This window comes from Alicyclobacillus herbarius DSM 13609, assembly GCF_000430585.1.
In the GTDB taxonomy this organism is placed as follows: domain Bacteria; phylum Bacillota; class Bacilli; order Alicyclobacillales; family Alicyclobacillaceae; genus Alicyclobacillus_G; species Alicyclobacillus_G herbarius.
In genome coordinates, this window is sequence record NZ_AUMH01000010.1 from 1 (window position 1) to 57671 (window position 57671).

The window sequence follows — 57671 nt, forward strand, 5'->3', positions numbered from 1 at the left end:
GGTACACTCGCTTATGGTTCACCCGTAGGTTGTGTCGACGACGCAGCATGACTTGGATTCGCCGGTATCCGTACGTGGGGAATTCTTCGCACAGTTTCCGAATCCACGGTTTGACCAGAGCGTCCTTATCCACAGGAGGCCTTTTCGGCTTTGGCACAGGCGGCTTCAGCAAGCTGTAACAGTACGTCCGGTTCAGCCCTAACGCTTTTGCAATCACGGGGACCGGAAAGCCTTCTTTGGCGAGCTGACAGACCAAAGAACGGCTATTTACTTCCGGCCCCAATTCGATTTTTTCGTAACACATCCACCTGCATCGTAAGTTCACCGATCTTAGCCCGAGCCTCCTGCAACTCCTTCTCCAGCTCCTGCTCCCTCGTAGAGGGTCCAGACTGAAGTCCAGCCCGTCCACCAGCCAGGAACGCTTCACGCCACCTGTAATACAGACTCTGGGCTACGCCATGCCGCCGACAAACCTCGCTGATGTTCGCACCGGGCATCATGCCCTCGAGCACGATGTTCATCTTTTCGTCCACTGTCCACTTACGTCCCGGCATCACAAACACCTCTACTTCATCTTAACCCATCCCTTCTGTCTGGGTTGACTCTGGGGCAAGTATACATAAACCAGTTCGGATGGCATGTAATGATGGTGCAGCTGCTTATGGTCTCTCCATCTGATCCTCGCCACGTGTCCTACAAATCAGCAAATGCAAATACCTCGCGCTTCTCCTGGGATAAAAGGGTATGTCTATCTGAACGAAGGCTTGAGAAATTGGTGGTGCGTCATCAGGTTATAACACGTGTTCAAATTAGTGACATAATTTTTTGGAGTCAGCACTGAGAAATGAAGCAAACTATGCCAGGTATGAGTTATAATCCAAATAGAACTAATTTAGGATTTATTGGTGGAGGCATTCGCATGGCCTCGTTTGCAAGTATCCTGCGTTCTCTTCGAGAAGAGAAGAGGCTGAAACAGTCAGATCTCGCAGGCTCAAAATTATCGCGAACTTCCATCAGCTTGTATGAAAGTGGTCGCAAAACACCTTCTTATGACGCTTTGCAGTATATTGCCTCGCGATTAGGTGTCTCGGTAGATGTGTTCTTTGATGGCGGCAATTCGGTGGTACAAAACACCGTGATAACCTTACTCCAGCAGGCAGAGAAGGCGGAGAAGAGAGGCGATTGGCACGATGCAGTGAACATGTGGGAAGCCGCCTCTGCGTTGTGTGGAACATACCATTTGAAGAGTTGGCAATTCTACGCCCATTGGCACCACGGTCTTGCGCTTACGCGCATTGGCTTCTGGGAAGAAGCTATTGAAATATTATTGCCCCTTCTGATAGATCCGTCATTTCATGAGAATCCGGATGTCTCATACGAGATCCTTCGCGGATTAGGTATGAGCACAAGAAACATGGGGCAAGTGAATCAGTCCATCTTATTTTTCCGACTTGCGTTACATCTGTTAGGGCCAACAGATCACAGATGGATTAGCACGCAGATAAATTTAGCCACCAATCATGGACTCCTCGGTGATTACGAATCAGCATCCCGCACCTATAAACTTGCCATAGATACTGCAAAAGAACTGGGGGAAGGTCTTCTTGAAGCATGGGCACTGATTGGCTGGACCACCGCACAACTTCATACAGGAAAAACCGAGAATTGCGCAGAAGCTTTGGAACGCGCCGAGCGCCTTGGAGCCATTACGTTTTCTGATGATGTTCTTTATTCTGTGAGGCACAACCGTCTCGTGCTGCGGCGACTCAGTGGGGAATGGGAGCAGTTCGAGCGGGATTACTCCAAGCTCATAAAAGATGTCCCCAATGATGAGTGGAAGGCGCAGCTTCTTGAAGAAAAGATCATCTATGAAACGCAACGTGAAAACTGGCAACAAGCGGATGCAGGAATCAGAGAAGCCCTCAACTTGTCTGTCACTGCGCCAGTGCGCGCCCGAGTGCTGATTGCTGCCGGGAAAAGTTACGCTGAACGGAAGATGCTAGACAAAGCAAAGACGCTCTTGTTGCAGGCGCTGGAAATTATGAGAACCACAGCCAACCGAGAGGTTAATGATTTATATGCATATATTGAATCACTGAGGTAAGCAGGAAAATATCAAACAAAAGGGAGGAAAGCCCAGTGATCAGGCGGATTCTCGTTGTTGGTTGCATTTTAGGCGCGTTTCTCACAACATTCGCATCTGACCCAGCAAGTGGTGTAACTCCGCCGGTTTTATCACCGTCACAGGGTTCTTCATCTTGATTGCACTGGGGCCGGCGAGGGGCGAGATGGTCCTTCGCAGGCCCCGGAGCAGGCCAATCTCCCACGTCGGTAACACTGACATTCACTTCTTCGCAAATAGCCCCGAACACTTCGTAAAGACCACGCAAACATCTCCCTCACATGTTAGCCAAAAATCCATTTGTGCAGAAATATGGTCTGTGAGGAATAGCAGCGGGCATCGGCATATTCCATCTTCTGTAACAAATACAAACATGCGTTCAAATGAGTAACGTGAGTAAGATTTGTCTACCTTGATATATTTGTATTTTTATAAAGACAAGCAATCAAAAAGTTTGTTTAGTCGTTTCAATCTCGTTTGCAACAAAGCATCCCATAAGTGAAGGGTTTTGATCCTGTGAACAAGCTTCTGACGAAAACAGACGCCGTCAAACTTCCGACGCGACTTGGGCAGTTCTCTATGTTGGCTTACTACGATGCTTTCCATCCAGATGCAGAGCCGACAGTGGTTCTTTTGAAAGGAAATGTTCATAACCGTTCTGACGTCCTGGTACGCTTTCACTCCGAATGCCTTACAGGAGAGGTGTTCGGATCCCTAAGATGCGACTGTGGTGAACAGTTGGAAAAGGCAATGAGGATGATCGGGGAAAGTCGAATGGGCATCATTATCTATCTCAGGCAGGAAGGCCGAGGGATCGGATTGGTCAACAAATTGCGAGCTTACCATCTGCAAGACATGGGCTACGATACGGTAACCGCGAACGAAAAATTGGAACTGCCCATTGACAATCGTGATTACACACTCTGCAGGTTCATTCTTGATGATTTAAGGGTACATTCGATCCGGATTATGACCAACAACCCCGATAAAGTCAGGCAGGCAACGGAACTCGGGATCAACGTCAGCGGTGTAGTTCCATTAGAGGTGGAACCTCATCCCGAAAATCTGAAGTACCTCAGCACAAAGAAACGGAAGATGGGTCACTTGCTCACTTGCGTATGACGTGTGGCCAAAGAAAGGGGGTGAACTGGCATATGGACATGCTGCCACGAGAGTTTGACCCGGAAGTATTCCCCGTCATGTACGACATTTACGAAGAGATAAAGCACCTATCGCTGGCACAGGCCCGTGAAAAACTGCGTGAGGAGTTTTCAGAAGGCTGGGTAGAAGAAGTAACAGAGGCGCTGGGACGAGATTATCTCAAGGAGCATCGCCCATCCTGGTACCTTATCTTCAAAGTGGCCGGAAACGGGGATATTGGACGCGATGAAATGTCGGAAATAGTAGAGAAACACATGTCGGAAGAACATGCCAAGATGGACTTAGGGCAGACTGTCACTGTCGGAGATCAACAACTCAGGGTTACTGCACCGCAAACAGTCAGTGTCAATGACTTCTTTGAGCAGTTAGGAAAGTGCTACGAGAGTATGCTCCGCATTGGACGAGCAATGAAAGCGAACGACCGTGCTGCTCTTTGAAAGGAGGTGAGCAACATGCAGGAGCGCATTCGTCACCAGATGCGGGATGCCGTCATTCTGGCTGGATGTGACATCACCATTCTCATGGCATATGGTGCGCGTCCGGCGTACATGCTTGCTACGGCATGCCTGGAAACCCTGAACGCGGTGGAGGCGAACCTGGTGAAAGAGGCTGTCTTGACCGCTTAATGTTCAGCCAGGAGTAGCCGGACACTTACGCGGTGGGGAAGAGAGGAGCTGTGGCGTGTGGCTCATACAATGGAGACCACAGAAGCCGCGGCTCCTTTCTACAAATAGGACAAGGAGTGAGACCATGCATAAGGGACCAATTACCGCCGTTGTAGTATCTCACGATGACAAGTATGTCTATACGGCCGGCTATGACAAGTGCATCTACGAGTGGGACCGTAAAACGCTAAAATCGAGACTACTCGGTACACACGACCATCTGGTAAACGGTCTTTGCCTTTCACATAATGGTCGGTATTTGGCGAGTTGTTCTTCGGACTACACCATCAACGTTTACGACCTGCTAGAAAACCGACTCGTAAGGACGTTTCGCGGGCATGCGGATGATGTGGAGGCCGTAACATTCGGCTTGGATGATACGGTGCTGATTTCCGCCTCGCGAGATACCCGGTGCCTGGTCTGGGACTTCAAAACGGGTGCGATTTTGGTGGACTTCCGGTGTCACAAGCGAGACGTGCTTTCAGTGTGGGCCTTCCGGGATCGGGTGTTCTCAGCGGGAGATGACGGTCATATATTCTCGTGGAATATACTTACCGGAGAGGTAAATAAAGAGAAAGGTCCGTTTGAATTTGAACTGGACACGATATCGGGGTGTGAAGCCAACAACTTGTTTGCTGTGGGAGCCGACGATGGAAGCGTCATCGTGTACGAAGCAGATACCCTAGAACTGCTGCACATTCTTCACCCGCATAACCAAGGGGTGAAGCGAATCAAATTCTCCCCAACAGGCGAATATCTTCTGACTGCGGGTTACGACCACTTCATCCGAATATGGGACACGCAAACCTGGAGCCTGCAGCAAACTCTTGCTCCATGTGTACACCAATGGGAAAGGTCACTCGTCTGGTCTCATGATGAGCAGACCATCTTCGGAGCCAGTTTTGGGGTGCGGTATTGTGAGTGGTCGGTATCGACTGGAGAGTACCTTGGCAACGAGGAACGCTTGTCAACACCTTCAATCAATGATTTAGCAGTCTCTATGAACGGAGATATTGCGACGGCATCGGACGATGGAAAATTTCGAGTCAACGGGGAGGAAATAAGCCCCAGCACGGGGACGCTGACCAATGCGGTAGGGATTTCGCGAGATGGAAGGTACATCGCCTGGGGAGATCATGCTGGACGCTTGCACATTGTCGACAGGTCACTTGGAAAACCGGTCACAATGGAGTTGAATTCCGGTCCCGTCAATTCGGTATTCTTCTGCAGAGACGACGCCATGTTCTATGTCGGAACATATGGTGGCTACATCCACGTGGTCAATCCATCGGAAGGTAAGACAGGTCCGGAGCATTCCATGAAAGTCCACTCCGGAGCGGTCAAGGCGGTACATGCGGCAGGGAATGTGGTCGTTTCGGTGGCAGCGGACATGACGATATACGTATCCGAGAAGCCAACCCTTAAGCGCATCAAGGAATTTATTGGGCCAACTGCAATCGTCAATGATGTCGCGTTGGATTTGGAGAATAACCAGCTTGTGACCGTGAGCAGAGACCGGGTCGTGCGCTTATACGAGATTTCATCCGGAGCGATCATAGCGCAGCACAATAGGCACCGTTATTCCGTAAAATCAGTGGCCTTATTGGAAGATGGAACTATCGCCAGTGGTGATTATTGGGGTTACGTAGTCATCTGGGATCCCCGGAAGGACACAATGGTGGAATGCGGCCGGGTGGCACAAAACGGGATCAGTGCGCTGCGGCCGTATAAGCATGGCTTTTTCGCAAGCTCGTACGATGGAGGTGTGTACGAAATTTCTCCATCCGGGAATCACCGGGAGCGCTACCGATTGTTCACACAAGAACCCACTGTAGTGGTCTGAAAGAGTTAATTGGAAGTACGCGTGGACGATGAGCTGCCGCACCGTAAAATAGAAAGGAATGGTGAAGATGTATAATGATGATGGACTTGCGTTTGGAACTTTTTGTAGATGACGTGCAATCGTCGACACAATTCTATCAGGACGTGCTCGGGTTTGAATTGGGAAACAACCGATCCAGACAGTACACAGTAGTGCACCAAGGAAACGTTCACCTTGGGTTAACGCCGATATCATCTCTACCGGAGGCGCATCCACTAAGGCGAAAATATCCGAAAGAACGACTTGGCATCGGGGTGGAAATTGTCTTTGAAACTGACGATTTTGAGAAGATGTATAACATGGTGTTGCAGAGCGGATACGCGCTCATTGAGCCACTTACACAGCGCCCATGGGGAGCAGTGGACTTTCGCGTGACAGATCCCGATGGATATTATGTTCGCATTACATCAAGGGATGCGGTGTCGGAGGGTATCGCGAACCAGACTAGGGACAACAACCTATAGCGGCATCCAGAATGCCCAGGAGGGATTCTCATGGAGAAGGCAGCCTTGTGGAGCAACCCAGACTTCAGATGGTTGTTGATAGGACAAACCGTGTCGCAGTTCGGTTCGTCCGTAACGGGATTTGCCATGCCATGGTTAATTTTGCAGCTCACTGGGTCTGCTCTCCAGATGGGGGTGGGATTTGCCGTTGGGTTTCTGCCGTACCTGCTGCTCTCACTGCCTGCTGGTGTATGGGCTGATCAGTACAATCGTAAACACATCATGGTAATGGCAGACCTGGCTCGCGGCATTCTAACGTTGGTAGTGCCGATCACGCACTGGTTGGGGCGAGTATCCGTTGTAGAGATTTACGTTGTGATGGCCCTCATTAGTGTGTTTAATGCCCTTTTTGACGCCAGTTCTGTATCATGTGTTCCGAACATTGTTGAGAAGTATCAGGTGCGGCAGGCGAATTCAGCCATGCAAGCCGGGACTTCGGCAAGCCAGGTGGTGGGGCCCGTGCTTGCAGGCATCGCAGTTACGGTCATGGGTGCGCCGAATACGATGATTGCGGATGCGGTATCGTACTTCGTTTCGGCGGCCACTCTGATTGTCATGAAACGAGCATTTTCGACCGGCGCGAGAAAGGCTCAGGCTGGTTTAATGCAGCAAATCGCCGAAGGTTTGCAATATGTATGGACAACGGATTTGATACGGATGATGGCCTTGTTTGCATTTGGAGTGAATCTTGGGGGTTCTGCTGCCCGCTCGCTGCTGCTGTATCGTCTCCAACATGATTTGCACGTCAGCGCGTATTGGTCTGGGCTTGTAATGACAGGGGGGAGTGTTGGGACAATCCTCGGTTCGGTGGTTTCAGCGGTTGTAGCCACTCGGTTTCGCATGGGACTTATTCTGATGGTGTCGCTATTTTTCCTATCTGTTCCCGATTTCATTATCGCATGGACGACAGTCCCCTCATTGATAGGTGTCGCGAACGTCATTTACGGAATCGCTGCGGTGATGTGGAATATCCAATCGATGTCATTCCGGCAATCAATCATACCAGACGAAATGTTGGGCCGGGTAAGTAGCAGCACGAGAATCATAGTGTGGGGGGCCAACCCCATAGGAAATACTCTTGGAGGAATCGCAGGTCAGTGGTTCGGGGCACCAGCGGTGTTTGTTGCTGCTAGTACATTGCGGCTCATAATTTGGTTGGCCGGCTGGAGAACCAAGTTATATAAGTCAGCAACTGCAGTGGAGTCCATGAAGTCATCCCAAACTCCTGTTGGAAACTGAGTTCGAATTCCTCACTGATGTCGAGCGCAGGCAGCGCCTCCGATGTTTTGATGTCTGCCCACCGTCGAAAGACCCTACTTGATAATCGCCGCCGCGTTGGCCGGAGCCGGGTCGACGATTTCAGGAATAGCGTGGGATACCTCACTACAGCAAGCTGTCCCAAGGGACAGACTTTCACGCGTATGTGCCATCAATGACTTTGGTTCTTATTGCACAATACCCATAGGCGAGATACTGGCAGTGCCATTGGCTAATATTTTCGGCTACCAAACAGTTGCCACGGTCGGAGGATTTATCTTCATCGCCGCCGCACTTCTACAGATTGTACGTTCCGCAATCATCTTGTTGAGCTGACCGGTATGCCTATCCCAGTTGACCAAACCTACGCGCAATTTGTGACTGAGACAACCGCTTTTTTGCGCGACGTTCCAAGTGTTGTCCTGCGAAACGGCGCGGCCTTGTGGAGGCAAGCCTATCTGCGCTATCAAAGAGGACTTGCAGAGCGACCTAAATTCAAACGAAAGAGCGGCGAACAATCGGTTTGGCTTACGTCCGAGGTGTTTTCGTTCCAGCCGGTCGTTGATTTGCAAACGGGCGAGGATCTGCGATACCAACTCATCGTCGGTACCAAGAAGTTTCCCGTCGGCGAGTTGGTTTATTGCGCGCATCGACCGCACGGTATCCCGGCTTCCATTCATATCAAAGTGAGCCATGGACGCTGGTACGTGTCGTTCTCTTGTGACGACGGAACGTGCTCACCGGACGAAGCTGATATCGCCGCCTCAATGCGAACCCTCGAACAAGATGCACTCCTCGAACGGACGCTCGGTCTGGATCGCGGAGTCGCAAAGCCACTAGCCACATCCGATGGCCGCGTATTCGACCTGTTGCCTGTCCAAAAGGCGCGAATCCAAAAGTGTCGCAAGCAAAAGGTCAGGTGGCAGCGCCGTGCCGCAAGGCGGCAGGACGGTTCGCGCAACCAACAGAAAGCCTATGCGAGAGCTTCGCGGTATGACGCCTACGAAACGAACGTTCGCTGGGACTATGCGCACCAGACAAGCCATCGGCTGGTCGCGGATGACCGCTATGAACTCTACGTGTTCGAGGACTTGCTGATCCAGAACATGACGAAACGCCCGAAGCCAAAGCAGGACGCCAAAGGACGCTTTCTTCATAAGCGTAAGACTCCTCACACCTTGTGCTTGTCCGGACTTAGGCGAGAGTAGTCTACACAGCAACAATCAACCCCGCCAGGGAACCCAGCGGGGCGATTTCTCATGCTATCCTTTTTTCCACGTCTCCGGATTCGTTCCGGCAGACGCTCCGACCACGGCAGCAAGTCGTCCATCGCTGCCGGGTCATCTGTTCGGATGTTGGGCAGCCGCTCGAACAGGTACTCCAGGTACAAGTACGGGTCCAGGCCGTTCTCCCTGGCCGTCTCCACCAGGCTGTACGCGATGGAGCTCGCCTTTGCCCCGCGCGGCGTATTCGCAAACAGGAAGTTCTTACGTCCTATCACAAATCGTTTGATGGATCGCTCGCTCCGGTTGTTGTCCAACTCCAGATGGCCGTCCTGCAGGTACACCACCAGCTTCGGCCACGGATTCAGGCAATACGAAATCGCCTTGCCCAAGGCACTCTTGGGCAGTACCTGTCCGCTCTGCTCCTGAAGCCATGCCAAAAACTCGTCAAGCACCGGCCAACTCAGCCTCTGCCGTTCGGTACGACGTTCCTCCGGGGTTGTGTCTTTCAATGCACGTTCGATTTTGAACAGCCGGTTGCAGTACTCAAGCCCAATCCGGGCGGCTGTTGGTTTTTTCCGTTCCGCTGTTGGCAACACCTTGAGTGCCTCGTCAAACTTGCGCCTCGCGTGTGCCCAGCACCCCACCAAGGTGACGCCCTTGATACCGTGGTATCCGCTGTACCCATCCACATGCAGGTACCCCTTAAATCCCTCCAGGAACCTCCTTGGGTGCTCCCTCGAACGGGTCTCCTGATAGTCGAATAGACCCCCATGCCGCCGGGGCGGCACCAGCAGAAGGATGAAAATGGCCTTGTGTTGAATGCATTTCCTTGGTGGCTGGTGAAGGCAGGTCGTCATTGCTTGGTGCCTCGAGCCCGCCGAATAGACTGACTACGACGACCAGGTGCACCACAGAATGTCGCTCTCCCACTCGAGAAGCACGCAGGATAGAATGATCCGTTATGGTCGTTGCACCAGCCCTTCAATTTTACCAGTCATCAGGAAGGATTCGCATGGATGTCGTACATGAACGTTGTTGCGGCCTCGATGTCCACAAGAAGATGGTCGTTGCCTGTGTACTGACACCGGAAACCAAAGAAATTCGTACTTTTTCCACCATGACCGAGGACCTCTTGGAGATGGTTGATTGGCTTCAACAGTATCAATGCACCCATGTTGCGATGGAAAGCACGGCCTCATTCTGGAAGCCGATTTACAATCTTCTGGAATCGGCAGACTTCCAGGTGCTTGTAGTGAACGCCAAGCACATGAAGAACGTTCCTGGCCGTAAGACCGACGTAAAGGATGCTGAGTGGATTGCCAACCTGCTCCGCCATGGGTTGTTGCAAGCCAGTTACATTCCCAACCGTGAGCAGCGGGAATTGCGCGAACTCATTCGTTACCGTCGGAGTCTGATCGACGAACGAGCCAGGGAAGTGAATCGGGTTCAAAAGGTGCTGGAGGGAGCGAACATTAAGCTGTCTTCGGTGGCCAGTCATACGCTTGGCAAGTCCGGACGGGCGATGCTGGAAGCGATGATCAAGGGAGAGAAGAATCCAGAGGTACTTTCCGAGTTGGCAAGGGGTCGCATGAAGACGAAGAAGCCAGAACTACAAAAGGCACTGAACGGGCTGATGGGCGCTCACCAACGGACAATGTTAGCCGCTCAACTGCGCCACATCGATTACCTGGATGAAGAAATTGCCCGACTCGACGAAGAGGTCAGGAAGCGCATGCTCCCTTTTGAAGAAGACCTGGAGTTGGTAGACACAATCCCCGGTGTCGGTCGGCGGACAGCAGAACAGCTCCTTGCTGAAATAGGGACGGACATGAACCAGTTCCCGTCTGCTGCCCATTTGTGCTCATGGGCAGGGCTGGCTCCAGGCAACCATGAGAGTGCGGGGAAACGAAAGTCGGGGAGAACTCGCAAGGGAAACCAAAAACTTAGAGCGGCTTTGGTGGAGGCTGCACGTGCGGCTGCAAGGACAAAAAACACGTATCTCTCAGCTCAGTACCGCCGGATAGCAGCCCGAAGAGGGAAAAACCGTGCAGCAGTTGCAGTGGCCCACAGTATCCTGACCATCGTGTATTCCATGTTGCAGCGCCGGCAGCCCTACATTGAACTCGGACCTACGTACTATGAGCAACGCAAGCGAGATGCGGTTATAAAACAGGCGATCCGAAAGCTGCAGTCACTCGGCATGGAAGTCACCGTGAAACCTGTTGCATAGCAAGGCATCGTTGCATACCGTTTTCTTTCCAAAACCTCCGAATTTGGGGGGTTAGTTCAACATGCCTTCTTTCGGGTGTCCCTGCTCATTGATTTTCAGGATAGCAACGTCTAAGTCAAACGTCCTGCCAGATGTGTGTTTGGATGATTTCGAAATGAACGGCGAGATCACCATGTTTTATGTCCCTCCTGTAGCGAACAATTACGCCAAGAAAGTGCGATGAGCTTCCCGAAATTCACTCCTGACCATTTCCTGCCATAGTATAGTTCTAGAGCCTGTGTCACTTTCCCCACGACCCCCCTTCTATCTCTTAAGCCACTTTCCCCCATGGCAAAAAACTGAGGCGGTTGAATTCCAATAAACACCCGTTCCAATACCCGTTCTGGTCGCCACCCGAGGTAAGGTCGAAGAACACCGCAAATCCTTTGCCACAGCGGCATTTAGCACCCCTTTTGAGCCTATGGAATTGGACTTGACGCCCCCAATTTGTACCCACCAATAGCGAATTTATTGCCATGATTGCGGACAAGCTGCGGATTGAATATAAAGTGGGATAGGATGGTGATCCGACAAAGGATGTGTGGCCCGCTTGGCATCGGCATACACGGAAGTCCGCAAACATTCCGTATGTCGTCCTATGGCTCACCTAAGATTTGGGTGGTGCCGTGGGACTTTTCCATTCTTTTATGTTATAATTCTGTTCTCGGGAACGTTTGATGAATCCTGAGGGTGTCTCTCGTGTTTTCATCAGGTGGCTGACTGTGGGAGAGTAGCGGGTCCGCTATGAATCTACAGAGAAACGAGATGATGACCTACGTTTCTGACCTTCCAAGCTCATCGAAGTTGTAAACCTTTCAACCACACAAAGATTCCGGACATAATCACTTTCTATCAAAAATATCATTTACATACCCGTCGCGGTCGCTCTCCGACCTAGACACCGCTGAAGTGACTTATGGGAGAGGAGTGGAAAAGCGTGGGGGGGGTTCATTCAGAACAGACAGACCGGCAGCGACGAAAAGCGGAACATATCGCGGTGGTCAGGGAGTTGGGCGATAACGCATACGCGAGCACATGGCTTGAGGACGTGAGTCTAATCCCAAACTGTATGCCGGAATTGGCGTGGGACGAAGTCACCCTGGATACAGAGTTATGCGGTATCCCGTTGACTTCTCCAATTATCATCAACGCCATGACCGGGGGAGCTCCCGAATCCTACGAAGTAAACCGACGCTTGGCGTTGGCTGCGCGAAAACACGGGTTGGCGATGGCGGTCGGTTCGGAAACGAGCGCATTGCATAATCCGGAGTTGGCGTACACGTATGAAGTGGTTCGCGAGGTCAATCCAGACGGCGTGGTCATCGCCAACGTTGGCATGGGCACTTCGCTCGCTGCGGCTAAGCAGGCGGTTCAGCTGGTTCAGGCGGACTTGTTGCAGGTTCACTGGAATGTTGCGCAAGAGTTGTTCATGGCCGAGGGTGACAGGGATTTTCGCGGTGCAGAAGACGCTTTGGGCGACGTGGTGGCTGCCCTTGACATTCCAGTGATTGCCAAGGAAGTCGGGCAGGGAATCAGCGCCGAGGAAGCGTTGCGTTTCGCCCAATTAGGTGTGCAAGGAATCGATGTCGGCGGCCTTGGGGGTACCAATTTCATGGCAGTCGAGGCCCATCGACGCGGATGGCAGTTGGCCGCCTCCTGGCAGCAGTGGGGATTGCCGACTGCTGCCAGCCTTTGTGAGGTGGTCGCGACGGTTGGAGAACGCGTGGATGTGGTCGCATCCGGTGGCGTACGCACCGCTCACGATGTTGCTAAATCCTTGGCGCTTGGAGCGGTCGCGGTCGGGATTGCCGGGGAGTTTTTACGTAGAGTTGCAGATCCGGACGAAGACGCAGCACTGAACGCTGTCGAGCAGTATATCGCCGAGCTGCATTGGAGCCTGAAAACCCTGTTGGTCTTGACGGGCTGTCGGAACTGGCGTGAGCTGCGTTCTCGGCCTGCGGTCCTGACAGGCCGCCTGCGAGACTGGTTGTCGGCCCGAGGTTTTGCCGATTTTACCTTACACCTTGCGCGTAGAGGAAGACCGTAGGCGGACGTAGAGGGTAAGAGTCACAGACCCTTGTTCTTCAGAGAGCTTCTTGTCTCATGCCAAACCTGTCAAAAGCGAGGCGAATCGTAGATGGCAAGGCAACCGATAGGCCTGACCATCGACATGGCCAGGTACGTGCTGGGGCAAAGGATGAAAGGTAAACGTCGTTTTCCGATGGTGCTTATGCTTGAACCGACCGAAATGTGTAACCTGACCTGCACGGGATGCGGGAAAATCCGGCAAAGTGAAGAGATTTTGAAGATGCGCCTGACAAAGGACGAGTGTTTGGCGGCGGTGGACGAGTGTGGGGCGCCTGCGGTTTCCATCGCCGGCGGTGAGCCGCTGGTTCATCCGGAAATCGTGGACATTGTCAAAGGGATCCTCGAACGCGGAAAACTGACACTGCTCTGCACCAATGGTATCTTGTTGGGCAGAGTCCTTGACAAGCTCGAACCGAATCCGCGCTTCACGTTTGTGTTTCACCTCGATGGACCGCGCGAGCACCATGACCGTATGGTGGAACGCAAAGGCGTCTTTGATATTGTCATTAAGGGCATTCAGGCGGCGAAACAGCGCGGATTTCGCGTGGCCACGAATACAACGTTATATAAAGGCGCCGATACCAAGGCCATTGGTCAGCTGTTACGCGAATTGACCGATCTTGGTGTGGACAACTGCATCCTCTCGCCGGCCTTTACCTATGAGGAGGTGAACCCGGCCAACAGCGGGATCTTTTTCCGCCGTAAGGAGGCTCAGCAGGCGGTGCGCGAAATCCTCGAGGTCGCAGGGCCCAAGGTCCGCTTCTATAACACACCCATTTTCTTCGATTTTCTGACCGGCAAAAAGACTCTGAAGTGCACGCCGTGGGGCAATCCCACGCGCGATCCGAAAGGCTGGAAGGGGCCTTGTTATCTCCTGACCGATGCTCATTACGAGACGTTTGACGACCTGATGAACCAGACCAACTGGGAGGAGTTCGGGTATGGAGAAAACCCTCGCTGTGCCAGTTGCATGATGCACAGCGGCTATGAGGCGTCGGCCGTCAAAGCCATGTCCCCTATGGACACCTGGCGGGTCATCCGCTGGATGTTCGCCTCATGAGCCACGGGCCCGACGTATCCACGGGTGGAGTTGCCATCCGCCCGGGGACGGACGCGTCACGGGGGGCTCTGTGTATCCTGGTGCTCGCGGCGACACGTTTCGAGGGTCGAGCTTGGGCTCGTCTGCGGATGCATGCATCGGGCCGCGTACACGTGGCCGTGACCGGAATCGGACCGGATCGGGCTTTGCGTGGGGCGCGTAGTGCGATACGAACGTACCAGCCCGATTGGGTGGTGGGCACGGGCCTGTGCGGCGCCTTGACGACGGATGCCATGCGGGGCGAGTTGGCTCTACCGAGTAGGGTCATTGACGCGCAATCCATGGATGGACTCACGGTACAGCCGCTGCCAGGAACCGCGACCGAGGGAGCGATGGTCTCGGTCCCGAAGGTCGCGGCGACACTGGAAGGAAAATCAGCCTTGTACGCCGCCACGGCTGCACGCTGGGTGGATATGGAAAGTTACAGCTGGGGTGTGGCAGCGGCGGAGCAGAACGTGCCGTTCACCGTGGTGAGGGTGGTCTTGGATACCGCCGGCGACGTATTGCCGCACCTTGCTCATCCAAAGACTTGGTGGGCGGTGGCCTCGTTACCCGGACAGGCGCTAGCTGCGAGGAGACGGCTGGCAGAGGTAGGCAGGTGGGTTTTATGCGGGCGTACGTGACGGGAGCGAGTGGATTCATTGGCTACCATGTGGCCCGTCTCTTATCCCAACAAGGATGGCAGGTGCGAGCGTTGGTTCGTTCGCCTGAGGCAGCGGCGCGCCTGACCCCGCTCGGAGTGGAGTTGATTTATGGGGATTTACAGACCGGTCGTGGCCTGGAGTTCATTGACGGGTGCCAAGTGGTCTTTCATGTGGCGGCTCACTATTCGCTCAACCGCCGCGACGGTCCGGTCATGTATCGCGTCAACGTAGACGGCACCGATAAACTGCTTGATGCCTGCCGTAAGGCCAAGGTCGAGCGTATCGTCTACACCAGTTCCACGGCCACCGTCGCACTTCGCCGGGATGGCCAGCCTGCCGATGAAACGGGCTATGCCGACGCAGCATCGGTGGACAGTGACTATAAGAAAAGCAAAATCATCGCCGAACAACGCGTGCGGCAGGCGTGCTCAAAGGGGCTGGATATCGTCATTGTCAACCCTTCGACTCCGGTGGGGCCCGGGGACGTGAAGCCGACGCCGACAGGGAAGATTATCCAAGATATTGTTTGGGGACGCATGCCTGGTTACACGGACACCGGATTGAATCTGGTCGATGTGGAGGACGTGGCCCATGGACACCTACTTGCTCTCTCACGAGGGCAAAGTGGTGAACGGTACATACTGGGCGGGGAGAACTTACACTTTCGCGACCTGGTGGAGCGTACCGCCCGATGCGCGGGAAGGCCTGCGCCACGCCTGCGAATCCCATTGTGGGTGGCGTACACGGCCGCAATTGTCGACGAGTATGTGGTGACGCCCATCGTGGGACGCGGGCCGCGCATACCTCTGGATGGCGTGAAGCTGGCCAGGACACCGATGTACTTTACGGCCGAAAAGGCGAAAAGCCGACTCGGGTTTTCCGCCCGGCCTGTCGATGAGGCGCTGGCGCGCGCGGTGGATTGGTTTCAGCGGGAACTTCCAGCAATCAAGGAAAGGGGGAGTCGTTGATGAGCCTGCCGAAGGCCACGGTAACACACCTAGAGGCAGGGATTGATGCAGCATGCCAGTCTCTGTTGAATCGTCAACACGCCGAAGGATTCTGGTGGGGTCAGCTGGCTTCCAATGTCTGCATGGAATCGGAATACGTGCTGTTGTGCCATTGCCTGAACCGGCGTGACGCAAGACGGGAGCAAAAGATTGAGACCTACCTCTTTAGGCAGCAGAACGGAGACGGAACCTGGTCCATCTATCCGGGTGGTCCGCCGGACCTGAACGCGACGGTGGAGGCTTATGTGGCGCTTAAACTGATAGGCGTGTCGCCGCAGGATGAACGCATGGTCAAGGCGCGCACCTTTGTGATCAGTCAGGGCGGGATTGAACAAACGCGCGTGTTTACCCGTTTGTGGCTGGCTTTGGTGGGAGAGTACCCGTGGGCCGGGCTGCCAGAAATCCCACCTGAAATCATGTATCTTCCGAAATGGATGCCGCTCAACATTTACGATTTCGCCAGTTGGGCCCGCGCTACCATTGTTGCCTTGACCATCGTGATGAATCGACGGCCGGTCTATCCACTTCCGGATGCAGCCCGAATCCCCGAGCTGAGAACGGGATCGACGGAGAGAAGTCGGGGTGAGGGGGTGTTTGCTGCACTTGACCGAGCTATCAAGGCGTATCGCCGGTTTCCCGTTCACCCGCTGCGCCGACAAGCGGAAGAACGTGCCTTAGATTGGATTCTGAAACACCAAGAAGCGGACGGAAACTGGGGCGGGATTCAACCCCCTTGGTTCTACTCCCTAATAGCTTTGCATGTACTCGGACAAGACCGACACCCCGCCTTTGAAAAGGGCTGGCAGGCGCTGGGGAGCTTCGCCGTCGAGGATGGGGAGACGTGGTGGTTTCAAGCGTGCGTTTCACCCGTCTGGGACACCGGTCTCAGCGTGTTGGCGCTACGGGCCGCAGGGGTGGCTCCGGATCACCCAGCCTTGGTGCAGGCCGGCGAATGGCTCTGTAACAAGCAGATTTTCTCGGGAGGCGACTGGCAAGTCCGGCGTCCGCACGCCAAACCGGGGGGCTGGGCGTTTGAGTTCTACAATGACAACTACCCTGACGTGGATGATACGGCGATTGTCGTGCAGGCGCTCAACAGTCTCCGGCTGCCCAATGAGGCTGCCCGCCGCAAGGCCATGACGGCCGGGTTCCGGTGGTTGGTCGCCATGCAGAGTAAAAATGGCGGCTGGGGAGCGTTTGACGCTGACAACACGCGCACGCTGGTAGGTAGGATTCCGTTTTGTGACTTCGGCGAGGTCATCGATCCGCCGAGCGAAGACGTTACGGCGCACGTTCTGGAGTGCTTTGGCAGTTTCGGCTACGACGAAGCCTGGGACGTGATTCAACGCGCGCTGGCCTATTTACGTGGGCAGCAGACGTCGTTCGGCCCTTGGTTTGGCCGCTGGGGCGTCAACTACATCTATGGTACGGGCGCGGTGATTCCTGCCTTAGCTGCTGTCGGGGTCGATGTACGTCAGCCATGGGTGCAGCAGGCGTTGCATTGGTTGGCGGAGCATCAAAATGAAGATGGAGGCTGGGGCGAGGACTGTCGGTCATACGACGACGAGCGGCTGGCCGGCATCGGCGTCAGCACGCCATCTCAGACCGGTTGGGCTCTACTCGCCTTGATTGCCGGCGGTTGGGTAAAGGAGGAGTGCGTCCGGCGCGGGGTCGACTACTTGCTGCGAACACAGCGTCCAGACGGGCGGTGGGATGAGCAGGTGTATACCGGCACGGGCTTTCCTCGCGATTTTTACATCGGTTATGAGATGTACCGAGACGTGTTTCCCCTGATGGCTCTCGGTCGTTATCGGCAGGCTCTATCTCGGCTGGAGGCCTGAAAGATGACTCAGCTTGTGGTCGATCCGGACGCGGGTCGGGCCCCGGACGTGGATACCGCTTTTTCGCTGTGCCGGCGCGTCGTGGAGCATCACTACGAGAACTTTTCGGTAGTCTCGTTATTCGTTCCGGCACGTCTGCGTCCCCATTTTTGCGCGGTCTACGCTTTCTGCCGCGGGGTGGACGATTTGGGGGACGAGTATCCAGGGGACCGCTTGGCAGCGCTCTACGAGTGGGAACGCCAGCTGCGTTTGTGTTACGAAGGCCGGCCGACCCACTACGTATTCCAAGCCTTGCAGGCGAGCATTGAACAGTTCGCGTTGCCGATAGAACCGTTTCTCGACTTGATTGAGGCCAATCGGCTGGATCAGAAACGATTGCAATACCAGACTTGGGAGGAATTGATGGAGTACTGCCGGTATTCGGCAAACCCGGTCGGACGGTTGGTACTGGCCTTATTCGGGTTTACCGATTCGGTCCGACAGGAGCTTTCCGACCAGACCTGCACGGCCCTTCAGGTCGCCAACCACCTGCAGGACCTGGGACGGGATGTGAAGAAAGGACGCATCTATCTGCCCCTCGCGGACATGGCCGAATTTGGGACAGAGGTGAGGGACCTCGAGGCGAATCGAGCCAGTGAGCCGCTCCGGCGCTGTATTCAGAGACAGGTGGAACGAACGTGGGTCATGTTTCAGACCGGGGCCCGGTTGGAGGCCATGGTTCCGTATCGACTGCGCCTACAGCTGCGGATGTACCGGTTGGGCGGACAGGCGGTTTTACACGCGCTGGCGCGGCAGGGTTATGATCCGTTGTCTCGGCGGCCTACGGTATCCGGTAGCCAGAAGCTATCGATCGCGATGCGGGTTTTCTGGGGTCATTGACGCAGCGTCGTCCCGGAGGTGACGGAAAAGTGGATCTCTCGACCGCGTACAAGGAGTGTCACCAAATCGTAAAACAGGTGGGCAGCAGCTTTTATTATGGGATGATGCTTTTGCCGCAGCCGAAACGGGTGGCGCTGTACGCGATTTACGCCTGGAGCCGAATTTGTGATGATGCTGTCGACGAGTTTACGGGGCAGGCTGCACACCAGCGTCTTCAAGAAGCCGAGGCGCTCCTCTATCGGGCGGTACAGCCGTCGTACCTTGAGGATGAACATCCAGTTGTGTCCGCGCTTGGAGAGACCATTCGACGTTATCAGATTCCGCTCGATCCGTTCGAAGACTTGCTGCGCGGCATGCGCATCGACCTAAACCCTGTGGAATTCCGTACTTTCTCTGAACTCGAGCGGTATTGCGAATACGTTGCCGGATCGGTAGGAAGATTATGCGCTTATGTATTCGGGTTTACCGATTCGGACGCTCTTCGGCTTGCCAACCAGATGGGGATTGCGCTCCAGTTGACGAATGTCATGCGCGACTTAAAAGAAGACATTGCGCGCAATCGTGTGTACATACCTACAGAGGACCTGGAGACAGCGGGTTACTCTTTGACGGACTTGCGTAGGTGTCGTAGGACGCCCCAGTTTCGTCGAATGATGGTCCAACAAGTTGAGCGAACACGGGCGTATTACCGACGCGCGGCCGAATTGTTTCCGCTCATTGCATCGGATGCGCGGCGCTGTCTGCAGATGATTTACGCGGTGTACTTCGAACTGTTCAAGGCCATTGAGGCGAATCCGGAGATTGTGTTGCAACAGCGGGTGAGCCTATCAAGGACGAAAAAAATCCACCTCATATGGGATGCGCTATGGCAGAAACAAATCGGTTAGCTCCTCGCAGAATTCTTGTGATTGGTGCGGGGTGGGCCGGACTGGCTGCGGCGCTAGAGCTCACCCGCACCTGCGCGAGTGCGGAGGTTCATCTCTACGAGCGCCGTGCTCATCCCGGGGGGCGGGCGTTTTCCTTCGTGCACGCAAAGACCGGAATGATGGTCGATAACGGGCAGCACGTCCTGTTGGGGTGTTGTACAGACTTTATGCACTGTCTGCAGGAAATTGGCCAGGAGGCGGCGGTTCGGTTTCAACCGCTGTTGTCGATTCCTGTCTTTTATCAGGGACGGTGGCAGAATCTCGAGAGCCGTCGGCTGCCGGGGCCGCTGCATTTACTGCCCTCGATTCTACGCTACAGACACCTGTCTGTGGGCGCGCGTTGGCGGGCACTCCGCGCGGCTCTGGCCGTGCTCACGACCGACGTAAGGCGAATGGACGGGCAGTCGTTTGCGTCCTGGTTGTCCGAACATCAGCAAAGTCAAGACGCGGTGGAATGCCTATGGGATTTGATTGGCGTCGCCGTTCTCAACGGACAGGCACACCGCGTGAGCGCAGGACTTGCCGTGCAGGCCTTGCGCATGGGGGTGGTGACCGGATGGAAGTCGGCGAGGTTGGGGTACTTTTGCCGTCCCCTCAGCGAACTGGCTGAATCCGCGGTGCAAGTGTTGCTCAAGCGGGGCGTGAAGGTTCATTTCGGAACCCCGATTCATCGCCTCGCCATCGACAAAGGCGTGATTGTTGGGGGGCATACGAACGACGGTGAGTTTATCCCGGCGGATGCGGTTATCACGGCGGTGCCGCACGATGTGTTGCCTCGCTTGCTCCCCGGTGAACCGCATTTACCCCAGCTTGCACAGGTGGCGAGTGTTCCTTGGAGTCCCATTTTGAACGTCTATCTTCTGTATGACCGCCCGGTCATGCAGGGCGATGTGGCTGTGGCGCCAGGCGCGGTGGCCCCGTTTGTCTTCAATCGGGGACGCATCCAGGGCTTGCCAGAATGGGATGGTCGTTTCTTGTCTGTCTCTATCAGCGCGGCCGACGACTTGCGGCAAGAGCGGCCCGAACACCTGGTGGCGCTGGCGGATGAAAATGTGCGACAAATGTTTGCACGAAGGTCAGGCGGGGCCAAACTGACGGCCTCGGCGCCGATATGGCAGTCCCAAGCTACCTTTCTCGCGGAACCGGGTTTTGGGGTTCGGAGACTGGATTGCTGTGGGCTGTTACCGGGTTTATACGTCGCGGGCGACTGGACCGACACAGGCTGGCCCGCGTGTTTGGAAGGGGCGGTCCGCAGTGGTTTTACGGCGGCACGCGCAGCCGTCGATTCAATGTTGATTCAAGAGAACAAGCGTATCGTATAAACCAACCAAACGGCATTTCTTCCATCACTCGTACAAAGTGAGGTTGGTTTTCATGAGCAGGGAACGTTCTGCAGCATGGAAATGGGTTGCTGTATGTGTGTTGTCGGCCGTCGTCGGTTCTGGGTCCACGCTGGCCGTGCTGCCGTGGGCGACACAGCATCTGACGGGGGCGTCTCAGGCCGGAGCATCTCAGGCGGTAGGTTCTACCGCACCGAGCGCGACAAAGTCGACGCCATCGGCAATGCCGACGAGCGTGGATGTGAATGTGACGAGTGGCATTACACAGTTGGTCAAAAAGGCGTCGCCGGATGTGGTGGCCGTCGTGAATTACACCTCATCGCAAAACTTCTTCACACAGCAAAGCCAGGAACAAGAATCGGATATCGGAACGGGCGTCTTGATTGAGAAGGATGGAAATACGGCGTATCTTGTGACCAATAACCATGTGGTCGAGGGCGGCTCCAAGGTGAGTCTGGTGCTCCAATCGGGCAAACACATATCTGCGCAAGTCGTCGGTACCGATCCATATACGGATTTGGCTGTGTTAAAGACAAGCGCCTCCAACTTTGCCGGCGTCGAGCCCTTGCCGCTGGCGAATTCGGACAACATTCAGGTCGGCGAACCGGTTGTCGCCATTGGCACACCGATGGGTCTGGACTTTGCTGACTCCGTCACATCGGGCATTGTCAGCGCCAAGTCGCGGGAAATGCCGGTGCAAGAGCCGGAATCGCAACAGACGTTGGATTATCAGTCGGTCATTCAGACGGACGCCGCAATCAATCCCGGGAACAGTGGCGGTCCGCTCTTGAACATTGAGGGCCAAATCATCGGGATTACCAGCAGTAAAATCGCGGAAACCGGCGTGGAGGGTATGGGCTTTGCCATCCCGGCCAATCTGGTGAAGGTGATTGCCACAGAAATCATTCAAACAGGGCATGCCACACACCCGGCGTTAGGCATTGAGGCCTATCCGCTCGCGGAGGTTCCGCCTACGTATCTGCAGGGCGTGCCGACGGATACCGGCGTGTACGTGGTGAAGGTGACATCCTCCGCAACGAAGAGTGCCGGGTTAAAGGCTGGCGACGTCATTGTGCGCATCAATTCGACTGCGATTCAGGATACCGCCGATTTGCGGACCGCCTTGTTCCAGATGAAGCCTGGTGATAAAGTTCAGGTTACCGTCTACCGTGGCCAGAAGAAGCTGACGCTGACGATTCCCGTGCAGAAGATGGCAACGCCCAATGATGCGAACGGATCGAGCCAAGGCGGTGAAACACAAGGTTACGGAGCAGGTGGGGATTCGTCGGGTGACGGTGGCTATTCGGGTGCCCCGTTTGTCGGCGGATGGTAATGTATTGTGCGTCCGGACTATCGAAGAAAGGGCCGTGGAGTTATCCGCGGCCCGTCATGTCTAAGCGTCAATCTTCATCCTCGTCCTGGTCAGAGTCCTTGTCGTTTTGGTCTCCCGGCTGATGGGAGTTATCGGAGTGTTCTTCGGCGGTTCCCGACTTGTCCTCGGCGGGATGCTTTTGTTGTTCCGTGGTTCCGTCGTTATGCTCCCTGTCCGTCGTCTGGGTGATGGAGGCGGTGACGGCGCGCAGAGCGGCAGGCGGACATGGGATGGTGTGACAGCCGCCAGATGCCGAAACAGATTACGCTTGGCTATACGTGGTGTTGAACCAATGCGCCCATTCAAACGAGTGGTATGGTATAATGAGTTCGCATCATACGTGCTAGCGCGAAAATTCCTGCGGGAAAGTGAGGGAATTGGATGGCGCGAGGTGTTGGTCTGTTTCTCACGGCGCTGGTTCTCATGCTGGTCGGACTCCTCATGGTCGTGCAGCTACGGGGATTATGGGGATTTATGGGGATTATCCTGATGCTGTTGCCCGTCATCATTGGGGCGGGAGCGGACTTGTCGCGCAGCGGCAATTCGAATTAAATCGAGTTTACTTGTTGTTGGCCATAACGGCACGAGTCGAGCAACGGGCAGTTCGGGCATCTCGGTTTCGTCTGTCGACACAGTTGATTGCCAAGGGCATCGAGCAGCGCGTGATATTGATTGAATAGAACGACATCCTCCGGCAGGTGATTCAAGAACCAATTACGCATAACTTCGTAACCCGGATTTTCCGGGCTCATGCCTAGGCGATGAAAAATGCGTCGCGTGTATGCGTCAATGACAAATGTCGGTTTTGCGGCCGCGTAGAGGACAATATCGTCGGCTGTTTCCGGCCCAATCCCGTAAATCGAGAGAAGTTCGGCGCGCAATTCCTCGGTTGGCAGAGCAAGCATCCGGTCGAGGTCAAATCGATAGTTCGATTTTAAGTGCTTAGAAAACGCCTTCAATTTTTTGGCCTTCACGCGATAAAACCGAGTCGGAATCAAACAGGACTCCAAGACGTCGAGGTCGGCAGATTCGATGGCCTGAAAAGATAACAATCCGTGGTTTTCCAGGGCATCAATCGCTTTGACGGTATTCGCCCAAGAAACGTTTTGTACCAGGATAGCGCCGATGACGATTTCTTCCCGGGTCTTTGCTGGCCACCATTTCCGATCGCCAAAGTGTTGAAAAAGGCGTGTGTAGATTTGCAGCATGTGTTCACGGGTACGCTTGTCCGGCGAAGCTGGAAACGAATTCGAGTGCGATTTGCCATTCATAGCTGACATTATAGCGCAATCACGGTGCCGTAAGCCCTCGAGAAGGGTACGACGTGGATGCGGTCAACCACCGAGGTCTTCGGAGAGCGCATTGGAAAGAGGGGATCGTCGATGTCGGTGCGTGTGAAACTCGTGGTGGCACTCGTACTGGTTGTCGGTGTGCTGGGCGCCCTCATCCGGACGGCGGTCACTCACGCGGCCACGTACTATGTGACGGTGGGCGAGCTGGTCACGCGAGGCCGCGGCGCTTACGATCAAGACGTGACCGTCAGCGGGAATGTGCAAGCCACTAGTGTCAATTGGCAAGCAGCCGCGCAAACCCTTCGCTTTACCTTGCTAGACGCGAAAACGAAGCAAACCCTGCCAGTCGTCTTTCACGGTCCAGAACCAGATGATTTTGCTAATAACTGGCCGGTCATCGTTACGGGCAAGCTGCAGCCGGACGGACATTTTCAAGCGCATACCCTGCTCGTCAAGTGTCCCTCTAAGTATGAAGCGAAAACACAAACGTACACGGCGACCTCGTGATACATAAACGGCGCGTCCGGCTAGGATTTGGCCGGGCAATAGCCCTGGGGCCTGGTCGCCAGGACAACAGTCCAGTGGACTGTTGTCCCGTATAGATCGGGCGATAGCCCCTGGGGGCCCTTTCCGGACAACCTCATATACGCATCTCGAACAACAAGGAGGTCTCTCAGTGTGGATTGGTGAAGTCGGACAGGCCGCCTTGTACGTCTTGTTGATTATCCTTGTCCTCTCCATGGCGGTGCAGGGGTGGGCGTCTGTGAAACCGAGTCCGAGGCGTCTCCATGCCGGCCGCATGCTGATGTTCGCTCAGTTCGGGCTGGCCGCCCTTGCGTCCGGAGCATTGATCGATCTCTTAATGACTGAAAATTTATGGTATACATATGTCGCGGAATACACGGGACCGCATCTGCCGTTGATTTATCGCATTGCGGCTTTTTGGGGAGGCAACGCCGGGTCTTTATTGCTATGGGTTTTTGTTTTGACTTCGTATGGAGGCGTGTTGGCGTCGCTCCGCCATGGCGACGACGCCCGAGTGATGCCCTTGGCACTGTGTATATATAGCGGTATCACCCTGTTTTACACCATCCTTGTAGTGTTTGTGGCCAGTCCATTCACACGCTTGGCGCATCCGGCGCAAACCGGCAATGACCTCAATCCGCTCTTGCAGAATCCTGGAATGACGGTCCATCCCGTAAACGTCTACTTGGGATGTATCGGTTTCACCGTACCGTATGCGTATGCCATGGCTTGTCTGTGGCTTCGGCGAACGGATGATCTCTGGCTGCGCATCAGTCGTCGCTGGTCGCTGATTGCCTGGCTGTTTCTCGGCATCGGCATCGTATACGGTGCCCATTGGTCGTATGAAGAATTGGGATGGGGTGGATATTGGGCGTGGGATCCGGTCGAAAACGCCTCGCTGTTGCCGTGGCTGACCGCCACCGCGTTTCTCCATACAGCCCATGCTCAGGAACGGCGAGGTCTGTTTCCACTCTGGAATGTCAGTCTCGTCTCGCTTACGTTCTTGCTGACACTCTTTAGCACGTTTCTGACCCGCAGTGGGATGGTTTGGAGCATCCACGCGTTCGCGGAGGGACCGCTTGGCATCAATTATTTAATCTTTATCGGAGTCGTTCTCGTATTTTCAGCGGTAACGATTGGGGTTCACCGAAGACACTTATCCACGGTCCACCGAGTGGAGGCTGTGGTCTCTCGCGAAACTGGGTTTCTCCTGAATAATGTTGTGCTGTTGGCGGCCACCTTCGCCGTTCTTTGGGGAACTGTTTTGCCGCTGGTCAGCGGCATCGTTACAGGGCATCAGATGGCCGTCAAGACCTCGTTTTATAACGCGGTTGCCCTTCCGCTCGGGTTAGCTGTGTTGCTGCTGATGGCGATAGGGCTGAGGGTGCCTTGGCGCAGGGCATCTGTCGGTGATGTGGTGCACAACACGTTCGGATCGGTCATAGTCGCCTTGGCCGTGACGGTGGCGGCCGTAGTCGTTTTGCACGCGTTTTACGGTCCGGTATCCATCACGGCATCGGTGGCTCTGTTTGCCGCGGTCTGGGCGATAATAAGCGCCCTTGCGGGGTTTGGGGAATCGGTCCGCGTTCGCATGGAAGCGACCGGGGAAGGGGCAATCCGGAGTGGTTTCGCCGTATGCCTTACCAACCGCAGGCGCTGGGGTGGGTACTGCGTCCACGTGGCCTTTGCGATGATGGCGGTGGGTGTCATTGGTTCTGGGTTTTATCACACAGATAAACAGCAGGCCTTGGCGCCAGGAGAGAGCACGACGATTGGAAATTATCAACTGACGTTTGCCAGCCTGGGGATTCAGGCCGGCGAAGGAACGCGACAGATGTATGCCAACCTGGTCGTGTCGCGTGACGGGCAGATGCTAGGAGTGATGCGGCCGGCCGCAACCTTCTACGACAACGGGGAGGCGCCGTTGACAAACATCGCCATCTACAGCCGTCCTTTGGCCGACTTATACGTCGCCATGATTGGGACCGCCGACGGGACGAAAGGCGTGTTCGACGTTCACATCAATCCGCTCGTATCGTGGATTTGGTGGGGGGGCTACCTGATGATTGCGGGAACACTGTTCAGTCTGTGGCCGAGCAGAACGAATGGGCGAGCACGTGTTGCCCGGCCGTGGCGAGGCCCGGGAGTGAACGTCCCATGAGGCCGACGCTCCACCTCCGTCTCGTGGTACAACTCACGTGCGTCCTGTTCGTTACCTTCGTCGGTGCGCGGCTCGGGTTGGAACCCGTGCCTGAGGCTGCCGCCGCAGTCCTGCGAGTTCATGATGAAAGCGCGTTTTTTATCCCGGACCACACCTCGCATCGTCTGAACGTGGTCATGCAACTGCAGATGGAAAATCCGAACACGCAGGCGCAAACGGTTTCCGTTCCCCTTCCCAAGGGGGCGCGCGTCATCCGTACCGGTGCTGCGTTGTATTCCCAACACGGTAGTCGTCTGTCGGTGGTGGATGGGGCGGAACCGGGCCACAGCACGCTGACGTTGACCTTTTGGCTGCCCTTCCCACGCGCGGGCAGTGTCGTCCTCAACCTGCGCCAGTTTTATCCGGTCGATACGATTCATCTCTATCTTCCGATTGGAGATACGGCGCTTTCGGCTTCTGAGTTGTCGACAGCGACCGACACCGTCTCCATAAAAGGCACTTCGTATCGCGTTTTCACCCATGCGGGGCTACCTGCGAATCAAGGGTTGCCGGTGAGCATTCAAGAGCTGCCTGCGGCTTCCGGAAAATCGTCCAACTTAGGTTTGCCCGTGATTGGGCGGACGGCCGGATCGACGGCGAATTCTCTGGAGGCGCTCGGGAATCTGGCCTTGGCAACCGTCATCTTTCTATTCGGTCTGTTGGGGGAAATCCGTGCAAAGGGGTAGCGTCGATGCTCGCGTTGTACGACGTGGACAAGGAATTTGATTTGCGCACTGTGCTACAGGCAGTCACGCTGGAACTCGCACCCGGACGATACTACGCGCTCCGTGCCCCCAATGGCAGCGGAAAAACGACGCTGCTACGGATTATGGCCGGCTTAACCCGGCCAACTCGCGGCCAGGTGCTGTGGTCGGGACGCAGACTCTGTGCCCGCGACCGAGGCCGTATGGGTGTCGTGTTGGAATCACCGATGCTCTACGGAGAGATGTCGGTGGTGGAGAATCTCACTTGGTTTGCACGTTTGTACGGTCTGCCCCATCCGGACGATCTCGCTCTCCGCTGGGTGGACGAGATCGGCCTCACGCATGAAGAGACCACGCGCGTGCGTGAGTTGTCCAAAGGTCAGCGACGACGCGTGGCCCTGGCTCGCGGCTTTCTGCATAGTCCGGAGTTAATGCTCTTGGATGAACCGTTTGACGGCCTGGACGACATGGGCAGCCAGTGGCTGGAGCAAAAACTGCGGTCGTTTTGCACGGCCGGCAAGACCGTGTTCATGGTGACCCACCAGACTCGTCAACAGGTGCAGGCGGATGTTGAGCTAACGCTCGTCGGTGGACGGCTTGAGGTGATCGATTGACGACGCTGCGCGTTTACCTGGGACTGGTCAGCAACGATTTACGCCTCGAATTTCGCAATACACGGGTGTTGGTTCTCACGCCAACTATCGGGATTTTGCTGGTTCTCATCGTCGGCATGGCGCTGGGAGGGCCTGCCCGTCTCCCGAATGAATGGGCGGCTGGCCTGTTGTGGGTGGTTATCTTTTTTATGACCGCGGTTACCGCCCAGTCGCAAGAGGCGCGGGACGTGGAGTTCGGGGCGCGGGAGGCCCTCTTTATGCTGCCGGTCGACCGGAGCACCGTATATTACGCTCGCTGGACCAGTGCGGTGCTGTTCTTGTGGGTGGCCGAGGCACTGACCGGCGCTGCGTGGTATGTCCTGCTCCACTCCACGTGGCCGAGGCGTTCCCTTCCTTTTCTTTTTGTTTTAGCGGCAGGAGGTGTCTGCCTGTCTGGAATCAGCCGCTTTTTGATTAACATCCTCGGCGCTAGTTCGCTGCGCGATGTGTTGTTCCCACTTTCCCTGTTACCGCTGGCCGTGCCGCTCCTGCTTGCGCTGGTTCGTTTGACGACCACTACCTTGGCTGGAGCCCCGCTACCGCTGATATGGGTGGAGGTCATCGTTGGGTATCTCGTCGTCTTCGGCGTCTTGCCGTGGTTGGTCTATGAGATTCTGTTGGAGGTGTGACATGAAACGGGATGTCCTCTTGCTTGCCGTCACGGGGATATGGATGCTCATCTTTCTGTTTTTTGCGCTTATCATCTCGCCGCCTGAGCAGCACATGGGGGACCTTGTCCGCATCCTGTACTTCCACGTAAACAGCGCGTGGACGGCCTTATTGGCGTTTTTTACAACTTTTCTCGCATCGATTGGCTACCTCGTTCGGCGCAAGCCTATGTGGGATGTACTTGCCGCCAGTGCCGCCGAGATCGGCGTGATGTTCACCACGTTCACGTTGATCACGGGGTCCCTGTGGGGACGGCCGGTATGGAACACCTGGTGGACATGGGACCCACGACTGACCACCACGCTCATCCTTTGGTTTCTCTATGTCGCTTACTTGCTTCTTCGGCAGACCATTGACGGCCTGGAGAGACGGGGACGAGTGGCCGCGGTGTACGCGATTGTGGCTTTCGCAGATGTCCCCATTATTCACGAGTCGGTCACCTGGTGGCGTTCCATTCACCCGACGGTCATTGATGACAGTGGGTTCCATATGCCGGCCTCCATGACCATCCCGCTGCTCATGGGAGCAATGGCGTTTTTCCTGCTGTTTGGTCTCCTGCTCTGGCTTCGCTGTCGGTTGGAGTGGACTCGGCTCGAGGTATTACGCATACGGGAACAGGTTCGCCACAAGGAATTCAGGCCAAAGACGCTTCATAAGGGGGTGCAAGTATGAATGATTCGTTAATTTATCTGTGGGTTGCCGTCGCGGTGGTCTGGCTGGGAACCTTGGCATACGTTTGGACACTCATCCGACGTCAAGTTGCGGTGCGCAAACAACTCGAACAAGTCCGTCGGATGCTCAATCCATACCATGCCCAGGAGGCAAGGGGCGAACGGGGAGGCTGAAGCATATGTTACACCGGGGTTGTTGACAGAGGGAGAAGGTGATTCCGGTCATGTTGGCGCAAGCGCCGGTGTCCATGCAGATTGGCCTGGTGAAAGTGGGAGCTATGCAGTCGGATGCGAGGATCTTCTTTGGTCAGAATGTGCAAAACGGGTGGGACAGCCATTCGAAATCCAACACAGCCGGAGCTTCCCCCGCGGGAGATGGGAACTGCATCCCAATATATTACAATTTTATTTTCGATCCGGATGTCATCGACGTCCCTATCAACGATCAGGATATCAAATCGCCAACACTGGCGCACATCATGGGAGTGTGAGGAGATGCGCGTACAGATGGTGTTTAATATCGGCTATATCCGCATCTCCAATATCGATTCCGCATCTGCGGTGAACTTTGGTCAGACGATGCAGCAAGATTGGCACAGCATCTCCAAAACCAATAGCGGTTACGGGAAGATTATCGGGGATGGTGCACAACTGGAACGAACACGAGCGCTTGTGCATGACCCGGATGGGGTTGACATGCTGGCGGCGGAAGAGTTGCGGTACAACGGCAAGGTACGCGGCGCAAGGCTACCCTTGTAGGTGATGGATGTGAATTCTTCTTGGTTTGATTCGATGCCCTATTTTCAACAAATGACTGACCAATTCCGGCAGATGTTCGGAGATGATTTTGTTCGTAACTTAATGAAAAGCATGCAGATGCCCACAGGGTGGCCGACTGGAGCTACGCCTCCGGCGACGGCGCCCCCCGGCACTGCGGCAGGAGGGTCTCCCCAGGGCATGGGCCGTGCAGCCGGTCCTGGCATCCCGGGCATGTGGAATCCCTTCGGGGAGAATGTGGGCGCTAGTCCCCAGACCACCGGATATCCACCGGTTGACGTGTACGAAACCAAGCATGAAGTCATTGTCATCTTTGAGTTGCCTGGGCTCCATCGCGCTGGGGATGTGCGGCTGGCGGTGTACCCGGATCGGCTTGAGGTCCGGGGCGAGATCGTCCGCCGTTATGACGGATTGTCAGGTCGAGAACCCGTGATTAGTGAACGGCGCATCGGCAGCTTCGAACGTGTAGTCCTGTTGCCCAGTCGCGTACGGAAGCAGCATGCGCGCGCGCATTACCGTCAGGGTCTGTTGGAAGTTCGCCTGATTAAAGAAGGAAAGACGGGGGAAACGGACGCGAACGTCATCGATGTCGACTTTCTGTGAGGTCTCTGACCTTGACGACCATCGCCACGGTTTCGACGCTGTTTCCCCACTTTGGCTTGTCCTAGCATTGGCACCATGCACGCCCTCGAGATTTTACCCTCGTCGTGAATCGCCCAAATACAAAATTCCACCCTCAGGAGACACTTTGTCGCAGACTGTCTACCAACATCGACCAGGTTTGTTTATCGGACAGGCTGAGCGACCATACCGCCACACCGGCCAAACCGTATTCGCTCACTAGGTCTAGCTTCATGGCCAAGGTTTTTGCGGTGTCATACCAACCGATTTCGTATCCATCGGGTTTCGGATAGCGTACGGTGGCGACGCCCAGCTTTGCATCCCAGCGGGCTGTCGCATGGTGAATACGCAACACGTCATCAATGTTCGGCAAAGCGACGGCCGTATCCTGCACCCAACCGCTGTTGTGCACATACCAGAATCGTCCGTAAAACGGAACCCCCAAAATGACCTGATTGGCAGGCACACCTGTGTTGAGCAGGTCTTCGACCGCGCGGGTGACCCAGGGAACATCCGCCACTGGCCCTGGCGTCTTGTCTCCGCCCCAGTGTTCGTCATAGGCCATCAGGGCCACGTAGTCCGCGTTCGCTGCCAGCCCAGCATGGAAATAGGCAGCGTCATCGTGAAGAAACACGATATCCGTGGTTACGTCGACCGATAGGGTCTTATGCATTGGGGCCAAGGCTGCATGCAGTTGACCGACGAACTTAGTAAAATTATCCTGATCGGCGCTGTAAAGATTCTCAAAGTCGACATTGATTCCGTCCAGATTCTCTGTTTTTACGAGTTGCACCAGCTGGTTGACGATGCGTGTCCGAATGGCTGCCGATGACAGCACCTGGTGCGTGAGGTTGGCACGAAATTGGTTATCCACGAGTGCCCAGACGGAAATTCCGTGTTGGTGTGCGTAGTTGACTACCTCAGGTTGAATCCGATTTGTGACCGTACCGTTCTCGGCCACGCTCAACCACTTCGGACTGATGACCGTGATTCCGGGGCTTTCTCGAATCATTTCAATGGTGGCTGATGTGGTGTTGTATGGAATCCACCCGAGCGCGATTCGCTTCTGCTGTGGGTTCTTTCCTTCCCATTGGGTAATGGTCTGAAACAAACTGGCTTGGGTTGACGTGGCTGCTGCATACGGAGTCCGAGTTGCGGGCAGTTGATTGGTGATCATGGCCAGGGGGTGCGTAAACGGTAAGTTCAGCACTTGCCCGAAGGCCGCAATCAGATTATGTTGCTGGGTTTGGTCCTGCTTCTCATATTGCGAGGTTCCGACCCACTCCGTTACAACGGCGCTGGCCAATCGCGTCGCTTCCAACTTTGCCGGACCTTCTCCGATCGATCCACCATAAATCCAGGCCACTCCACCGATACATCCAAGGAGAATTGCTATCAGCACTATGCCGGTGAGCGTCAACTCAATCACGGGGCTCCTGTATCGATGCCGCATCGTTTCCCTCCTCTGAGGCGTGGTTACGCGTAGCCACGTACCAACTTGCTTTACTCTATGACTCGGATTCGTAGTTTAGAAGAATTGCGTGGCCGGCACCGGATTGCGTATCATGAAGGTAAAGGTGGAAGTGGCCAATTTGCCGCCGAAAGGAAGGGGTCCTATGTACCCACAGCGCCTCTGCGATACAGTGGCCGTCTGTCCGATTGAGCTGCCCACCCCATTGCCCGTGGGCCCTGTGAACGTTTTCGTCCTCTGCGGGAAGGAGCAGTGTCTACTTGTCGATTGTGGTCCCCATTATGAGCCAGCGTGGCGTGCGCTCGGGGAAGGATTGGCCCACTATGGATTTTCGCTGTCCGACGTGACCGGAGTCGTGCTGACTCATGGTCATGTCGACCATGTCGGGAATACTCGGTATTTTCAAGAACGCGGGGTGCCAGTGTACAGTCATCCGCGGGTTTCCGGTTGGCTGGACCCCGGCGGGGCGGAGGACCAATATCGAGCCGACTTCTATCGGCAGCTTTATGCCGACATGGGAGTCCCTCCTACCGTGGCGGAACAGGCGTTGCGCCAGCTTTTTTTGTTTCATCAATGGAACGACCGGTCGGTAGTGACACACCCCATCCAGGAAGGAGACCGGCTCCCGCCGCTGCCTGCCTTCCACGTCCTCGAGGTGCCCGGGCACGCTCAGGCGGCGATTGCCCTGTGGAACGACGAGACGGGCGACCTGCTGATCGGGGATCAGGTACTGCCGCACATTTCGCCAAACCCGATTATCGAACCCCTGCCCGGGGCGGAATCGGGCCGACAGGCGATGCGCAGCCGGAGTCTCGTGGATTCCATACGGACGTTAGAGCGGCTTGTTCAATTGCCAGTGGAAAAAACGTACCCAGGGCACGGTCCCGTAATTGTCGATACGGTGCCACTGATTAAGCGGCGGCTCAAGGAGGCAGAGGAACGGAAAACGGTGGTTTGGGAGCATCTGCAGAGGATGTCTCCAACCACGGCATACCGGTTGGCGGGGGTGTTGTTTCCGAAACACGCGGATCAGGTGTCGCTGATTCTCTCGGAGACCTTGGGTTATCTCGATTGGTTGCTGGAAGAAGGACGTGTGCATGCGTGGCAGGATGCGGATGGGGTCTATTGGTGGGAGAACCATTGACAGCATTGATAGGGGTCAATCCGACACGCGTTTGTAGGGCTCGGCTATACTCTGCGCTGCGTCAGGCGGGAGAGAAGGGGAATCAAGGGACTGGGGGCGGTGATTGCGCACCGCTCCCTTGTTCCGCGCCATGGGGTATGCTTTCGAAGCTTCCCCTGAGAGCAACTACTCTGTAGACTTGTCCAATCCGCTCAAGGCCTCGGGATTGGCCTGCCAATCGGCCTCCCCATCCGCATAAAACTCCTTTTTCCAGATGGGGACCTCCTTCTTGAGTCGATCAATCAGGGTACGCGCCGCAGTAAACGCCTGTGCGCGATGCGGTGCCGAGGCTGCGCAGATGACGGCGACATCTGTCGGCTCCAGACGCCCAACACGGTGCCACTGCAACGTCCATACGTCGGGATGGGCCGCTTTGACCTCATGCTCAATCTTTCGCATTTGGGCGAGCGCCATTTCCTCATACGCCTCATATTCCAAATGGCTCGTTTGCCGGCCACGGGTCCATTCTCGTACGGTTCCAACAAACAGGACGGTCCCGCCATGATACACACTCTCCAGCTGAGAAAACGCCTTATTCAGGTCAAGGGGATGGGGACTGATAAAACACGACGGGAGCGTCTCCCCGCCGCTGACTGGTGGAATCACGCCCACTTCATCGCCATCCTGGACAATCGTCGCGTCGTGCGCATAAGAACGGTTGACCGCCATCATGGCCTGCGCAATGTCCCGACTCGCCGCAGGATAACTATCCATCAGTTGTTGGCGCAGTTGCAGGATGGACGTGCCGGAAGGTACATTCAGAGTAAGTTCACGCTGTTGAATCATCTCTGCGATTCCCGCGAATAAGCGGACACGGATTTTCACGTCCCATCACCTCAGTGTGACGATATCATATGTAGACGGTCGCGTCGACCACACGCTTTCGACGTCGACTGCCTGCTTCAGGAGGAGATAAGATGCAGGATAAAGGTCTCACACACTTTGATAAAGATGGTCGTCCGCGTATGGTGGACGTGAGCGAGAAACCCCCCACTCAGCGCGAGGCAGAAGCGGAAGCGCGGGTACGGATGGCCCGGACTACCCGGCAGCTGGTTGAAGACCGGGCTCTCGCCAAAGGGGATGTGACAACGGTTGCCGAGTTGGCTGGCATCATGGCCGCCAAGCGAACGGCTGACTTGATTCCCCTATGCCATCCCTTGCCGCTGACTAAGGTGCATGTCACCTCAGGCTGGTTGCCGCAAGAGGATGAAAACACGGCGGTGTTGCAGATTCGGGCTCGTATCCGTACCACCTATTCCACTGGGGTCGAGATGGAAGCCCTCACCGCGTGTAGCATCGCCGCCCTTACTGTATACGACATGTGCAAGGCTGTAGACCGAGAAATGACGATTGAATGCATCCGACTGCTCGAAAAATCGGGCGGCCAAAGCGGCGAGTTCCGCCGTTTGGATTAGCTTGTGACGCTGGATTTGCGGCCGCGCCTGACCACTTTCCCGCGTTTTTTGTCCCGGTAGTACACGAAACCGCCTAACCAGCCAGTGGACGCAAAGCCTAAGAGCAAGCCGAGCAGGCTCCACAAGGCATCGCTGGCATGCCCAAACGCCAACCATTGCTCGACGTGCACGCGAAACAGATTGAATCCTTCGCCGGCGAGCAGGAAGACGATAAGTAAAATTGACCACGCGGCCATGGAGCGCAAGGGCATTCCGTCCTTTCCAAGGGTACTCTGGTGACGCCGGGTATCGTGCAAGGAGTAGAAATATACGTTGAACACTACACCTTGTCGCAAATTTCGGTTTCATTCTATCATATCTGCATATCGGTCGGTGAGAGAAGGGGGTGCTGTCCTTGAACACACGGATCAAGCAGGACGCGGCTCTGTGGGGAAGCCTGGAGGTGGGTGGTCCATACGAGCTGCAAAGGGTGCTTGAGGCAGTGATTCAAAGTACGCAGGACGCCATTTCGGTGGTTGACAGGGATGGCATCGGGATTCTGATTAATCCCGCCTACACGCGGCTCACCGGTCTGGAACCGGAAGATGTCATCGGGAAACCTGCGGATGTCGATATTGCCGAAGGAGAAAGCATGCACATGCAAGTCCTGCGCACGGGTAAGCCGGTCCATGGCGTGCCGATGAAAGTCGGGCCCCATAAGCGGGAAGTCATCGTGAATGTGGCACCTGTTTATGTCGGCGACGAGTTGTGGGGCAGTGTGGGCGTCATTCACGATGTTTCCGAGATCCGTCGCTTGACGCAGGAGTTGGAAAAGGCGAATCGACTCTTGCGTTCGATGCGCGCCAAGTATACGTTTCAGGACATTATCGCCCGCCAATCTCCCCTTCGGGTGGCTGTGGAGCAGGCGCGCCGTGCCGCACAGGCGCCGGTTCCCATCTTGTTGCGCGGAGAATCTGGAACAGGCAAGGAGCTTTTTGCGCACGCCATTCATCACGCGAGTTCGCGCCGGGAACAAGCGTTTGTACGGGTGGATTGTTCAATTCTGAACGAGCGGCAGCTGGAGGCCGAGTTGTTCGGGGTGGAAGGAGACAAAATGAGGTCGACAATCCCCAGTCGGCCAGGGTTGTTGGAGGAAGCCTCCGGGGGAACGGTCTTCTTGGATGAAATCGGGGAGATGCCGCTATCCGTACAGAGCAAACTGGTACATGTCCTGCAGAGTGGAGAGGTTCTCCGGGTCGGAGGGCACAAAGCCATTCCGGTTGACGTGCGGCTGATTTCTGCGACACGCATCAATTTGGAGCAAGCTGTAGCGCAAGGGCGGTTTCGCGAGGATCTGTATTATCGCTTGAATGTGTTGCCGATTGTGCTGCCCCCCTTGCGCTATTGCAAGGAGGACCTACCGGAACTCACGATGCACATCATTCAAAAGCACAACCAGATTTATGGCCGCAAAGTAGAGTCCATTAGCAAGCCGGCTCTGCACTCCTTGCAGGCGTATGATTGGCCAGGGAATGTACGGGAGTTGGAGAATGCAATTGGCCGCGCGATGTTGAATATGGGATTTCAAGAGACGGTGATGGGGGCACAGCACCTACCCCGTCTATCTGTGCCGGAGTCTTCGGAATTCGCGTCCAGGCCGCCGCTATGGACCGGGGGAGGGTGCACCTTAGGTGAGTTGGTACGCCAGTTCGAGCGCCAAGTCATCGAGGATGTGCTGCGTCAAACCGGGGGCAACAAAACCGAAGCGGCAAAACTTCTTGGCATTTCTCTGCGCAGCCTATATTATAAAATAGGAGTGGAATCATCCTAAGGGGGCCGATATGCCATAAATATGTACGCGGAGTTTTCTGAAAGCGGTTGCATGCAAAAATTTGCGCATGTGAAGAACTTTGCAACGAGACCAATTAAGCACCGGTAGACGGGACCGGTGTCCGAGCGGAAAATCCTATAATTATATTTTTTGTTTATGTGTGGTAATCATGCTACCATGAAGTTACCAAGTGTGGTCAGTCTGGAGGGCTCGTTATGGATTTATTTGCTTATCTGGAGCGTTACGACTATGAGCAGGTGGTATTTTGCTACGATGAAGCGTCCGGGTTGAAGGCCATCATTGCCATTCATGACACGACATTAGGTCCGGCGCTGGGCGGGTGTCGAATGTGGACCTATGCGTCCGAAGAAGAGGCCATCTTGGACGCATTGCGATTGGCCCGGGGGATGACGTATAAAAACGCCGCAGCGGGATTGAACCTGGGTGGCGGAAAGACGGTGATTATCGGCAACCCGAAGACGGATAAAAGTGAAGCCATGTTCCGGGCGCTGGGAAGATACATTCAGAGTCTCAACGGACGCTACATTACCGCCGAAGACGTTGGGACGACGGTGCACGATATGGACCTTATCCGCAAAGAGACCACGTATGTCACTGGCATTTCGCCGGCGTACGGATCGTCCGGAAACCCGAGCCCCATGACCGCCCTTGGGGTGTTTCGCGGCATGCAGGCGACTGCGAAGGTAGCGCTGGGGTCTGCTGACTTGGCGGGGCGCAAGGTGGCTATCCAGGGGCTCGGGAGTGTGGGCTATGCGCTCGCCGAGTATGTCCATCACGCGGGCGGACAATTGATTGTCACAGACATCAACGAGGAGGCGGAGCGCAGGGCGGCCAAAGAGCTGCAGGCGGAAGTGGTCGGCCCGAGTGAGATTTTCGGCGTTGCATGTGACATTTTTGCGCCCTGCGCCCTTGGTGCCGTGCTCAACGACGATACCATTCCGCGGCTGCGCTGCAAAGCGATTGCCGGATCGGCCAACAATCAGCTGGCCGAAGCTCGGCATGGCGACCAATTGCACGAAATGGGGATTCTGTACGCGCCGGATTACGTGATTAACGCTGGTGGGGTCATCAATGTAGCGGATGAACTGGAAGGGTACAACCGCGAACGGGCGCAGGCGAAGGTCGAACGGATTTACGACATTATGCTCGAGTTATACGAGGTGGCAGAACGGGAGCGGATCCCCACGTATCAGGCGGCAGACCGCATGGCCGAAGCTCGGATTGAACAGCTGCGGCGCGTGAAGAGTACGTTTGTTCCGGGCGGCCAAACCGCAGCCGGGAGAGGGAGATAGACGCACCCACTGCGGACGAAGGAGGAGCTTTGGGATGGACGACCTTGAGTTAGTGGTTGTCGGAGGCGGTATCGGTGGCTACACGGCCGCGATTCGCGCTGCAGAGTCAGGATGGCGGGTGGCCGTGGTCGAGCGGGATAGGCTGGGGGGAACTTGCTTACATCGCGGCTGCATCCCGAGCAAATCGTTTTTACGGTCGGCGGAGGTCTATGTGACCGCAAAGACCGCCGCCGAGTACGGTGTGATGCATGATGCGCCGGTGTTTTCGTGGACGGCGGCGCGAGACCGCACGCGGACCGTGGTTGAGAGGTTGTATCAGGGGCTTCGTTTCTTGATGAAGCGGCATCGAATTGCGGTAATATCCGGAACCGGACGGCTGCTCGGGCCGTCGATCTTCTCTCCCCAAGCGGGGGCGGTGGCGGTGGAGGGGACCGATGGCGAGCGGAGTATTCTGACGCCAAGATTCACGCTGTTGGCCACCGGTTCGAAGCCGCGGCCGCTGTCCGGGATGCCGTTTGACCATGAGCGGGTTTTATCCAGCGACGACCTCTTGACGTTGGATGAACTTCCGCGGTCCGTGCTGATTGTCGGGGCGGGGGCGACGGGCGTGGAGTGGGCATCGGTGTTCAGTGACCTGGGGACAGCGGTGACGCTGGTGGAAGCGCAGGCCAACATTTTACCGGAAGAAGACCCGGATATCGCAAGGGAAATGGTCCGGTTGCTGAAAAAACGCGGCGTGCGCGTCTTGACAAACGCGTCAGTCCTGACCGAGACCCTGCGGGTTCTGCCCGATGGCCTCGAGGTTGACGTGACAGGCCCAGAGGATACGACACGCGTCCGGGCCGAATACGCTCTGGTAGCGGTCGGCCGCGACGCATGCGTCGATGACCTCGGCCTGTCGGCAGCCGGTGTCCGCGTGGGTCCGCACGGAATAGAGGTCGATGAGCACTATTGCACGTCCCAGTCTAACGTGTATGCGGTGGGGGATGTCGTCGGTCGACTGCAGTTGGCCCACGTAGCCGCCCACGAGGCGGTCCACGCGGTGCAGGCGATGACTGGCCAACCTCTGCGTCCGTTCGACTACATGATGGTTCCCCGCCCGACGTACGCTCGGCCGCAGGTCGCGAGCGTGGGCCTAACCGAACCCGCCGCCCGTTTAGCTGGGCGAAATGTCAAGATTGGAAAGGTTTCGTTTCGGGCGCTGGGGAAGGCGTGGGTGGAAGGGGAGGTGGATGGGTTCGCGAAAATGGTCGTCGATGCCGATTCGGAGGATGTGCTTGGCGTACACATCATCGGGCCTCGAGCCACCGACCTGGTGGCCGAAGGGGGGGCTTGCACTCCTGTTGAATGCGGCCCCGTCGGAAGTCGCGGCCATGGCGCATCCTCATCCGACGCTAGCCGAAGTTTTGGGAGAAGCGGCATGGGCAATTGAGGGCAGGGCCATTCACAGTTGACCCGCTCTGTGAGGAGGGTGACGAGGGTGCGGGTACCGCGTCACGTGGAAGTAGGGTTGACGGACGAACAGGTGCTTGACATGTACCGGTACATGGTACTGGCTAGAACCTTGGATGAACGCATGTGGCTGTTGAATCGAGCCGGAAAGATCCCGTTCGTGATTTCATGCCAAGGGCAGGAAGGCATTCAGGCGGGGGCAGGATTCGCGCTTTGTCGTGAAAGGGATTACATTGCCCCATACTATCGCGACCTCTGTCTGGTCCTGATTTTCGGGCATACGGCGAAGATGGAGCTGTTGGCCGCGTTTGGAAAACCGGAGGATCCCAACAGTGGCGGCCGGCAGATGCCCGGCCACTACAGTGACCGGCAGCGGCGAATCCTAAGCGGATCAAGCCCGGTGGGAACCCAGATCCCCCACGCGGTCGGTATCGCCCTGGCGTCGCGCATGTTGGGCACAGATGCGGTCTGCTTGGTGTCGTTTGGAGAGGGAACGAGCAATCAGGGGGATTTTCACGAGGCCCTCAACTTTGCGGGCGTGCACCAACTACCGGTCATCTTTTTATGCGAGAACAACAAGTATGCCATCTCCGTGCCAGAACACCGTCAATTGGCGTGCCGCAACGTAGCCGACAGGGCCCAGGGCTACGGCATGGAGGGCGTCATTGTCGATGGCATGGACGCCCTTGCCGTCTACGAGGCGGTGCACCGCGCTGTCGAAAAGGCGCGGCACGGCGGCGGGCCCACACTCATCGAGGCGAAGGCGTATCGACTGGTCCCGCATTCCAGCGATGATGACGACCGGTCATATCGAACGCGGGAAGAGGTCAATCACTGGCGCGAACAAGATGCCATTGTTCGAATGCGTCAGTACCTGATGAGCGTGGGATTGCTGAGTGAGGAGGCGGATGAACGCCTGCGGCAGGAGGCGCGGACCGAAGTGGATGTGGCCACAGAGTACGCGGAACAGGCACCGGAGGCGGGGGCAAGCAGCTTGCTGCGGCACGTGTACGCCGAGGAGGCGGTCTATCATGGCGACGAAGCTGTTCATTGAGGCCATTCGCGACGCGCTGGCGGGAGAGATGGCGCGAGACGAGCGTGTCTTTGTGCTCGGTGAGGACGTCGGCGTACGTGGCGGGGTCTTTCGTGTCACCCAAGGCCTGTACGAGGTGTTTGGCGAGTCCCGTGTCTTGGATACGCCCCTGTCGGAATCGGCGATTGTCGGGGTGGCGATTGGTGCTTCCGCAGCCGGCCTTCGGCCCGTGGCGGAAATTCAGTTCGCGGATTTTATCCTGCCTGCGATGAACCAAATTATCTCGGAAGCCGCCAAAATGCGCTATCGTTCCAACAACGACTGGCACTGTCCAATGGTGATTCGGGCGCCGTTCGGCGGCGGGGTGCACGGCGGACTTTACCATTCGCAGAGCATGGAGGCGTTGTTCACCCACATTCCGGGGTTGAAAGTGCTCGTGCCGGCCACTCCCTACGACGCCAAAGGGCTGCTCATCTCGGCGATTCGCGATGACGATCCGGTTCTCTTTTTCGAACACAAACGTCTCTATCGGTCTGTGCGCGCGGAGGTTCCGGACGAGTTGTTCACGGTGCCGATTGGCCAAGCGCGGGTTGCTCGGGACGGGGAAGACGTTACGGTGATTACTTACGGTCTGACGTTGCAGTGGGTCCTGGAAGCGGCGGATCGTTTGGCTGAGGAGGATGGGATTGAGACGCATGTCCTCGATTTGCGGACCTTGCGGCCCCTGGATGAAGGCGCTATTCTCAATGCGGCGCGCCGGACGGGGAAAGTCTTAATTGTGCACGAAGACAACAAGGTGTGCGGCATTGGCGCGGAGGTCTCCGCCCTCATCAGTGAGCGGGTGTTGTTTGATTTGGATGCACCCATAGAACGTCTAGCTGGTCCGGAAGTCCCGGCGATGTCGTTCGCCTCCACGCTGGAGCAGGCCTATATGCTGAGTGTCGACCGGATTGCGGCCGCCATTGGGCGACTGGCCCGTTTTTGACAGCGGACCCATTTCTGATGGATACTTTTTGTGCGGGTGCACGTTCGGCGCCCAAGCGGCGCCGAAGGGTTACATAGCGGAAGGGGGATTTTGATGACCGACGTACGGATGCCGCAGCTGGGCGAGAGCGTGACGAAAGGAACCATCGGTAAATGGTTGAAGCAAGTCGGGGACCATGTCAGTAAGTACGAGCCGCTGTTGGAAGTGATGACCGATAAGGTGAACGCGGAGATTCCTTCCGACTTTGCGGGCGTCATCACAGAAATCCTCGTTCCCGAGGGGGAGACCGTGTCCGTGGGAACGGTTATTTGCCGCATTGACCCAGATTCTCCGGAGGGTCAGTCAGACTCGGAAGAAGGGGAGGCGAGGAGGGATCAGGGGGACGCATCGGCCCCGGTATCCCAGGGCGTGGAACATGCGAAACCCGAGAGTCGCCACGAACAGAACGAGGCCCAAGCTTCGGTCCGGTACTCTCCGGCCGTCCTCGCGCTGTCCGAGAAGTACGGGATTGACCTGCGAGAGGTGAAAGGAAGCGGGGAGCATGGGCGGATCTCCCGCAGAGACGTGCTGAACTATGTCAACGCTAGACAGGCAAAAGACGCCTCCACGCGGTCGGAGGTGGAGAGCCGGGGAGCTTCCTCCTCGGCTTTGTCGGCCGCTCTGTCGGTACAGCCCCATGCGCCCGCAGAGGATGCGAGTCCAGCTGCAGATGTAACGATTATCCCGCCAAGCCCCGTACGCCGGACTATCGCGGAGCGGATGACCTACAGCGCATCGACCATCCCCCATGCCTGGACGATGATAGAGGTGGACGTATCTCGCCTTGTATCCCTCCACAAGCAGACGAAAGACTCGTTCTTGCGCCAGGAGGGTGTGAAACTCACGTACCTTCCGTTCGTTGTGAAAGCGGTTGCAGACGGATTGCGTAAATATCCACAATTGAACGCAGCCTGGATGGATGGCAAGATCCATCAATATACACGCATCCACATCGGCATTGCGGTCGCTACGGAGACCGGCCTGGTCGTGCCGGTGATTCGTGATGCAGACCGACAAAGCATTGTCGGCCTAGTGCATACCATCCACGCGTTGGTCGAACGGGCTCGCAACGGCCGCCTTACCCTCTCCGACATCCAGGGTGGCACGTTCACCGTCAACAACACAGGCGCATTCGGATCCGTTCTGTCCAAGCCCATTATTAATCCTCCGCAAGCCGCGATTTTGTCTATGGAGTCTATTCAAAAGCGCCCCGTCGTGATTGGCGACGGGATTGCGATTCGAGACATGATGAACCTTTGCCTGTCGTTGGATCACCGAGTGCTCGACGGGTGGGTATGTGGTCAATTTTTACAAACCGTCAAAGGGTGGCTGGAGAACTTGGACATACAAAGGTCATGGGCGTATTGAATCATATTCCGGAGGACAAGGGATGCCGCCATATCAGGCCCCCGCTTGGGAACCTACCTTGGCGGCCTTTGTTTTCCTGCAGAGATTCGACTAAACTGGTGTCAGACTGGCGTCGCAAGGGGCGCAAGGGGGTGCGTTTCGCCATGACCAACCCGAAGTTGGTGGAGAAGCAGAAGCTGAAAGAGCAAATCATGCGTGAACAGGCCAAGGCTCGTCCAGATTGGCTGAAGATCCAAATTCGGACGGGTCCCAATTATAAACAGCTGAAGGAGATCATGCGCGGGCAATCGTTACATACTGTCTGCGAGGAGGCGCGCTGTCCCAACATCTACGAGTGCTGGGAGCATCGTACCGCCACATTCATGATCCTCGGCGACGTATGCACCCGGGCTTGCCGATTCTGTGCCGTCACCAGTGGGCGTCCCAGCCACCTGGATTTGGCCGAACCAAAACGGGTGGCGGATGCGGTGGTGGCCATGGGGTTGCAGCACGTCGTCGTGACCAGCGTGGCCCGGGACGACCTGGATGACGGGGGCGCCTCGATTTTTGCGGCCACGATTCGAGCCATTCGAGAGCGGGTGCCCGAGTGCGGTGTGGAAGTTCTCATCCCAGACTTTATGGGGAATTGGGATGCCTTAAAGGTGGTGCTCGACGCTTCACCCGACATCCTCAACCATAATGTGGAGACGGTGCGGCGATTGTCGGATAAGGTACGGTCCAAGGCCAAGTATGACCGGACGTTGGAGCTTTTGCGGCGCAGTAAAGAGATGCGGCCAGACATTCGTACGAAGTCAAGTATTATGGTGGGTCTGGGTGAAACCATCGAGGAAATTCTCGAAACAATGGATGACCTCCGAGCTGTGGATTGCGATATCCTGACCATCGGCCAGTACCTGCAGCCAACCAAGAAACACCTGCTGGTTGAGAAGTTCTATACGCCGACTGAGTTTTTACGGCTGAGGGGAGAGGGGTTGAAACGAGGCTTTGCCCATGTCGAATCCGGTCCGCTGGTGCGCAGCTCCTATCATGCTCATGAACAGGTCCTGCGTGCGGACGGTAAGCCCTTGCAGTCTTTGACGGCGAACGAACGTACCGGTGCTGAGTTACCACGGAGCGCCCCACAACGGGTAGAGGCGGCGGGTCAGGCATGAATCGAATACCTGGAGTCTGGCGTTCTTTAGGTCGTCTCGAATACGATGCGGCCTTGGCGGAACAAATGGCACAGCGGGACGCTTTGCTGAAGGAGCAGGACGAAACGCAAACGGTGTTCGCCGTCGAGCACCCTTCAACCATTACCATCGGCAAAGCGGGTACGTTTGCCCACGTTGTGGCGCCCCGTCCGTTCCTGGAGCAGAAAGGGTTTACGATTCGCGAGGTCGACCGCGGCGGGGATGTCACCTATCACGGGCCTGGGCAATGGGTGCTCTATCCCGTGTTGCACCTGAGCCCTTGGGAAAATGATGTATCGCGGTATGTGCGAATGTTAGAGGAGACGGTGATTCGGGCTTTGGCTGAGGTCGGAATTCGGGGCGAGCGCAGTGAGGGTTACCCTGGGGTGTGGGTTCAAGACCGCAAGATCTGTGCAATCGGCGCAAGCGTCAAGCGACGGATGAACGGCGAGTTCGTCACGGCACACGGATTGGCGCTGAATGTGACGACCGACCTGAGCCACTTTGACACCATTATCCCCTGTGGCATTACCGACCGTGGCGTAACCTCGGTGGCTGCAGAACTCGGTCAGGAAGTTCCGTTTTTCGAATGGGAAGACCGCTTGCGCAGATCATTCGCGGATGTGTTCCATATGGATTTCTAAGCCCTGCTTGGCCTTGGCGGTGAACGCCAAGGCTAAGGTCTGAAGGGTCAGGAATAAAGAATGAGGGGGACGGGAAGATGACGCCACTTGCCGCAACAAGCGCCGTGATGGTCGCTCTGTGTCTGGCGTTCATGGGGGTTATCTGGGTTGCCGGGGGATTTGTCGGGCGCGGCCGCGGATGATGCCGTGGCAGGCAATCTTGAGGGAAGCTTGAAGTTCTAAGAAAGCGTGAAGTTCATGGACGAGTCCATCGCTTATCAACTGTTTTGTGATTTTGTCCAATTGGAGAGCCCCTCCTTGCATGAGGGCAAAGTGGCGCGGCGTTGCCAAGAGGAACTCGAACGTCTTGGTTGTCAGGTGGAATTCGATACTGCTGGGGACGAGCTCGGCGGGGAGACCGGTAATCTGTACGCTACACTGCCCGGGGACGACTCGCGTGTGCCAATTTTGCTGACCGCGCACATGGATACGGTCGCGCCCGGCGTGGGCATTCGGCCGCAGCTTGGTCCGGACGGGGTCATTCGCAGTGATGGGACGACCATTCTCGGGGCGGATGATAAGGTGGGCATTACGGCGATTTTGCTGGCGCTCCGGAAACTCGTTCTTCGCGGCGACAGCCACGGTCCGATTCAAGTCGTGTTTACAATCGCGGAGGAACTCGGACTGAGAGGATCGGCCGCCGCGGATGCTGGGCGATTGTTCGCGAAATATGGGTTGTGTCTGGATTCGGGTGGGGAGCCAGGAACCTTTGTCGTGGGCGGTCCGTCGCAAATTCGTTGGCAAGCGGAGGTGCGAGGACGGGCGGCACATGCGGGAGTCGCACCGGAACAAGGCATCAGCGCCATTCAGGTCGCGGCACGCGCTGTGGCGCGTATCCCGCACGGCCGAATCGACGCCGAGTCTACCGTCAACATCGGCAGTTTCATCGGCCAGGGACCGACCAATGTCGTTCGCGATAAAGTCCAGATTATCGGCGAAGCCCGGAGTTTAAGCGATGTTCGGTTGCAACAAATTATGGATGATATGGAAGCCGTCTTTCGGGAGGTAGCGACTAGGCATGGCGCCGAGTTGGATTTCATCTATCATCAAACCTACAGAGGCTTTCGCTTCGATCGGACCCACCCGTTGCCACGCTTGGCCGAGATGGCTGCGCGACGGGCCGGGCTCAGTCCCAAAGCGGTTACGAGCGGTGGGGGCAGTGACGCGAATCACTTTACGGCGATGGGTATACCCACGTTGAACGTGGGCGTCGGTTATCAAGACATTCATTCGCCGCAGGAGCGGGTGGCCGCTCGGGACATCGTGCGGGCGGCTCGTTTTGTCTATGAATTCCTTCGCCTCGCTTAAGCTCCAGCAGTCGAAGCCTTTTCGCATACGACTTTTTGCACGCGTACAAACTGAACGTGATGGGCGGACAAACTCCGCCAGCGTTTGGGGGGATGAACGTGCAAAAAGTCTCGGACAGGGCTCTGAGTCAGGCAACGAAGTGGTTACCCAGCCATCATTCGCATGCGTCCGGTCATATAAGCGTATGGGAACTCATCTTTATTGGTGTCGGTGGTATCATTGGTGCTGGGTTTTTTCTTGGCTCCGGGCAGCCAATTCGCGCGGCGGGGCCATCGGTTCTATTGGCCTTTCTACTGGGAGCGCTCGTCACGACGCAGACCATAGGGGCCGTCACGTCGATTTTTACTTTTATGACGTGGTTTGTTATTTTATGGACGTTTTTGGTTTGGCGCAAGAAGACCACGGGGGATGATCAGTTTGTCTCAACCCTGGCTTTTGGCCAGCCGTGGATGACCATCGTGACAATGGTCTTCATCGTCATCTTGGCCGGATACGCGTTAACGGATAAAGATCAACGCCTTGGTTTTTACACATGTTTGGCTGTTTGGGCGCTTCTTTGCGCGGTATACGCGTTATTTCTAAGAGGGAAGGCGACACATGTTGAATTCAACTCCGAAGGACAGTCACCTGATAGAACGAATCGTTGAGGTAAAACAAATTTATCAGGGCCGTATCATTCGCCTGGAAGAATGCACCGTGGCACTTCCCAACGGGAAGCAGGCCGGCCGCGAGGTGATTCGCCACCCTGGGGCCGTGGCGGTGTTGGCCGAGTTATCGAATGGCCGTGTTCTGTGCGTGCGCCAGTATCGGACGGCGCCGGGAGAGGTATTGTTGGAGATTCCGGCCGGCAAGTTAGAGTCGGGGGAAGATCCGATGGCTTGTGCGCGGCGTGAATTGGCCGAGGAAACGGGCAGCGAGGCGAATCAACTGCGCCTTGTCGGGTCGTTTTATACCAGTCCTGGATTTGCGGACGAGCAACTGCATCTGTTCTATGCTTTTGGGGTTGAACCGGGACAAGCGCATCCGGATGAGGACGAATTTGTGGAAACCGTCGCGTTGACGCCGGAGGAAGTCCGGGAGGCCGTCATGAAGGGACACGTGAAAGACGCGAAAACGTGGATTGGTTTCCAATGGTGGCTGTTGTACAAAGCTGGCATCGTGGTATGAGTACGTTTTACGCCGATTTTCATGTGCACATCGGTCGTGCTCAAGGTCAGCCGGTCAAAATGGCGGCTGCCGCGACGCTGACTTTAGCGAACCTTTTACAACACGCGAGCGAGAAAAAAGGTATCCATATTGTTTGCGTCATCGACGGGGTTTGTCCGCCCGTCCAGGTCGAGGTCCGGGAACTGATGGAGCGCGGTGAATTGGTTCCAATGCGTGGGGGAGGTCTCTCCTATCAAGGAAAGCTGACAGTCATTCTCGGCGCAGAGGTCGAGATTGCGGGCCCGTACGGAGGGGCCGCCCACTTTGGTTGCTGGTTTGGCGATTTATCGGCCGCTGCCGACTTTTCCGCGTGGCTTGCGACGGTCCAGAAAAATCCCGGGTTGTCCTCCCAGCGAGCGCGTACCACTGCCGTTGAGCTGCAGCGCCAAGTTCGTGAACGAGACGGGCTGTTTATTATCCATCACGCATTCACGCCCCACAAAGGCATGTACGGAAACTGTGTCCGACACATGGCCGATATGGTCAATCCGGAATGGGTCGATGCGGTGGAATTGGGCTTGTCGGCGGACACCGATATGGCGGATTGTCTCGAGGAGTTATCCGGGTTTACGTTTCTGTCCAATTCGGATGCCCACTCACTGCCGAAAATTGCTCGCGAGTACAATCGCCTTGAACTTGCGGATGCGTCCTTCGAGCAGGTGCGCCAGGCACTACGACGGAGCGGTCAAGCCCGGGTGACGGGCAACTATGGTTTGACTCCAGCACTCGGCAAATATCACCGATCCGCCTGCAAGCGTTGCGGGAATCCGTGGGAGCCTGGGCAGACACGGTGCGCGTGCGGATCGGACAAAGTTGTCATGGGCGTTTATGACCGGTTGGTGGTCATCCGTGATATGGATAAGCCGGTACACCCCAGCCATCGTCCCCCTTATGTTCACCAGGTCCCGCTGGAATTCGTCCCTGGGCTGGGACCAAAAACGAGGGCGCGGCTGTTGGACGCGTTCGGATCTGAGATGGCCGTGCTGCATCAGGCTACTGAGAGCGACCTGGAGGAGGTGGTTGGGGCGGAACTGGCGCGTCGGATTGAGGATGCCCGCAGCGGTCGGATGGCCGTGACTGCGGGACGCGGAGGCGTCTACGGAAAACTACGGGTGGAATAAGAAGACGGATGGACGGGGGATGGAACGCACCGGCATAGCCGTCGATTCGTGGACATATACTCTCCGTGAGCTTGTACCAAACGGGGGGATGGCTGTGAAGACGGCCAGCATAGGAATCGTTTGGCCCAGCCTAGGACGGCAGTTTGCATCCAACTGGCGTGACGAAGCGAGCTGGAATGTTTGGGCGTTCTTATGTGGCATTGGACTCTGTGGCCTCGTATTTGGCGCCGTCGTGGCGGGAGAAGTCAGCGGCAACGACGCTGTGGTATTCAACGCAGCGGTGCAGCAGGTGCTCACAGCCATTACGCAACACCAACTGGCCAGCGCCCACGATTTGTGGTGGCAGCGCATGATTGGGGACACACAGTTGCTCTTGTTAATCGCGTTGTTCGGTGTCTCGGTTATCGGCGTGCCGTTTGTCGTCATCGCGATTTTCCTGCGTTCGTTCAGCCTAGGGTTCGCGGTGGGGTTTACGGTCATTCAATTTGGCTGGAAGGGTTGGGTCTTGGCCAGCTTCGGCATGTTCCTCCACCAGGTGTTATCGATGGCCGTTCTGTTCTGGGCTGGCGTCATTGCGATGCGTTTTAGCGCGGCATTGCTGCGGCATATCTATCCGTTGCCACGGCTGACGATGGCGTTGACCCGTTACGCCTTGAAGATGGCTGTCTGTATCCTCATGCTCATGCCGGGGGCGTTTGTACAAGCCTATTTGACGCCACACTTGTTGGCGCGCTTGCTGGTCTCGTGATTTCGTATTGGTTATGGGGAGGAGACCGTTAAGGGAGGCTTGCGGTTTGCCGAAACGTTTTACGGTGCGCAACGAATCGTTTGAGTGTGCCCATTGCGGCCGAATGGTTCCCCCGGCCAGTCGTACGTGCCGAAACCATTGTCCATACTGCCTCTACTCCGTACATCTGGATGAATTTCCGGGGGATAGAGCGGCCGACTGCGGTGGTTTAATGCAGCCGATTGCGGTCATGCATCACAGCAAGAAAGGGTATCAGTTGGTTCACCGCTGCCTCAAATGTGGTACGGAGCGTCGAAATATCGCGCTGTTGGACGATCCGATTGAACCCGATTCGCTGGAGAAAATTCTTTCCTTGATGGCGCACGGTGGACCATGACTCGGAATGAGAGTGGTCAATTGGGGGTGGAAACGATGTCGGGCTGGCACGACTTTTTCCGTGCCCTTCGTCTTTGTCTGGCCATCTGGTTGATTGCAGCCGCCATTTTTGTTCTACAAGCTATGCTCGTGCGCGTGTTCCCGTCCGCTGGGGACCACGTCCCGTCACGTCCTTATGTTTCCGTTTTTGTAGCTCCGTCCGACATCTCCCTCACGCATTCAGAAAAACCGCTTCAACACCTATTCCTTTCTTTGTGCCAGTATTTCTACCAGGCGGGACCCTGAGCCTTTTTCGGACAATCTCTATGTCTGCGTGGGGAGGATTTCTACCCTGGGTTGTGGAAGTAACTCTTTGACACGGTAAAACCGCATGATGAAGGTGGCCTCGAAGGAGTTTGACCATGACGCAATGGATTACGGATTTCTCAGATTACCTCGTCATAGAACGCGGCCTGTCAAAGAACACATTGGAGTCGTATCGAAGGGATTTGGCCACGTTTCTCGCCTATATCGAAGATGAATACCATATTTCGGTGGAAGCGATTACTCAACAGCACATTCTTGCGTACCTGGCGAGGTTACGTCAACAAGGACGCGCCAATTCAACCATTTCGCGAAACCTGGCAAGTATACGTTCGTTCTTTCATTATTTATTGACGATTGAGGCCTTAACGGTAGATCCGACGGCGCATATCGATACGCCGAAAATTGAAAAGCGATTGCCCAAGGTCCTAAGCGAGGACGAGGTGGAACGTCTGTTAGCGACGCCCAACCTACAGACCGCAGCGGGGCTGCGGGATCGGGCCATGCTTGAGCTTTTGTATGCTACTGGAATTCGCGTGAGTGAATTGGTTTCGTTAAACGTGGAAGATTTAAACCTCGCGGCAGGGTTTGTTCGCTGCACTGGAAAAGGCGATAAAGAGCGCGTAATTCCGGTCGGGGAAATTGCCGTGCAGGTTCTCTCCCTCTATCTGCAGCAGTCCCGGCCGACGTTGTTGCGCGAGAATGTCGATTCGGCATTGTTTTTAAACCACCTCGGGGAACGTATGTCTCGGCAGGGGTTTTGGAAACTCCTAAAGAAGTACGCGAAGATTGCCGGGATTGTTAAAGATATCACGCCGCACACATTGCGCCATTCTTTCGCTACCCACCTGTTGGAGCGAGGAGCGGATTTGCGGGCGGTACAAGAAATGCTGGGTCACGCCGACATCTCGACCACACAAATTTACACGCACGTCACCCGCGGACGGCTGCGGGAACTGTATGCAAGTTCACACCCGCGGGCGTGATGAAGTTGGCTGGTAGAGCTTGATTCGGAAAGGAGATATCCGGAGCGTGCAGCGTCGCCGATGCATCTGGATTGTGTTGGACAGCGTAGGGATTGGGGCAGCCCCAGATGCGGGAATGTATGGTGAGGCGGATGCCGCCAGCAACACCTTGTTGCATGTCGCGCAAGCCGTGCCAGAATTTCAGGTGGCGAACCTGGCACGTCTTGGTCTCACGCGTCTGCAACCGTTGCCCGGCGTAGCCGACAAGCCTGTGCGTGGAGCGTTTGGTCGAATGCGGGAGCAATCGGTCGGGAAAGACACGACCAATGGACACTGGGAATTTGTCGGCGTCATTCTTCGTGACCCTTTACCCGTCTACCCAAACGGGTTTCCGCAGGAGGTTCTCGATCCGTTCGAGGCGTATGTCGGGAAGCGTGTCCTCTGCAATCGTCCGGCATCGGGAACGGTTGTGATTGAAGAGTTCGGCCCCGAACACGTCGCCACAGGCAGACCCATCGTGTATACTTCGGCAGATAGTGTCTTCCAGATTGCCGCGCACGAAGAGGTTGTGCCGGTGAACACCTTATATGACTGGTGCCGTTTTGCGCGTAGGATTTTAACGGGCAGACACGCGGTCGGCCGCGTGATTGCCCGTCCGTTTGTCGGTACGCCCGGAAACTACCGGCGCACACATCGCCGAAAGGATTTTTCCCTCTCCTTTGGGAAAACGGTCTTGAATTCGATACAAGAGGCTGGACTCCCTGTTACGGGTTTGGGGAAGATTGCGGACATTTACGGGGGTTCCGGGATCACCACGGCTATCCATACGGCGAACAACGAGGATGGCATGGACAAGCTATTGGCTCAAATGGAGAAACAGGAGATTGGGCTCATTTACATAAACCTGGTGGACTTTGACGCTTTATACGGGCATCGGGGAGATGCGAAGGGCTTCGCCCGGGCTCTTGAATCTTTTGACCGGTGGTTAGGCACCGTCTTGGATAGCTTGCGGGAAGACGACCTGCTTTGTATCACGGCGGATCATGGATGTGATCCGACCACCGCAGGCACCGACCATACGCGGGAATGGGTGCCGCTCTTGTTTTACCATCGCGGTATTCAGGAACCGATTCCCCTTGGTGACCGTTCGACGTTCGCCGACGTGGGCGCCACCATTGCGGAGTTTTTCGGGGTGAGGCGCCCGCCGGTGGGCACCAGCGTGCTTTCCATGCTCTTGTAATGTGTCCGGACAACCTCTTTTAGCCGGGCAAAAACTGGCCTCTTGCCCCTGCATGAATGCTCCTCTCGCACCTCACGCTAAGCAGAGGAGGTGAGGAGCACATGCCAAAAGGGGTCACCTGCTTTGTTGAAGAGTGTGTATTTAACGCGGATGAACGGTGCCGAGCAGAGGAAATTGAGGTCCGTTCAAACGGAAACGATATTGTCGGAACCAGCAAGGGGACGATGTGCCGTACGTTCCGTTATCGTGACTTTGATGACGGCCACGTCGGTTCGGGATTCGAGGCACACCCGTAAACATTCCGCGTTTGTAAAGTGCATGTCTGGACAACTTTGTCAAGGATGCCTGTACAGGGGGGCATCCTTTTCTTATGGCCAAATCATAATCGGCGGGAGTTGTTGCACAATACATCGTGAACTGTGACCTCATACAATAGGAGGACGAACGGAATGGGAAAGGGGATACACCGACTCAGTGCGGTATGGATTTCGCTGGTTTGCTGTTCCGTGTTGCTGGCGTCCGGATCGCCCAAAGCGTGGGGAGATAATCGGCCTGCTGACGTACGGATTGGCATTCAGGATCACGGCGTGGTACCCATGCGGGAAGCCCCGTCAGACAGTGACGATTTGGCGGAGCATGCGCGCTCGGCCGTGGTCATGGATTATGCGACGGGAAAGATTCTGTTTGAAAAGGACGCCCACGAGCGTCTGCCGATGGCGAGCATCACGAAGATCATGACCATGCTGTTAATTATGGAGGATCTAGACCGCGGCAAGATTAAGCTGACCGATTCGGTCAAGGCGAGTGAGTATGCGGCCAGCATGGGGGGCTCGCAGATCTTTCTCGAACCGGGCGAAGTGATGACGGTCGATGACCTTATGAAGGGCATTGCCGTAGCGTCCGCGAATGACGCCTGTGTCGCGATGGCGGAATACCTTTCTGGCACTGAAAAGGCGTTTGTCCGCAGAATGAATGAAAAGGCACGCGAGTTGGGCATGGAGGATACCCATTTTGTGAACTGCAATGGGTTGCCGGCGCCCAATCATTATAGCAGTGCCCACGATATCGCGCTCATGTCGCGCGAACTCCTCAAACACAGCCAAATTACGCGTTGGACGTCCGTATACAGTGACTATCTCCGCAAAGACACCACGCATCCGCTCTGGCTTGTCAATACCAATAAGCTGGTCCGCTTTTACGACGGGGTGGACGGCTTAAAAACTGGGTACACCTCTGAAGCAAGATACTGTTTGTCGGCAACGGCCAAGCGCGGCGAGTTTCGTGTGATTGCCGTGGTCATGGGCGAACCAAGAGTAACCGTTCGCAACCAAGAGGTCAGCCAATTGCTCAACTGGGCGTTTGGTCAATTTGAATCGAAGGTTCTGTACCCAGCCGGACAGGTTGTGGGCAAAGCCGAGGTATTGCGTGGGAATCCGCCCTTTGTTCCAGTTAAGGTTGCAGATACGGTAGGGGTCCTGCGGGAAAAAGGCAGCAGTGGGAAGTATGAGACAAGACTGCGCTTGCAACGCGTAAAGGCTCCCGTACAAGAGGGACAGACCCTCGGCAAGCTGGAGGTGTTTGATACGGAGCACCAGTGGATCGTGGCGGAAGTTCCCGTGGTGGCTGCGAAATCGGTCAAGAAAGCCGGCTTCTTTCAAAGTATGGGTCAGACCGTTCGTCGCATGGTCACCTTGGGGAAATAAATAGGACCGGGGCCGGTTGGGTACCATCGGCCCAACCGGTCTGATGATGTCGAGATGCGTGAGATTCGGCGGGATTGCGTCGATTTCTGTTATTGTTCAGGAAATAATCGCTTCAGAGGTTTTCCTGGACCCGAGACTGCAACGAAGTGTCGACGGATGAGGTGAATAGATTGCAGTTGTGCCGACAGGGCCGCCTTTGGTCGCCCCAGTTTCCGATACAACCAGCTCTGCCGTTGCCATATCCGTAACCTGGTCAAGGGGTCTTCTACCTTATCACAGAGCTGTAATGCTTCGTCCAAACAGCTCGCGGCTTCTTCAAACCGGTTTTGTTCCGTAAAGCATGCGGCCTTTACCAGGAGGGCCTCAATGGCGAGTTCAGGTTCTCGCAGGCTTGTCGGGCGGATCCCTTGCACAGTTGTCAAGGCGGCTTCCGTATCTCCAAGGGCAAACTGGTTTTTCGCCATTTCCAACTGCAGTTTCGCCAATCGGGGGAAGTCGTGCCGCAGCGAGCGCTGTTTCTCACAATTCGTCAGGTGGTCGATGGCGGCTTTATGGCGTCCTTGGCGACGCAGGATGACAGCTTGATTGATGAGACACTGGTGTACGCCCCGCATGTTCCCAGCCGCTCGGTAAAAAGCCAACGCCGTCTCCGTGTGGGACTGTGCACGCTCGAATTCTTGAATCTCCACCAATACGTTTGCAAGACCATGGTGAATCACGGCTAAGTCTCGTGGATACTGGAAGGCTTCCGCTGCTTGGCAGGCCCTTTGGTAATGGAAGAGGGCTTGTTCCTGCAGGCCAAGAATGTAATACGTGCGTGCGAGATTGTTTTCTAGCTTGACTGCGACCGGCATGCGTAACTCGGGGTGGCGCATGAGCAGTTCGCTGCCGCGCTGCCAGTACATTGCGGCCGCGGTCAAGCGGCGACGTCCGCGTTCAATCTGGCCCAGCTGGTATAAGTCGTGTACACTTGTCGAAATGTCCTCGTGTTCCAGGGCGAAGGCTAACGCAGACTCGAGCATACGGATGGCCTCGTCCGTGAAACCCAACTGTAAACAGCTCTCTGCCAAATCGGTAAACACCTTGTCCCTGCGCACCTGAGCTGGGATATCCTCAATCACCTGAAGGAGCAGCCGGCGGGCCTCGGCCGGTTGGTTGTTTTCCAGGAATGTCTTTGCTTGTCGATAACGCTGCAAATTTTCGTTGGATTTGAACAATGCCCGAATCTCTTCTGGGTCTGCATCGAGCCGCTGCAGCAGTTGCTCGAGCAGCCGTTCCGAAGGAATGACTCGATCCGATTCGATTTGGCTGATCATGCTCGCTGTGACTAAATTTTCGCCTAGGGCAGACTGGGTGAGCCCTTTGGCCATACGCAGCTCTCGTAGTTTACTTCCCAAGGTATGTTCCATATTCGTCCCCCAACCCTACATACGACTCCATGTATTCTACTATAAATTCCGGTTTCTAGATATCCCTTGCCAACCGATTAGAGCGACTTTTTTGTCGAATTTGCGGGTATTCCTTCTACTTTTGTCAGCCTTGCAGGAGTTATCGTCCTCTTCTCAAATAATAAAGCAGAGTCAAACGAGGAGGGCAAACGTATGGCTATGCAGCTGGAGGTACACAATGGCGTGATTGTGGTTCGGCTCGACGGGGAGCTTGGCCATCACGAAGTGGAATCGATTCGCAATCAGATCGAGAGTGCATTGAATAAAACCGGGTACCAGGGATTGGTGATGTCGTTTCGAGACATCGATTTTGTCGACAGTTCGGCCCTAGGGCTAATCCTCGGCCGCTATAAATCGGTGACGGAAAGGCGCGGCAAAATGGCTTTGTGTGAGGTCAACGCACCGCTCGCGCGGTTGTTTGAATTGTCTGGGCTCAAACGGATTTTACCGATTGCTGGGACGGTTGAGGAAGCTTTGCAATGGGTTCAGGAGGGTTGAATCATGAACCAGCCACTGAATACGAAAGTCGCGGTTGAAAACTATCTTCGTTTGCAGTTCCCTGCGCGGTCGGAAAACGAATCTCTGGCTCGGGTCGCGGTAGCTTCTTTTGCCGCCCAACTGGATCCCACGATGGAACAATTGACCGAGTTGAAGACCGCAGTATCCGAAGCGGTCACAAACGCCATCATTCATGGGTATGAAGATTGCCCCGGAGAAGTCCGCATCGAGTGTTCCATCCGGGAGGGGGTGGTGGAAATCGTGGTTGAGGACGACGGAGTCGGCATTGCGGATATCGCACAGGCCAAGCAGCCGCTCTATACGTCGAGACCCGAATTAGAGCGGTCCGGAATGGGTATAACGATTATGGAAAACTTCGTAGATGAGCTAGTCATTGAATCCATTCCCGAGCATGGCACCAAGGTCCGGATGCGCAAACGTATGGCCCCGGCGCCAAACCGTCAGTGATAGGAGTTTCCGTCCATGGATTATGTCAAGGATCCGGAAGAACGGTCACGCAGGTACAGCGATGAAGAGATTCGTCGGCTGATTCAGCAGAGTCAGCAGGGAGACCTTGTGGCACGCGATGAACTTGTGCTCAGCAACCAGCGGCTTGTCTGGGCGGTCGTGCAAAGGTTTCTTGGACGCGGATACGAAGCCGACGACCTGTTTCAAATCGGGGTTATCGGCTTGATGAAGGCGGTCGATAAATTTGACTTGAATTACGACGTTAAGTTCTCTACATACGCCGTGCCGATGATCATCGGCGAAATTCAGCGTTTTCTTCGTGATGACAGCACTGTGAAGGTCAGCCGCAGCCTGAAAGAAACAGCGCGGCACATTCGAAGGACCCGGGACGAACTGGCTAAGCGACTCGGGCGTCAGCCGCAGATTACGGAAATCGCGAATGAATTGGGGCTTGACCCAGCCGAGGTCGTATTTGCGCAAGAGGCGCTGCGCGCGCCCACGTCCATTCATGAAACGGTGTTTGAAAACGATGGCGATCCGATTTATTTAATGGATCAAATCGCCGATGAGGAGAGCACTGCTTGGTTTGACCGCATCGCCCTGCACGAAGTCTTGGGGCGATTGCCGGCACGGGAAAGGTTGATTGTTTATCTACGCTTCTTTAAAGACAAGACGCAATCGGATGTCGCCTCTGTGCTTGGGATCTCGCAAGTGCAGGTCTCTCGCCTCGAAAAGAGAATCCTTCGCACCATTCGCCAGCAGCTCGAATCCTAAAAGGCATGTTCCAACAACCTTTCAAAGTGAATTCGATTAGTTCCCATCCCCCCGGGCATACTACCTAAGCGGCGCGTCCCCGGGGTTTTTTATAACCTCGTGGCCCAAAAACGAGGTACGTGACATGAGGAGGAGTCGTTATGCCTGCACGCGTACGGCAGGATGCCGCAGACTACCAGCAGTTGGCTCAACATCACAGTCCACCCAGACCCATCTTGCGAAATACGGTGCGTGCTTTTTTGATTGGCGGTGGGATTTGTGTGATTGGCCAAATCGTGCTTCTCTTGTTTGTACGTTACGGTCATTTCTCGCCGAAGGAAGCTGGCAATCCGACCAGTGCCGTAATGGTTCTCCTATCGGTCATCTTTACAGCCCTTGGGGTTTATGACCGGTTTGCAGCCTGGGCAGGTGCCGGATCGGCCGTGCCCATCACCGGGTTTGCCAACACGATGGCATCGGCCGCGATGGAGTACCGCAGTGAGGGATTAGTTCTCGGTGTCGGCGGAAACATGTTCAAACTGGCCGGTCCGGTGATTGTCTACGGCGTGGTAAGCGCCTTTTTCGTCGCGTTGGCCCGCTACTTGATTGGGCATCTATAAGTGTCCGGACAACCTCTGTAAGGTATGTTTGGCTGACGAGGAGGGTTTACAATGCCGCGCGTGGGGACTCAGACGTGGCAGTTTGCCCATCCGCCGTGCGTATTGGCGACGGGCACGGTGGCCGGGAAGAATGAAGGGCAGGGTCCTTTAGGGGATGAGTTTGACGTTCGCCATAACGATGACCGAATGGGTATGAATACTTGGGAGCAAGTGGAACAGCATCTGTTTGACGAGGCGGTGGAGGTGGCTTTAAAAAAAGCAAACCTAAAACCGCCGGACATCGACCTCATGATTGGTGGCGATTTGAACGCGCAGCTCTGCGGGTTTTATTTCGGCCTCCGTTCGTATCCCATTCCCGCATTGGGGATTTACAGTGCCTGCGCCTCTATCTGTGAGGCGCTTGCCATTGGGGCTTTGACCATCGACAGTGGTTATGCCAAACAGGTCATCGTCGGGACGTCCAGTCATTATTCCACCGCCGAACGTCAATTTCGCTTTCCGACGGAGTATGGCATCCAGAAGCCGCCGACGGCACAACGAACCGTGACGGGGGCGGGCGTCGCAATTCTCAGTGACACTGGGGGAACGGTACGTATCTCTG

At 55.8% G+C, this 57671-nt stretch carries 61 protein-coding genes and 1 pseudogene (1 of these 62 running past the window's edge); 54 read left to right on the forward strand and 8 right to left on the reverse strand.

Annotation, left to right across the window (positions count from 1 at the left end):
- Positions 1–217, reverse strand: a 217-nt coding sequence (locus H522_RS18295; protein ID WP_162143493.1) for an IS3 family transposase, incomplete at its 3' end; no start/stop codon positions are given.
- 46 nt (positions 218–263) lie between these two features.
- Positions 264–554 carry a transposase gene (locus tag H522_RS18300; protein ID WP_081411978.1) on the reverse strand — a complete coding sequence of 97 codons (291 nt, stop codon included), beginning with the start codon at positions 552–554 and terminating at the stop codon, positions 264–266.
- 365 nt (positions 555–919) lie between these two features.
- Between H522_RS18300 and H522_RS18305 the strand changes: the two genes are divergently transcribed.
- From H522_RS18305 to H522_RS0107970, 8 genes are all read left to right on the forward strand, one after another.
- Positions 920–2104, forward strand: coding sequence for a helix-turn-helix domain-containing protein (locus tag H522_RS18305; protein WP_051344051.1), 1185 nt, complete (start codon positions 920–922; stop codon positions 2102–2104).
- A gap of 534 nt (positions 2105–2638) precedes the next feature.
- The gene (ribA, locus tag H522_RS0107940; protein WP_051344052.1) at positions 2639–3244 is read left to right on the forward strand and encodes a GTP cyclohydrolase II; all 606 of its coding nucleotides are present in this window, start codon (positions 2639–2641) and stop codon (positions 3242–3244) included.
- A gap of 32 nt (positions 3245–3276) precedes the next feature.
- The gene (locus tag H522_RS0107945; RefSeq protein ID WP_026961913.1) at positions 3277–3720 is read left to right on the forward strand and encodes a hypothetical protein; all 444 of its coding nucleotides are present in this window, start codon (positions 3277–3279) and stop codon (positions 3718–3720) included.
- Between the two features lie 15 nt (positions 3721–3735).
- The gene (locus H522_RS21480; protein ID WP_155836277.1) at positions 3736–3909 is read left to right on the forward strand and encodes a hypothetical protein; all 174 of its coding nucleotides are present in this window, start codon (positions 3736–3738) and stop codon (positions 3907–3909) included.
- Between the two features lie 124 nt (positions 3910–4033).
- Positions 4034–5791 (forward strand): WD40 repeat domain-containing protein, encoded by a 1758-nt coding sequence (locus H522_RS0107955; protein ID WP_026961914.1) that lies wholly within the window; start codon positions 4034–4036, stop codon positions 5789–5791.
- 77 nt (positions 5792–5868) lie between these two features.
- Positions 5869–6294, forward strand: a complete 426-nt coding sequence (locus H522_RS18310; protein WP_162143494.1) for a VOC family protein — start codon at positions 5869–5871, stop codon at positions 6292–6294.
- 30 nt (positions 6295–6324) lie between these two features.
- Positions 6325–7572: an MFS transporter gene (locus H522_RS0107965; protein WP_026961915.1), complete on the forward strand. Its 1248-nt coding sequence runs from the start codon at positions 6325–6327 to the stop codon at positions 7570–7572.
- 359 nt (positions 7573–7931) lie between these two features.
- On the forward strand, positions 7932–8798 hold the full coding sequence (locus H522_RS0107970; protein ID WP_026961916.1) for a transposase: 867 nt from the start codon (positions 7932–7934) through the stop codon (positions 8796–8798).
- 62 nt (positions 8799–8860) lie between these two features.
- Here the strand turns inward: H522_RS0107970 and tnpC are convergent.
- A pseudogene (gene tnpC, locus H522_RS18315) lies at positions 8861–9580 on the reverse strand (IS66 family transposase); the annotation flags it as partial.
- 248 nt (positions 9581–9828) lie between these two features.
- Here tnpC and H522_RS0107980 point away from each other — a divergent pair.
- The 11 genes from H522_RS0107980 (at position 9829) to H522_RS21485 (ending at position 22833) form a co-directional block, all read left to right on the forward strand.
- A complete protein-coding gene (locus H522_RS0107980) occupies positions 9829–11046 on the forward strand; it encodes an IS110 family RNA-guided transposase (RefSeq protein ID WP_026961917.1) in 1218 nt (405 codons plus the stop codon).
- A 976-nt stretch (positions 11047–12022) separates the two neighbouring features.
- Positions 12023–13132 carry a type 2 isopentenyl-diphosphate Delta-isomerase gene (fni, locus tag H522_RS0107990; protein WP_026961918.1) on the forward strand — a complete coding sequence of 370 codons (1110 nt, stop codon included), beginning with the start codon at positions 12023–12025 and terminating at the stop codon, positions 13130–13132.
- Positions 13133–13222: 90 nt separating this feature from the next.
- Positions 13223–14233 carry an adenosyl-hopene transferase HpnH gene (gene hpnH / locus H522_RS0107995; protein ID WP_026961919.1) on the forward strand — a complete coding sequence of 337 codons (1011 nt, stop codon included), beginning with the start codon at positions 13223–13225 and terminating at the stop codon, positions 14231–14233.
- The gene (locus H522_RS0108000) at positions 14230–14895 is read left to right on the forward strand and encodes a phosphorylase family protein (protein WP_026961920.1); all 666 of its coding nucleotides are present in this window, start codon (positions 14230–14232) and stop codon (positions 14893–14895) included. Before hpnH ends, H522_RS0108000 begins: the two co-directional genes overlap by 4 nt.
- Positions 14880–15884: a hopanoid-associated sugar epimerase gene (hpnA, locus tag H522_RS18320; protein WP_035453130.1), complete on the forward strand. Its 1005-nt coding sequence runs from the start codon at positions 14880–14882 to the stop codon at positions 15882–15884. The genes H522_RS0108000 and hpnA overlap by 16 nt, the downstream gene beginning before the upstream one ends.
- A complete protein-coding gene (gene shc / locus H522_RS0108010; RefSeq protein WP_051344055.1) occupies positions 15884–17764 on the forward strand; it encodes a squalene--hopene cyclase in 1881 nt (626 codons plus the stop codon). The genes hpnA and shc overlap by 1 nt, the downstream gene beginning before the upstream one ends.
- 3 nt (positions 17765–17767) lie before the next feature.
- Positions 17768–18643, forward strand: coding sequence for a squalene synthase HpnC (hpnC, locus tag H522_RS0108015; RefSeq protein WP_051344056.1), 876 nt, complete (start codon positions 17768–17770; stop codon positions 18641–18643).
- A gap of 29 nt (positions 18644–18672) precedes the next feature.
- Positions 18673–19530, forward strand: a complete 858-nt coding sequence (locus tag H522_RS0108020; RefSeq protein ID WP_026961923.1) for a phytoene/squalene synthase family protein — start codon at positions 18673–18675, stop codon at positions 19528–19530.
- Positions 19509–20891 carry a hydroxysqualene dehydroxylase HpnE gene (gene hpnE, locus H522_RS0108025; protein WP_026961924.1) on the forward strand — a complete coding sequence of 461 codons (1383 nt, stop codon included), beginning with the start codon at positions 19509–19511 and terminating at the stop codon, positions 20889–20891. Before H522_RS0108020 ends, hpnE begins: the two co-directional genes overlap by 22 nt.
- A 52-nt stretch (positions 20892–20943) precedes the next feature.
- A complete protein-coding gene (locus H522_RS18325; protein ID WP_051344057.1) occupies positions 20944–22242 on the forward strand; it encodes a S1C family serine protease in 1299 nt (432 codons plus the stop codon).
- 420 nt (positions 22243–22662) lie between these two features.
- Positions 22663–22833 carry a hypothetical protein gene (locus tag H522_RS21485; RefSeq protein WP_155836279.1) on the forward strand — a complete coding sequence of 57 codons (171 nt, stop codon included), beginning with the start codon at positions 22663–22665 and terminating at the stop codon, positions 22831–22833.
- On the opposite strand, the gene H522_RS0108040 is transcribed toward H522_RS21485, so the two are convergent.
- Positions 22830–23552 (reverse strand): endonuclease III domain-containing protein, encoded by a 723-nt coding sequence (locus tag H522_RS0108040; RefSeq protein WP_051344086.1) that lies wholly within the window; start codon positions 23550–23552, stop codon positions 22830–22832. The genes H522_RS21485 and H522_RS0108040 overlap by 4 nt on opposite strands.
- A gap of 111 nt (positions 23553–23663) precedes the next feature.
- On the opposite strand from H522_RS0108040, the gene H522_RS0108045 reads away from it, so the two are divergent.
- The 10 genes from H522_RS0108045 to H522_RS18355 all read left to right on the forward strand — a co-directional run bounded on the left by H522_RS0108045 (position 23664) and on the right by H522_RS18355 (position 30375).
- Positions 23664–24080, forward strand: a complete 417-nt coding sequence (locus H522_RS0108045) for a cytochrome c maturation protein CcmE (protein ID WP_026961926.1) — start codon at positions 23664–23666, stop codon at positions 24078–24080.
- 169 nt (positions 24081–24249) lie between these two features.
- Positions 24250–26259 (forward strand): heme lyase CcmF/NrfE family subunit, encoded by a 2010-nt coding sequence (locus H522_RS18330; protein WP_051344058.1) that lies wholly within the window; start codon positions 24250–24252, stop codon positions 26257–26259.
- Positions 26256–26984 (forward strand): hypothetical protein, encoded by a 729-nt coding sequence (locus tag H522_RS0108055; RefSeq protein ID WP_026961927.1) that lies wholly within the window; start codon positions 26256–26258, stop codon positions 26982–26984. Before H522_RS18330 ends, H522_RS0108055 begins: the two co-directional genes overlap by 4 nt.
- 5 nt (positions 26985–26989) lie before the next feature.
- Positions 26990–27616 carry a heme ABC exporter ATP-binding protein CcmA gene (gene ccmA / locus H522_RS18335; protein ID WP_051344059.1) on the forward strand — a complete coding sequence of 209 codons (627 nt, stop codon included), beginning with the start codon at positions 26990–26992 and terminating at the stop codon, positions 27614–27616.
- Positions 27613–28284, forward strand: a complete 672-nt coding sequence (locus H522_RS0108065; RefSeq protein WP_026961928.1) for a heme exporter protein CcmB — start codon at positions 27613–27615, stop codon at positions 28282–28284. The genes ccmA and H522_RS0108065 overlap by 4 nt, the downstream gene beginning before the upstream one ends.
- Position 28285: 1 nt before the next feature.
- On the forward strand, positions 28286–28996 hold the full coding sequence (ccsA, locus tag H522_RS18340) for a cytochrome c biogenesis protein CcsA (protein WP_035453133.1): 711 nt from the start codon (positions 28286–28288) through the stop codon (positions 28994–28996).
- On the forward strand, positions 28993–29169 hold the full coding sequence (locus tag H522_RS21035; protein WP_081411982.1) for a CcmD family protein: 177 nt from the start codon (positions 28993–28995) through the stop codon (positions 29167–29169). Before ccsA ends, H522_RS21035 begins: the two co-directional genes overlap by 4 nt.
- A gap of 50 nt (positions 29170–29219) precedes the next feature.
- Entirely contained in the window at positions 29220–29486 is a 267-nt protein-coding gene (locus H522_RS18345; RefSeq protein WP_051344060.1) for a spore germination protein, read from the forward strand.
- Positions 29487–29490: 4 nt separating this feature from the next.
- Positions 29491–29754, forward strand: coding sequence for a spore germination protein (locus tag H522_RS18350; RefSeq protein WP_051344061.1), 264 nt, complete (start codon positions 29491–29493; stop codon positions 29752–29754).
- Between the two features lie 198 nt (positions 29755–29952).
- Positions 29953–30375, forward strand: coding sequence for an Hsp20/alpha crystallin family protein (locus H522_RS18355; protein ID WP_051344062.1), 423 nt, complete (start codon positions 29953–29955; stop codon positions 30373–30375).
- 133 nt (positions 30376–30508) lie between these two features.
- Here the strand turns inward: H522_RS18355 and H522_RS18360 are convergent, their stop codons facing one another.
- Positions 30509–31846, reverse strand: coding sequence for a glycosyl hydrolase family 18 protein (locus tag H522_RS18360; RefSeq protein WP_051344063.1), 1338 nt, complete (start codon positions 31844–31846; stop codon positions 30509–30511).
- A gap of 163 nt (positions 31847–32009) precedes the next feature.
- On the opposite strand from H522_RS18360, the gene H522_RS0108100 reads away from it, so the two are divergent.
- Positions 32010–33008 (forward strand): MBL fold metallo-hydrolase, encoded by a 999-nt coding sequence (locus H522_RS0108100; RefSeq protein ID WP_026961929.1) that lies wholly within the window; start codon positions 32010–32012, stop codon positions 33006–33008.
- A gap of 165 nt (positions 33009–33173) precedes the next feature.
- Here H522_RS0108100 and moaD read toward each other — a convergent pair whose 3' ends face one another.
- Positions 33174–33872, reverse strand: coding sequence for a molybdopterin converting factor subunit 1 (gene moaD, locus H522_RS0108105; protein WP_026961930.1), 699 nt, complete (start codon positions 33870–33872; stop codon positions 33174–33176).
- Between the two features lie 92 nt (positions 33873–33964).
- Here moaD and moaC point away from each other — a divergent pair, with 92 nt between their 5' ends.
- A complete protein-coding gene (gene moaC / locus H522_RS0108110; protein WP_026961931.1) occupies positions 33965–34462 on the forward strand; it encodes a cyclic pyranopterin monophosphate synthase MoaC in 498 nt (165 codons plus the stop codon).
- Here moaC and H522_RS18365 read toward each other — a convergent pair.
- Entirely contained in the window at positions 34459–34698 is a 240-nt protein-coding gene (locus H522_RS18365) for a DUF2627 family protein (RefSeq protein ID WP_245578060.1), read from the reverse strand. The genes moaC and H522_RS18365 overlap by 4 nt on opposite strands.
- A 158-nt stretch (positions 34699–34856) precedes the next feature.
- Between H522_RS18365 and H522_RS18370 the strand changes: the two genes are divergently transcribed.
- From H522_RS18370 to H522_RS18390, 18 genes are all read left to right on the forward strand, one after another.
- On the forward strand, positions 34857–36272 hold the full coding sequence (locus H522_RS18370) for a sigma-54 interaction domain-containing protein (protein WP_051344064.1): 1416 nt from the start codon (positions 34857–34859) through the stop codon (positions 36270–36272).
- A 215-nt stretch (positions 36273–36487) separates the two neighbouring features.
- Positions 36488–37585: a Leu/Phe/Val dehydrogenase gene (locus H522_RS0108125; RefSeq protein WP_026961932.1), complete on the forward strand. Its 1098-nt coding sequence runs from the start codon at positions 36488–36490 to the stop codon at positions 37583–37585.
- Positions 37586–37619: 34 nt separating this feature from the next.
- On the forward strand, positions 37620–39017 hold the full coding sequence (gene lpdA / locus H522_RS18375; RefSeq protein WP_245578055.1) for a dihydrolipoyl dehydrogenase: 1398 nt from the start codon (positions 37620–37622) through the stop codon (positions 39015–39017).
- A 39-nt stretch (positions 39018–39056) separates the two neighbouring features.
- Positions 39057–40091 carry a thiamine pyrophosphate-dependent dehydrogenase E1 component subunit alpha gene (locus H522_RS18380; RefSeq protein WP_051344065.1) on the forward strand — a complete coding sequence of 345 codons (1035 nt, stop codon included), beginning with the start codon at positions 39057–39059 and terminating at the stop codon, positions 40089–40091.
- Positions 40069–41055, forward strand: coding sequence for an alpha-ketoacid dehydrogenase subunit beta (locus H522_RS0108140; protein WP_026961933.1), 987 nt, complete (start codon positions 40069–40071; stop codon positions 41053–41055). Before H522_RS18380 ends, H522_RS0108140 begins: the two co-directional genes overlap by 23 nt.
- Positions 41056–41148: 93 nt before the next feature.
- Positions 41149–42462: a dihydrolipoamide acetyltransferase family protein gene (locus H522_RS0108145; RefSeq protein ID WP_342664390.1), complete on the forward strand. Its 1314-nt coding sequence runs from the start codon at positions 41149–41151 to the stop codon at positions 42460–42462.
- A 143-nt stretch (positions 42463–42605) separates the two neighbouring features.
- A complete protein-coding gene (gene lipA, locus H522_RS18385) occupies positions 42606–43613 on the forward strand; it encodes a lipoyl synthase (RefSeq protein WP_081411987.1) in 1008 nt (335 codons plus the stop codon).
- The gene (gene lipB, locus H522_RS0108155) at positions 43610–44275 is read left to right on the forward strand and encodes a lipoyl(octanoyl) transferase LipB (protein ID WP_026961935.1); all 666 of its coding nucleotides are present in this window, start codon (positions 43610–43612) and stop codon (positions 44273–44275) included. Before lipA ends, lipB begins: the two co-directional genes overlap by 4 nt.
- Positions 44276–44512: 237 nt before the next feature.
- Entirely contained in the window at positions 44513–45622 is a 1110-nt protein-coding gene (locus H522_RS0108165; RefSeq protein WP_026961936.1) for a M20/M25/M40 family metallo-hydrolase, read from the forward strand.
- A gap of 98 nt (positions 45623–45720) precedes the next feature.
- The gene (locus H522_RS0108170; protein ID WP_026961937.1) at positions 45721–46269 is read left to right on the forward strand and encodes a hypothetical protein; all 549 of its coding nucleotides are present in this window, start codon (positions 45721–45723) and stop codon (positions 46267–46269) included.
- Positions 46220–46789: an NUDIX hydrolase gene (locus H522_RS0108175; RefSeq protein ID WP_051344066.1), complete on the forward strand. Its 570-nt coding sequence runs from the start codon at positions 46220–46222 to the stop codon at positions 46787–46789. Before H522_RS0108170 ends, H522_RS0108175 begins: the two co-directional genes overlap by 50 nt.
- Complete coding sequence (locus H522_RS0108180; protein ID WP_026961939.1) at positions 46786–47949, forward strand: endonuclease Q family protein; 1164 nt, start codon at positions 46786–46788, stop codon at positions 47947–47949. The genes H522_RS0108175 and H522_RS0108180 overlap by 4 nt, the downstream gene beginning before the upstream one ends.
- A gap of 94 nt (positions 47950–48043) precedes the next feature.
- Positions 48044–48697 (forward strand): stage II sporulation protein M, encoded by a 654-nt coding sequence (gene spoIIM, locus H522_RS0108185; protein WP_162143496.1) that lies wholly within the window; start codon positions 48044–48046, stop codon positions 48695–48697.
- A 46-nt stretch (positions 48698–48743) separates the two neighbouring features.
- A complete protein-coding gene (locus tag H522_RS0108190) occupies positions 48744–49073 on the forward strand; it encodes an RNHCP domain-containing protein (RefSeq protein ID WP_026961941.1) in 330 nt (109 codons plus the stop codon).
- 400 nt (positions 49074–49473) lie between these two features.
- Positions 49474–50361, forward strand: coding sequence for a site-specific tyrosine recombinase XerD (xerD, locus tag H522_RS0108200; RefSeq protein ID WP_026961943.1), 888 nt, complete (start codon positions 49474–49476; stop codon positions 50359–50361).
- Positions 50362–50407: 46 nt separating this feature from the next.
- The gene (locus H522_RS0108205) at positions 50408–51580 is read left to right on the forward strand and encodes a phosphopentomutase (protein WP_026961944.1); all 1173 of its coding nucleotides are present in this window, start codon (positions 50408–50410) and stop codon (positions 51578–51580) included.
- Positions 51581–51681: 101 nt separating this feature from the next.
- Positions 51682–51876 carry a DUF1540 domain-containing protein gene (locus tag H522_RS0108210; RefSeq protein ID WP_026961945.1) on the forward strand — a complete coding sequence of 65 codons (195 nt, stop codon included), beginning with the start codon at positions 51682–51684 and terminating at the stop codon, positions 51874–51876.
- A 153-nt stretch (positions 51877–52029) separates the two neighbouring features.
- On the forward strand, positions 52030–53283 hold the full coding sequence (locus tag H522_RS18390; protein WP_081411988.1) for a D-alanyl-D-alanine carboxypeptidase family protein: 1254 nt from the start codon (positions 52030–52032) through the stop codon (positions 53281–53283).
- Between the two features lie 89 nt (positions 53284–53372).
- Here H522_RS18390 and H522_RS20470 read toward each other — a convergent pair whose 3' ends face one another.
- Positions 53373–54692 carry a helix-turn-helix domain-containing protein gene (locus H522_RS20470; protein WP_051344069.1) on the reverse strand — a complete coding sequence of 440 codons (1320 nt, stop codon included), beginning with the start codon at positions 54690–54692 and terminating at the stop codon, positions 53373–53375.
- Between the two features lie 192 nt (positions 54693–54884).
- Here H522_RS20470 and H522_RS0108225 point away from each other — a divergent pair, with 192 nt between their 5' ends.
- The 5 genes from H522_RS0108225 to spoVAD all read left to right on the forward strand — a co-directional run.
- Positions 54885–55229 carry an STAS domain-containing protein gene (locus H522_RS0108225; RefSeq protein WP_026961946.1) on the forward strand — a complete coding sequence of 115 codons (345 nt, stop codon included), beginning with the start codon at positions 54885–54887 and terminating at the stop codon, positions 55227–55229.
- A gap of 3 nt (positions 55230–55232) precedes the next feature.
- A complete protein-coding gene (gene spoIIAB, locus H522_RS0108230; protein ID WP_035453140.1) occupies positions 55233–55697 on the forward strand; it encodes an anti-sigma F factor in 465 nt (154 codons plus the stop codon).
- 15 nt (positions 55698–55712) lie between these two features.
- The gene (gene sigF / locus H522_RS0108235; RefSeq protein ID WP_026961948.1) at positions 55713–56471 is read left to right on the forward strand and encodes an RNA polymerase sporulation sigma factor SigF; all 759 of its coding nucleotides are present in this window, start codon (positions 55713–55715) and stop codon (positions 56469–56471) included.
- 140 nt (positions 56472–56611) lie between these two features.
- A complete protein-coding gene (gene spoVAC, locus H522_RS0108240; protein ID WP_026961949.1) occupies positions 56612–57070 on the forward strand; it encodes a stage V sporulation protein AC in 459 nt (152 codons plus the stop codon).
- Between the two features lie 51 nt (positions 57071–57121).
- Positions 57122–57671, forward strand: partial view of a stage V sporulation protein AD gene (gene spoVAD, locus H522_RS0108245; protein ID WP_026961950.1) — the 5' portion only. The gene runs 464 nt beyond the window's last position; the window shows 550 of its 1014 coding nt (coding positions 1–550); the start codon lies at positions 57122–57124; the stop codon falls past the right edge of the window.

Coding starts and splice junctions, on each gene's coding strand:
- H522_RS18305 (WP_051344051.1), top strand. CDS start 920: ATGGCCTCGTTTGCAAGTATCCTGCGTTCTCTTCGAGAAGAGAAGAGG.
- xerD (WP_026961943.1), top strand. CDS start 49,474: ATGACGCAATGGATTACGGATTTCTCAGATTACCTCGTCATAGAACGC.
- H522_RS18360 (WP_051344063.1), bottom strand. CDS start 31,846: ATGCGGCATCGATACAGGAGCCCCGTGATTGAGTTGACGCTCACCGGC.
- H522_RS0107980 (WP_026961917.1), top strand. CDS start 9,829: ATGGATGTCGTACATGAACGTTGTTGCGGCCTCGATGTCCACAAGAAG.
- H522_RS18390 (WP_081411988.1), top strand. CDS start 52,030: ATGGGAAAGGGGATACACCGACTCAGTGCGGTATGGATTTCGCTGGTT.
- hpnH (WP_026961919.1), top strand. CDS start 13,223: ATGGCAAGGCAACCGATAGGCCTGACCATCGACATGGCCAGGTACGTG.
- H522_RS0108140 (WP_026961933.1), top strand. CDS start 40,069: ATGGCGACGAAGCTGTTCATTGAGGCCATTCGCGACGCGCTGGCGGGA.
- moaC (WP_026961931.1), top strand. CDS start 33,965: ATGCAGGATAAAGGTCTCACACACTTTGATAAAGATGGTCGTCCGCGT.
- H522_RS0108045 (WP_026961926.1), top strand. CDS start 23,664: ATGTCGGTGCGTGTGAAACTCGTGGTGGCACTCGTACTGGTTGTCGGT.
- H522_RS0108180 (WP_026961939.1), top strand. CDS start 46,786: ATGAGTACGTTTTACGCCGATTTTCATGTGCACATCGGTCGTGCTCAA.
- H522_RS0108175 (WP_051344066.1), top strand. CDS start 46,220: ATGTTGAATTCAACTCCGAAGGACAGTCACCTGATAGAACGAATCGTT.
- hpnC (WP_051344056.1), top strand. CDS start 17,768: ATGACTCAGCTTGTGGTCGATCCGGACGCGGGTCGGGCCCCGGACGTG.
- H522_RS0108145 (WP_342664390.1), top strand. CDS start 41,149: ATGACCGACGTACGGATGCCGCAGCTGGGCGAGAGCGTGACGAAAGGA.
- H522_RS0108000 (WP_026961920.1), top strand. CDS start 14,230: ATGAGCCACGGGCCCGACGTATCCACGGGTGGAGTTGCCATCCGCCCG.
- H522_RS0108100 (WP_026961929.1), top strand. CDS start 32,010: ATGTACCCACAGCGCCTCTGCGATACAGTGGCCGTCTGTCCGATTGAG.
- spoVAC (WP_026961949.1), top strand. CDS start 56,612: ATGCCTGCACGCGTACGGCAGGATGCCGCAGACTACCAGCAGTTGGCT.
- H522_RS0108165 (WP_026961936.1), top strand. CDS start 44,513: ATGGACGAGTCCATCGCTTATCAACTGTTTTGTGATTTTGTCCAATTG.
- H522_RS0108055 (WP_026961927.1), top strand. CDS start 26,256: ATGAGGCCGACGCTCCACCTCCGTCTCGTGGTACAACTCACGTGCGTC.
- H522_RS0107955 (WP_026961914.1), top strand. CDS start 4,034: ATGCATAAGGGACCAATTACCGCCGTTGTAGTATCTCACGATGACAAG.
- H522_RS18365 (WP_245578060.1), bottom strand. CDS start 34,698: ATGGCCGCGTGGTCAATTTTACTTATCGTCTTCCTGCTCGCCGGCGAA.
- H522_RS18345 (WP_051344060.1), top strand. CDS start 29,220: ATGTTGGCGCAAGCGCCGGTGTCCATGCAGATTGGCCTGGTGAAAGTG.
- H522_RS0107970 (WP_026961916.1), top strand. CDS start 7,932: ATGCCTATCCCAGTTGACCAAACCTACGCGCAATTTGTGACTGAGACA.
- H522_RS21480 (WP_155836277.1), top strand. CDS start 3,736: ATGCAGGAGCGCATTCGTCACCAGATGCGGGATGCCGTCATTCTGGCT.
- H522_RS18355 (WP_051344062.1), top strand. CDS start 29,953: ATGGGCCGTGCAGCCGGTCCTGGCATCCCGGGCATGTGGAATCCCTTC.
- lipB (WP_026961935.1), top strand. CDS start 43,610: ATGAATCGAATACCTGGAGTCTGGCGTTCTTTAGGTCGTCTCGAATAC.
- ccsA (WP_035453133.1), top strand. CDS start 28,286: ATGAAACGGGATGTCCTCTTGCTTGCCGTCACGGGGATATGGATGCTC.
- H522_RS0108040 (WP_051344086.1), bottom strand. CDS start 23,552: ATGAATGGCAAATCGCACTCGAATTCGTTTCCAGCTTCGCCGGACAAG.
- H522_RS18300 (WP_081411978.1), bottom strand. CDS start 554: ATGCCGGGACGTAAGTGGACAGTGGACGAAAAGATGAACATCGTGCTC.
- H522_RS0107965 (WP_026961915.1), top strand. CDS start 6,325: ATGGAGAAGGCAGCCTTGTGGAGCAACCCAGACTTCAGATGGTTGTTG.
- hpnE (WP_026961924.1), top strand. CDS start 19,509: ATGGCAGAAACAAATCGGTTAGCTCCTCGCAGAATTCTTGTGATTGGT.
- H522_RS0108210 (WP_026961945.1), top strand. CDS start 51,682: ATGCCAAAAGGGGTCACCTGCTTTGTTGAAGAGTGTGTATTTAACGCG.
- H522_RS18310 (WP_162143494.1), top strand. CDS start 5,869: ATGATGGACTTGCGTTTGGAACTTTTTGTAGATGACGTGCAATCGTCG.
- lpdA (WP_245578055.1), top strand. CDS start 37,620: ATGGACGACCTTGAGTTAGTGGTTGTCGGAGGCGGTATCGGTGGCTAC.
- ccmA (WP_051344059.1), top strand. CDS start 26,990: ATGCTCGCGTTGTACGACGTGGACAAGGAATTTGATTTGCGCACTGTG.
- H522_RS0107945 (WP_026961913.1), top strand. CDS start 3,277: ATGGACATGCTGCCACGAGAGTTTGACCCGGAAGTATTCCCCGTCATG.
- H522_RS21035 (WP_081411982.1), top strand. CDS start 28,993: ATGAATGATTCGTTAATTTATCTGTGGGTTGCCGTCGCGGTGGTCTGG.
- H522_RS18325 (WP_051344057.1), top strand. CDS start 20,944: ATGAGCAGGGAACGTTCTGCAGCATGGAAATGGGTTGCTGTATGTGTG.
- H522_RS20470 (WP_051344069.1), bottom strand. CDS start 54,692: ATGGAACATACCTTGGGAAGTAAACTACGAGAGCTGCGTATGGCCAAA.
- H522_RS21485 (WP_155836279.1), top strand. CDS start 22,663: ATGGCGCGAGGTGTTGGTCTGTTTCTCACGGCGCTGGTTCTCATGCTG.
- sigF (WP_026961948.1), top strand. CDS start 55,713: ATGGATTATGTCAAGGATCCGGAAGAACGGTCACGCAGGTACAGCGAT.
- hpnA (WP_035453130.1), top strand. CDS start 14,880: ATGCGGGCGTACGTGACGGGAGCGAGTGGATTCATTGGCTACCATGTG.
- H522_RS0108225 (WP_026961946.1), top strand. CDS start 54,885: ATGGCTATGCAGCTGGAGGTACACAATGGCGTGATTGTGGTTCGGCTC.
- H522_RS18350 (WP_051344061.1), top strand. CDS start 29,491: ATGCGCGTACAGATGGTGTTTAATATCGGCTATATCCGCATCTCCAAT.
- spoIIAB (WP_035453140.1), top strand. CDS start 55,233: ATGAACCAGCCACTGAATACGAAAGTCGCGGTTGAAAACTATCTTCGT.
- shc (WP_051344055.1), top strand. CDS start 15,884: ATGAGCCTGCCGAAGGCCACGGTAACACACCTAGAGGCAGGGATTGAT.
- lipA (WP_081411987.1), top strand. CDS start 42,606: ATGACCAACCCGAAGTTGGTGGAGAAGCAGAAGCTGAAAGAGCAAATC.
- H522_RS0108125 (WP_026961932.1), top strand. CDS start 36,488: ATGGATTTATTTGCTTATCTGGAGCGTTACGACTATGAGCAGGTGGTA.